Source organism: Achromobacter sp. D7-1, assembly GCF_059760445.1.
On sequence record NZ_JCBAMT010000030.1, the window covers coordinates 1 to 54,613 of the forward strand.

The 54,613-nt window shown below is 66.6% G+C and carries 55 protein-coding genes (1 of these 55 cut by a window edge); 20 read left to right on the forward strand and 35 right to left on the reverse strand.

The window, feature by feature from the left end:
- Positions 1–55: 55 nt before the first annotated feature.
- The 13 genes from AC6LKD_RS14880 to AC6LKD_RS14940 form a co-directional block, all read right to left on the reverse strand.
- Entirely contained in the window at positions 56–763 is a 708-nt protein-coding gene (locus AC6LKD_RS14880) for an ABC transporter ATP-binding protein (RefSeq protein ID WP_013394012.1), read from the reverse strand.
- A gap of 4 nt (positions 764–767) precedes the next feature.
- On the reverse strand, positions 768–1,490 hold the full coding sequence (locus tag AC6LKD_RS14885; RefSeq protein WP_498116644.1) for an ABC transporter ATP-binding protein: 723 nt from the start codon (positions 1,488–1,490) through the stop codon (positions 768–770).
- Positions 1,471–2,460: a branched-chain amino acid ABC transporter permease gene (locus AC6LKD_RS14890; protein WP_498116645.1), complete on the reverse strand. Its 990-nt coding sequence runs from the start codon at positions 2,458–2,460 to the stop codon at positions 1,471–1,473. Before AC6LKD_RS14890 ends, AC6LKD_RS14885 begins: the two co-directional genes overlap by 20 nt.
- Position 2,461: 1 nt before the next feature.
- Positions 2,462–3,313 (reverse strand): branched-chain amino acid ABC transporter permease, encoded by an 852-nt coding sequence (locus AC6LKD_RS14895; protein ID WP_013394015.1) that lies wholly within the window; start codon positions 3,311–3,313, stop codon positions 2,462–2,464.
- Between the two features lie 43 nt (positions 3,314–3,356).
- Entirely contained in the window at positions 3,357–4,604 is a 1,248-nt protein-coding gene (locus AC6LKD_RS14900) for an ABC transporter substrate-binding protein (protein WP_013394016.1), read from the reverse strand.
- 255 nt (positions 4,605–4,859) lie between these two features.
- The gene (locus AC6LKD_RS14905) at positions 4,860–5,666 is read right to left on the reverse strand and encodes a putative hydro-lyase (RefSeq protein ID WP_013394017.1); all 807 of its coding nucleotides are present in this window, start codon (positions 5,664–5,666) and stop codon (positions 4,860–4,862) included.
- A gap of 107 nt (positions 5,667–5,773) precedes the next feature.
- The gene (locus AC6LKD_RS14910) at positions 5,774–6,679 is read right to left on the reverse strand and encodes a LysR family transcriptional regulator (protein WP_498116646.1); all 906 of its coding nucleotides are present in this window, start codon (positions 6,677–6,679) and stop codon (positions 5,774–5,776) included.
- A 78-nt stretch (positions 6,680–6,757) separates the two neighbouring features.
- The gene (locus AC6LKD_RS14915) at positions 6,758–8,107 is read right to left on the reverse strand and encodes an amidase (protein WP_498116647.1); all 1,350 of its coding nucleotides are present in this window, start codon (positions 8,105–8,107) and stop codon (positions 6,758–6,760) included.
- 83 nt (positions 8,108–8,190) lie between these two features.
- Positions 8,191–8,874, reverse strand: coding sequence for a DUF2848 domain-containing protein (locus tag AC6LKD_RS14920; RefSeq protein WP_498116648.1), 684 nt, complete (start codon positions 8,872–8,874; stop codon positions 8,191–8,193).
- 72 nt (positions 8,875–8,946) lie between these two features.
- Positions 8,947–10,230 (reverse strand): TRAP transporter large permease, encoded by a 1,284-nt coding sequence (locus AC6LKD_RS14925; RefSeq protein WP_454694835.1) that lies wholly within the window; start codon positions 10,228–10,230, stop codon positions 8,947–8,949.
- The gene (locus AC6LKD_RS14930) at positions 10,227–10,847 is read right to left on the reverse strand and encodes a TRAP transporter small permease subunit (RefSeq protein WP_013394022.1); all 621 of its coding nucleotides are present in this window, start codon (positions 10,845–10,847) and stop codon (positions 10,227–10,229) included. Before AC6LKD_RS14930 ends, AC6LKD_RS14925 begins: the two co-directional genes overlap by 4 nt.
- A gap of 285 nt (positions 10,848–11,132) precedes the next feature.
- Complete coding sequence (locus AC6LKD_RS14935; RefSeq protein ID WP_498116649.1) at positions 11,133–12,179, reverse strand: TRAP transporter substrate-binding protein; 1,047 nt, start codon at positions 12,177–12,179, stop codon at positions 11,133–11,135.
- Positions 12,180–12,600: 421 nt separating this feature from the next.
- Positions 12,601–13,506, reverse strand: coding sequence for a LysR family transcriptional regulator (locus tag AC6LKD_RS14940; RefSeq protein WP_498116651.1), 906 nt, complete (start codon positions 13,504–13,506; stop codon positions 12,601–12,603).
- An 87-nt stretch (positions 13,507–13,593) separates the two neighbouring features.
- On the opposite strand from AC6LKD_RS14940, the gene AC6LKD_RS14945 reads away from it, so the two are divergent.
- Positions 13,594–14,553 carry a DMT family transporter gene (locus tag AC6LKD_RS14945; protein WP_492275249.1) on the forward strand — a complete coding sequence of 320 codons (960 nt, stop codon included), beginning with the start codon at positions 13,594–13,596 and terminating at the stop codon, positions 14,551–14,553.
- A 96-nt stretch (positions 14,554–14,649) separates the two neighbouring features.
- A complete protein-coding gene (fabV, locus tag AC6LKD_RS14950) occupies positions 14,650–15,840 on the forward strand; it encodes an enoyl-ACP reductase FabV (RefSeq protein ID WP_498116652.1) in 1,191 nt (396 codons plus the stop codon).
- Positions 15,841–15,849: 9 nt separating this feature from the next.
- Here fabV and serB read toward each other — a convergent pair whose 3' ends face one another.
- Positions 15,850–16,563 (reverse strand): phosphoserine phosphatase SerB, encoded by a 714-nt coding sequence (serB, locus tag AC6LKD_RS14955; protein ID WP_498116653.1) that lies wholly within the window; start codon positions 16,561–16,563, stop codon positions 15,850–15,852.
- 13 nt (positions 16,564–16,576) lie between these two features.
- On the reverse strand, positions 16,577–17,485 hold the full coding sequence (locus AC6LKD_RS14960; protein ID WP_013394028.1) for a LysR substrate-binding domain-containing protein: 909 nt from the start codon (positions 17,483–17,485) through the stop codon (positions 16,577–16,579).
- A 244-nt stretch (positions 17,486–17,729) separates the two neighbouring features.
- On the opposite strand from AC6LKD_RS14960, the gene AC6LKD_RS14965 reads away from it, so the two are divergent.
- Genes AC6LKD_RS14965 through AC6LKD_RS14975 form a run of 3 tightly spaced genes read left to right on the forward strand, consistent with a single transcriptional unit; the run spans position 17,730 to position 21,472 of the window.
- Positions 17,730–18,806 (forward strand): ABC transporter ATP-binding protein, encoded by a 1,077-nt coding sequence (locus AC6LKD_RS14965; protein WP_013394029.1) that lies wholly within the window; start codon positions 17,730–17,732, stop codon positions 18,804–18,806.
- 13 nt (positions 18,807–18,819) lie between these two features.
- Positions 18,820–20,466, forward strand: coding sequence for an ABC transporter permease (locus AC6LKD_RS14970; RefSeq protein WP_013394030.1), 1,647 nt, complete (start codon positions 18,820–18,822; stop codon positions 20,464–20,466).
- A gap of 22 nt (positions 20,467–20,488) precedes the next feature.
- Positions 20,489–21,472: an ABC transporter substrate-binding protein gene (locus tag AC6LKD_RS14975; RefSeq protein ID WP_013394031.1), complete on the forward strand. Its 984-nt coding sequence runs from the start codon at positions 20,489–20,491 to the stop codon at positions 21,470–21,472.
- A gap of 88 nt (positions 21,473–21,560) precedes the next feature.
- Here the strand turns inward: AC6LKD_RS14975 and AC6LKD_RS14980 are convergent, their stop codons facing one another.
- Positions 21,561–22,238, reverse strand: a complete 678-nt coding sequence (locus AC6LKD_RS14980; protein ID WP_013394032.1) for an ABC transporter ATP-binding protein — start codon at positions 22,236–22,238, stop codon at positions 21,561–21,563.
- Here AC6LKD_RS14980 and AC6LKD_RS14985 point away from each other — a divergent pair.
- The gene (locus AC6LKD_RS14985; RefSeq protein WP_207465161.1) at positions 22,237–22,884 is read left to right on the forward strand and encodes an arylesterase; all 648 of its coding nucleotides are present in this window, start codon (positions 22,237–22,239) and stop codon (positions 22,882–22,884) included. The genes AC6LKD_RS14980 and AC6LKD_RS14985 overlap by 2 nt on opposite strands.
- 11 nt (positions 22,885–22,895) lie before the next feature.
- On the opposite strand, the gene AC6LKD_RS14990 is transcribed toward AC6LKD_RS14985, so the two are convergent.
- Positions 22,896–24,857, reverse strand: coding sequence for a SurA N-terminal domain-containing protein (locus AC6LKD_RS14990; RefSeq protein ID WP_492275252.1), 1,962 nt, complete (start codon positions 24,855–24,857; stop codon positions 22,896–22,898).
- A 344-nt stretch (positions 24,858–25,201) separates the two neighbouring features.
- Here AC6LKD_RS14990 and AC6LKD_RS14995 point away from each other — a divergent pair, with 344 nt between their 5' ends.
- The 3 genes from AC6LKD_RS14995 (at position 25,202) to AC6LKD_RS15005 (ending at position 28,255) form a co-directional block, all read left to right on the forward strand.
- Positions 25,202–26,494: a M20/M25/M40 family metallo-hydrolase gene (locus tag AC6LKD_RS14995; RefSeq protein WP_498116654.1), complete on the forward strand. Its 1,293-nt coding sequence runs from the start codon at positions 25,202–25,204 to the stop codon at positions 26,492–26,494.
- Positions 26,495–26,602: 108 nt separating this feature from the next.
- Positions 26,603–27,352, forward strand: a complete 750-nt coding sequence (ugpQ, locus tag AC6LKD_RS15000; protein WP_492275254.1) for a glycerophosphodiester phosphodiesterase — start codon at positions 26,603–26,605, stop codon at positions 27,350–27,352.
- 12 nt (positions 27,353–27,364) lie between these two features.
- Positions 27,365–28,255, forward strand: a complete 891-nt coding sequence (locus AC6LKD_RS15005; protein ID WP_013394037.1) for a 23S rRNA (adenine(2030)-N(6))-methyltransferase RlmJ — start codon at positions 27,365–27,367, stop codon at positions 28,253–28,255.
- Between the two features lie 80 nt (positions 28,256–28,335).
- On the opposite strand, the gene AC6LKD_RS15010 is transcribed toward AC6LKD_RS15005, so the two are convergent.
- The 3 genes from AC6LKD_RS15010 to AC6LKD_RS15020 form a co-directional block, all read right to left on the reverse strand.
- On the reverse strand, positions 28,336–29,772 hold the full coding sequence (locus tag AC6LKD_RS15010; protein ID WP_498116655.1) for a dihydrolipoyl dehydrogenase: 1,437 nt from the start codon (positions 29,770–29,772) through the stop codon (positions 28,336–28,338).
- Between the two features lie 221 nt (positions 29,773–29,993).
- Positions 29,994–30,722, reverse strand: coding sequence for a glutathione peroxidase (locus tag AC6LKD_RS15015; protein WP_013394039.1), 729 nt, complete (start codon positions 30,720–30,722; stop codon positions 29,994–29,996).
- 176 nt (positions 30,723–30,898) lie between these two features.
- On the reverse strand, positions 30,899–31,099 hold the full coding sequence (locus tag AC6LKD_RS15020; RefSeq protein WP_013394040.1) for a heavy-metal-associated domain-containing protein: 201 nt from the start codon (positions 31,097–31,099) through the stop codon (positions 30,899–30,901).
- Positions 31,100–31,223: 124 nt separating this feature from the next.
- Here AC6LKD_RS15020 and cueR point away from each other — a divergent pair, with 124 nt between their 5' ends.
- A complete protein-coding gene (cueR, locus tag AC6LKD_RS15025; protein ID WP_498116656.1) occupies positions 31,224–31,616 on the forward strand; it encodes a Cu(I)-responsive transcriptional regulator in 393 nt (130 codons plus the stop codon).
- 21 nt (positions 31,617–31,637) lie between these two features.
- On the opposite strand, the gene rlmD is transcribed toward cueR, so the two are convergent.
- The 9 genes from rlmD to surE all read right to left on the reverse strand — a co-directional run bounded on the left by rlmD (position 31,638) and on the right by surE (position 40,713).
- Complete coding sequence (gene rlmD / locus AC6LKD_RS15030) at positions 31,638–33,131, reverse strand: 23S rRNA (uracil(1939)-C(5))-methyltransferase RlmD (protein ID WP_498116657.1); 1,494 nt, start codon at positions 33,129–33,131, stop codon at positions 31,638–31,640.
- 102 nt (positions 33,132–33,233) lie between these two features.
- Positions 33,234–34,418 carry an MFS transporter gene (locus tag AC6LKD_RS15035; RefSeq protein ID WP_498116658.1) on the reverse strand — a complete coding sequence of 395 codons (1,185 nt, stop codon included), beginning with the start codon at positions 34,416–34,418 and terminating at the stop codon, positions 33,234–33,236.
- A 119-nt stretch (positions 34,419–34,537) separates the two neighbouring features.
- A complete protein-coding gene (locus AC6LKD_RS15040) occupies positions 34,538–35,458 on the reverse strand; it encodes a LysR substrate-binding domain-containing protein (RefSeq protein WP_207465180.1) in 921 nt (306 codons plus the stop codon).
- 145 nt (positions 35,459–35,603) lie between these two features.
- A complete protein-coding gene (locus AC6LKD_RS15045; RefSeq protein ID WP_492275257.1) occupies positions 35,604–36,356 on the reverse strand; it encodes a TorF family putative porin in 753 nt (250 codons plus the stop codon).
- Between the two features lie 354 nt (positions 36,357–36,710).
- Positions 36,711–37,316 (reverse strand): hypothetical protein, encoded by a 606-nt coding sequence (locus AC6LKD_RS15050; protein WP_207465184.1) that lies wholly within the window; start codon positions 37,314–37,316, stop codon positions 36,711–36,713.
- Between the two features lie 181 nt (positions 37,317–37,497).
- A complete protein-coding gene (locus AC6LKD_RS15055) occupies positions 37,498–38,277 on the reverse strand; it encodes a 3'-5' exonuclease (RefSeq protein ID WP_013394047.1) in 780 nt (259 codons plus the stop codon).
- On the reverse strand, positions 38,274–39,128 hold the full coding sequence (locus tag AC6LKD_RS15060) for a peptidoglycan DD-metalloendopeptidase family protein (protein WP_013394048.1): 855 nt from the start codon (positions 39,126–39,128) through the stop codon (positions 38,274–38,276). The genes AC6LKD_RS15055 and AC6LKD_RS15060 overlap by 4 nt, the downstream gene beginning before the upstream one ends.
- A 17-nt stretch (positions 39,129–39,145) precedes the next feature.
- Positions 39,146–39,970, reverse strand: coding sequence for a protein-L-isoaspartate(D-aspartate) O-methyltransferase (locus AC6LKD_RS15065; RefSeq protein WP_013394049.1), 825 nt, complete (start codon positions 39,968–39,970; stop codon positions 39,146–39,148).
- Positions 39,955–40,713, reverse strand: a complete 759-nt coding sequence (surE, locus tag AC6LKD_RS15070) for a 5'/3'-nucleotidase SurE (protein ID WP_013394050.1) — start codon at positions 40,711–40,713, stop codon at positions 39,955–39,957. The genes AC6LKD_RS15065 and surE overlap by 16 nt, the downstream gene beginning before the upstream one ends.
- A 188-nt stretch (positions 40,714–40,901) precedes the next feature.
- Here surE and plsY point away from each other — a divergent pair, with 188 nt between their 5' ends.
- Positions 40,902–41,543, forward strand: a complete 642-nt coding sequence (gene plsY, locus AC6LKD_RS15075) for a glycerol-3-phosphate 1-O-acyltransferase PlsY (RefSeq protein WP_013394051.1) — start codon at positions 40,902–40,904, stop codon at positions 41,541–41,543.
- A 47-nt stretch (positions 41,544–41,590) separates the two neighbouring features.
- Here plsY and tsaD read toward each other — a convergent pair whose 3' ends face one another.
- Entirely contained in the window at positions 41,591–42,622 is a 1,032-nt protein-coding gene (gene tsaD / locus AC6LKD_RS15080) for a tRNA (adenosine(37)-N6)-threonylcarbamoyltransferase complex transferase subunit TsaD (RefSeq protein ID WP_498116659.1), read from the reverse strand.
- Between the two features lie 110 nt (positions 42,623–42,732).
- Between tsaD and AC6LKD_RS15085 the strand changes: the two genes are divergently transcribed.
- The 3 genes from AC6LKD_RS15085 to AC6LKD_RS15095 all read left to right on the forward strand — a co-directional run bounded on the left by AC6LKD_RS15085 (position 42,733) and on the right by AC6LKD_RS15095 (position 45,792).
- Complete coding sequence (locus AC6LKD_RS15085; protein WP_013394053.1) at positions 42,733–44,025, forward strand: NCS2 family permease; 1,293 nt, start codon at positions 42,733–42,735, stop codon at positions 44,023–44,025.
- 208 nt (positions 44,026–44,233) lie between these two features.
- Positions 44,234–45,250 (forward strand): LLM class flavin-dependent oxidoreductase, encoded by a 1,017-nt coding sequence (locus AC6LKD_RS15090; RefSeq protein ID WP_013394054.1) that lies wholly within the window; start codon positions 44,234–44,236, stop codon positions 45,248–45,250.
- Between the two features lie 167 nt (positions 45,251–45,417).
- Positions 45,418–45,792, forward strand: a complete 375-nt coding sequence (locus AC6LKD_RS15095) for a thioredoxin family protein (RefSeq protein ID WP_013394055.1) — start codon at positions 45,418–45,420, stop codon at positions 45,790–45,792.
- Positions 45,793–45,868: 76 nt separating this feature from the next.
- Here the strand turns inward: AC6LKD_RS15095 and AC6LKD_RS15100 are convergent, their stop codons facing one another.
- The 5 genes from AC6LKD_RS15100 to AC6LKD_RS15120 all read right to left on the reverse strand — a co-directional run bounded on the left by AC6LKD_RS15100 (position 45,869) and on the right by AC6LKD_RS15120 (position 49,991).
- On the reverse strand, positions 45,869–46,456 hold the full coding sequence (locus AC6LKD_RS15100; protein WP_492275261.1) for an IMPACT family protein: 588 nt from the start codon (positions 46,454–46,456) through the stop codon (positions 45,869–45,871).
- Between the two features lie 99 nt (positions 46,457–46,555).
- Positions 46,556–47,362: a transporter substrate-binding domain-containing protein gene (locus AC6LKD_RS15105; protein WP_013394057.1), complete on the reverse strand. Its 807-nt coding sequence runs from the start codon at positions 47,360–47,362 to the stop codon at positions 46,556–46,558.
- An 18-nt stretch (positions 47,363–47,380) separates the two neighbouring features.
- Entirely contained in the window at positions 47,381–48,154 is a 774-nt protein-coding gene (locus AC6LKD_RS15110) for an ABC transporter permease (RefSeq protein WP_013394058.1), read from the reverse strand.
- Complete coding sequence (locus tag AC6LKD_RS15115; RefSeq protein WP_013394059.1) at positions 48,151–49,149, reverse strand: ABC transporter substrate-binding protein; 999 nt, start codon at positions 49,147–49,149, stop codon at positions 48,151–48,153. The genes AC6LKD_RS15110 and AC6LKD_RS15115 overlap by 4 nt, the downstream gene beginning before the upstream one ends.
- 71 nt (positions 49,150–49,220) lie before the next feature.
- Entirely contained in the window at positions 49,221–49,991 is a 771-nt protein-coding gene (locus tag AC6LKD_RS15120) for an ABC transporter ATP-binding protein (protein WP_498116660.1), read from the reverse strand.
- 254 nt (positions 49,992–50,245) lie between these two features.
- On the opposite strand from AC6LKD_RS15120, the gene AC6LKD_RS15125 reads away from it, so the two are divergent.
- The 6 genes in view from AC6LKD_RS15125 to AC6LKD_RS15150 are tightly spaced (at most 49 nt apart) and all read left to right on the forward strand, a layout consistent with a single transcriptional unit that may run on beyond the window.
- A complete protein-coding gene (locus tag AC6LKD_RS15125; protein ID WP_498116661.1) occupies positions 50,246–51,487 on the forward strand; it encodes a CaiB/BaiF CoA transferase family protein in 1,242 nt (413 codons plus the stop codon).
- A 49-nt stretch (positions 51,488–51,536) separates the two neighbouring features.
- A complete protein-coding gene (locus tag AC6LKD_RS15130) occupies positions 51,537–52,502 on the forward strand; it encodes a Bug family tripartite tricarboxylate transporter substrate binding protein (RefSeq protein WP_013394062.1) in 966 nt (321 codons plus the stop codon).
- A gap of 12 nt (positions 52,503–52,514) precedes the next feature.
- Complete coding sequence (locus tag AC6LKD_RS15135; protein ID WP_498116662.1) at positions 52,515–52,997, forward strand: MaoC family dehydratase; 483 nt, start codon at positions 52,515–52,517, stop codon at positions 52,995–52,997.
- Positions 52,994–53,776 carry an enoyl-CoA hydratase/isomerase family protein gene (locus tag AC6LKD_RS15140; RefSeq protein WP_013394064.1) on the forward strand — a complete coding sequence of 261 codons (783 nt, stop codon included), beginning with the start codon at positions 52,994–52,996 and terminating at the stop codon, positions 53,774–53,776. Before AC6LKD_RS15135 ends, AC6LKD_RS15140 begins: the two co-directional genes overlap by 4 nt.
- Positions 53,777–53,796: 20 nt before the next feature.
- The gene (locus tag AC6LKD_RS15145) at positions 53,797–54,192 is read left to right on the forward strand and encodes a Zn-ribbon domain-containing OB-fold protein (protein ID WP_498116663.1); all 396 of its coding nucleotides are present in this window, start codon (positions 53,797–53,799) and stop codon (positions 54,190–54,192) included.
- On the forward strand, positions 54,189–54,613 hold the 5' portion of the coding sequence (locus AC6LKD_RS15150; protein ID WP_013394066.1) for a thiolase family protein. 733 nt of this gene lie beyond the right edge of the window; only the first 425 of its 1,158 coding nucleotides appear in the window; it begins with the start codon at positions 54,189–54,191; its stop codon lies off the right edge, out of view. The genes AC6LKD_RS15145 and AC6LKD_RS15150 overlap by 4 nt, the downstream gene beginning before the upstream one ends.

Consider the following 54,613-nt stretch of genomic DNA (forward strand, 5'->3'; position numbering starts at 1 on the left):
CGCCTTGCGCGTCCGGCGCGGCTTCGTCACATCCCCGGGTTTACATCGCCGGGGTCTACATCCCCAGATACGCCTTGCGCACCTCGTCCGAGGCCGCCAGTTCCGCCGCTTCGCCCGACAGCGCCACCCTCCCGCTCTGCATCACATAGGCGCGCGCCGCGACTTCCAGCGCCTGCGCCATGTTCTGCTCCACCAGCAAGACCGACAGGCCGTCGTCGCGGTTCAGGGCCGCCAGCGCATCGAATACCTGCTCCACCAACAACGGCGACAGACCCAGGCTGGGCTCGTCGATCAGGAGCAGGCGCGGGCCGCTCATCAGCGCCCGGCCGATGGCCAGCATCTGGCGCTCGCCGCCTGACATGGTGCCCGCCAACTGCGCGCGGCGCTCCTTCAGCCGCGGGAACAACGCGTATACCCGCTCCAGGCGTTCGCCGTAGACGCGCTCGTCCCGCACCGTATAAGCGCCCAGGCGCAGGTTCTGCTCCACCGGCTGGCGTGCGAATACGCGGGCGCCTTCGGGGATCATGGAGATCCCCTGGGTCACCAGCCTGTCCGGCGGCGTGCCGGTGATGTCCCGACCTTCGAACACCACCCGTCCGCCCTTGGGCTTGACCGCCCCGACAATGGCCAGCAAGGTGCTGGACTTGCCCGCGCCGTTGGCGCCCAGCAAGGCCGCAATCTCGCCCGGCCTGACTTCCAGCGACACGCCGCGCACCGCCTGCACGCCGCCATAGGCCACGCTCAGTTCTTCCACTTTCAGCATCGCATCAGGCACGGTGCTTTCTCCCCAGATAGGCTTCGATCACGGCCGGGTTGCGCACGATCTCCTGCGGCGCGCCCTCGGCGATCATCTGGCCGAAGTTCAGCACCAGCACCCGCTGGGCCAGCCGCATGACCACCTCCAGCACGTGTTCCACGATGATGAGCGTGACGCCCGACGCATGGATGCCGCGCAGGATCTCGGCCAGGGCGATGGCCTCGGCCGGGTTGAGACCGCCCGCCACTTCATCGAGCAGCAGCATGCGCGGCTCGGTCGCCAGCGCCCGCGCCAGCTCGACGCGCTTCTGGCCGGCCACGTTGAGCTCTGCCGCCCGCACGTCGGCGCGCTCGGCCAGCCCCACCAGTTCCAGCACGCGGGCGGATTCGCGGCGCGCGTCCTGCAGGCGCGGATGGCGCAGCAGCGCGCCGACCATGGCGTTCTCCAGCACCGTCATCTGGCCGAAGCTGCGCGGGATCTGATACGTGCGCACCAGGCCCATGGCGGCCACCTGTTCGGGATGGCGTCCTATCATGGACTGGCCATCGAAGGTCACCGAGCCGGAGGTGGGTTCGTGATGCCCCACCAGGCCATTGAACAGGGTGCTCTTGCCCGCGCCGTTGGGACCGATGATGGCGACGATTTCACCCGCTTCGACCGACAGCGAGATGTCCTTGTTCGCGACCAGGCCGCCGAATTGCTTGGTCAGGTTCTTAACGTCGAGCAGAGCCACGGCGCCTCCTCAATGTGACCAGCCCGCCCGGCAGGAACATGGTGACCAGCAAAATGGCCAGGCCGAAAACCAGCAGGTCCAGGCCCATGCCCGAACTGCCCCACAGCACGCGCGTGCCCTCGGACAGCGGCAGCAGCACCGCCGCGCCCAGCCACGGGCCGATCAGCGTGCCGACGCCACCCAAGATGGTCACCAGCACGACCTGCACCGACATCGTCAGGTTGAACATGGATTCGGGGTCGATGAAGCCCACGTACATGGCAAAGAAGCCGCCCCAGACGCCGGTCATGCCCGCCGACATCACGAAGGCCAGCATCTTGTAGCGGTCCGCGGGCACGCCCAGGCTGCGCGACGCGGCCTCGTCGCCATTGATGGCGCGCCAATAGAAGCCGGTCTTGGAATGCACCAGGAAGAAGGTGGCGCAGAAGGTCAGGAAGGCCAGGCCCACCGCGATCCAGTAGTACGGCACCTTGCTGCGGAACAGCAGCATCCAGGCGGCGTCGCCGATCGGCGCCTCCAGGCCGACCGCGCCGCCCGCCCATTCCCAGTTGATCATCAGCAGCAGCCCGATCTGCAGCAGCGCGATGGTGGCCATCGCGAAGTAGTGGCCAGACAGCCGCAGCGTGGGGCCGCCCACCAGCCACGCCAGCGCCGCGCTGATCACCCCGCCCAGCGGAATGCCCAACAGCGGCGTGAGCTTCAGATGGTGCAGCAGCAGCAAGGTGGTGTAGCCCCCCACCCCCACGAACACGCTGTGGCCGAAGGAGATCCGCCCCAGGAAGCCGCCGACGAGGTTCCAGCACGCGCCCAGCGCGCCGAACATGATGGCCAGCAGCAGCACCTGCAGGGTGAAGGCGTCCTTCACCACCAGCGGCACCAGAGCCATCAGGATGGCGGCCACGGCCGCCACCGCAATCGGCCATTTGGGCACGCCCGCGGACGCGGCGTCGAGTTTGTTTGTCTTGTTCATCTCACCACCGCCCGAACAGGCCGCGCGGCCGATACCAGAGAACCAGGATGAACAGGATGAACACGCTCACCGTCTTGAGCGCCGGCGCGACGAAGTAGCCCGTCATGGCCTCGATGATCCCGATCAGAATCCCCGCGATGAAGGCGCCGGGCAACGACCCGAAGCCGCCCATGCACACCGCCACGAAAGCCAGCAGGCCGAACACCGTGCCCACCGAGGGAAACACGTAGAAGAAGGTGGTGAGCAAGGCGCCGGCCAGGCCGACCGCCGCGCTGCCCAGCATCCAGACCTGGGCGTTGACCCGGTCCGGCGAAATGCCCACCAGGGCGGCGACCTGCCGGTCTTCCGCCACCGCCTGCAAGGCATGGCCCCAGCGCGTGCGGTACACCAGGATGAACAGCGCGACCACCACCACCAGCGCGATCAGCCCCGTCACCACCTGTGGCCTGCCCAGCGAAATGCCAGCCACCGTGACGCTGCCTGACACCAGGGTGTCGGGCAGGCTGCGGTAATCGGGACTGAAGGCGATGAAGGCGACCTGGCGCAGCACCAGGCCCAGGCCGAAGGTGGCCAGGATGACCGCCATCGCCGGCCCCTTCTGCAAGCGGCGGATGATGAGCGCGTAGGTCAAAAAGCCGACGAAGGCGAGCACGATGGCCACCAGCGGCGCCGATAGCGTGGGATCGATGTGGCCCAGCGTGTAGAGCCAATAGGCGGCATACATGCCCAGCATCAGGAACTCGCCGTGGGCGAAGTTGATGACGTCGGTGATGCCCCAGATCAGCGCCAGCCCCACCGCCACCGCGGCATAGATCAGGCCGTTGAACAAGCCTGCCGAGAGAGCTTCGAACATGGAGTGCTCCTGCGGCGGACCCCGCGGCCCGCCGCGTCTGTGGTTACTTCCAGGCGAACGGCAGCGTCGGCAGGCTCTTGTCCGTGCGGTATTTTTCCGGCCAGACCGTCTGGTAGGACGAACCCTTGAGCTCCAGAATCAGGCCCGAGCCCTTGGTGTTCTGGCCCTTGGCGTCGAATTGCACCCCGGCCCAGGGCATCGCGACCTGCGCCTCGCCCAGGTCGGTGGCGGCCAGCGCCTTGCGGATCGCCTCGGGATCGGTCGAGCCGGCCCGGTTGATCGCGTCGGCCAGCACCAGCACGCCCTGCATCGAACGGGCGTTGTTGCCGTTGAGATCCTTGCCGGTCTTGGCCTTGTACATGTCGTTGATCTTCTTCAGCCCGGCCTTGGACGCCGCGACGTCGTTGCCCCAGACGTCGCGCGTCAGCACGCCCTGGACCTGCGGCCCCACTTCCTGCACGAAGCGCGAATCGATGAAGCCCGCATCGTTTGCCAACAGCACAGGCGGCGCGTACTTGCTTTCCCGCATGGTACGCACGAACAGCATGGCGTCCGAGGTATAGCTGGCGAAGATCGCCACGTCGGCCTTGGCGGCGGCCAGCTTCTGCACTTCCGCCGTCACCGAGGCCGAGCCCGCGCTATAGGCAATGTTGGCGACCAGTTGGCGCTTGTATTGCTTGGCGAACTTTTCAACGGCCTTGTAGGTGTTCACGCCGAAGTCGGTGTTCTCGTACACCACGGCGATCTTGGCGGTCGGCACGGCCTTCACGCCGTCCAGGAACTGCATCATGTTCTCAACGAAGGTGTCGTCGTTGGGCGAGGTGCGGAAGAACCACTTGTAGCCGCGCTCGGTCAGGTCCGGGCTGCTGGATTCGCCATTCACATAGGGAATGCCGCGCTGCTCGGCGATGCGGCTGGCGGTCTTGGTCACGGCCGACTGGTAGGCGCCGGTCAGGGCCACCACCTTCTCCTGGTCGATCAGGCGCTGGGCGTCGGCCAGACCCACTTCGGGCTTGCCCTGCGAATCGCCGAACACCACTTCGATCTTGGCGCCGCCCAGCGCCGGCAGGCCGCTGCCCGCCGCCAGCGGTATGCCTTCCAGTTCGGGATGCGGATTGTTGATGATGTCGACCGCCAGTTCGACGGCCGCCTTGATTTCCGCCCCGGTGGAAGCCAGGGCGCCTGACAGGGGATAGATCGCGCCGATGCGCACGGCCTGCTGGGCCTGCGCGGGCACGGCGCACATCAGCGCCAGGCTCGCGGCGACACCCGCGATGAGCTTCATCTTCATAACTGGACTCCTGGATTGAACCGGCTAGGTGTGAAAGCAATTCATCTGCGCGGGCGGGTGCATCGCCTGGGCAATGGCCCCGTTCGCGGCGTCACGGGACCCTCCGGCCAGCCGGAAGGCCCCAGATTCAAAGCGTTGTCGCCATTTCCCCTTGTCCTATGATGGATCGTTCTGGTGGCACAACGGGTACTGCTGCACAAGTACGACTGCTGCCGCTTCCTGTTTACGCACTGCCTGGAAACGGCAGACGAGCGGTCAGAACACCGCCATCCTGCTGTTGATGAGGTCCGTGACCAGCATGTGGCCCGGCGCGTGGGTAATGCAGAACTCCGGCCGCACAGCCGCGACCACCGACTGCGGCGTCACGCCGCAAGCCCAGAACACGGGCATTTCGCCTTCGCGTATCTCCACCGGATCACCATAGTCCGGGCGGCTGATGTCGGCAATCCCGATCAACGCGGGGTCGCCGATGTGTACCGGCGCGCCGTGGACCGAGGGAAACCGCGAGGTCACCTGGATGGCGCGGATGGCGTCCGCAGCCTTCAGGGGACGCATGGACACGACCAGCGGGCCGCCGAACACGCCCGCGGCATGGGTTGGGACATTGGTGCGGTACATCGGCACGTTGCAGCCCTGCTCGATATGACGCACGGGCAGGCCGTTATCCAGCATCGCTTCCTCGAACGAGAACGAGCAGCCGATCAGGAACGACACCAGGTCGTCGCGCCAGAGATCCCGCACGTCGGTGGGCTCGGCCACCAGCTCGCCGTTCTGCCAGACGCGATAGCGCGGGATGTCGCTGCGGATATCGATGTCCTGCCCCAATTCCGGCAAGGCGGGATCGCCCGGTTCGGACATGGCCAGCAAGGGACAGGGTTTGGGATTGCGCTGGCAGAAGTGCAGAAAGTCCGCGGCCAGCGCGCGCGGCAGGATCGCGAGGTTGGCCTGCACGTGGCCCGGGGCGAGGTTCGCCGTGGGGCCGGTAAGCTTGCCGCTGCGCGCATCCAGGCGCGCCTGGCGGGCCAATTCCACGCTGGTGCGCACAGCAGGGTTCGTATGCATGTCCATCCCTTCAATGATGATTCCGGTAGGGGGACATTGCACAGGAACCGCGGACCAGCGTCCAATCACAAGTTGCGATAGACCCCGATCAATATTCCTTATCAGGGTTAAGCCGGATGCCGCAGCGCCTCTTCGCGCGCAATCTGCTGCGCCGCCTCGGCCACCGCGCGCGGGATCTGGCTGTCCGGCCCCTGCATCCAGCAAGCGGTGTAGTGCAGCGGCGGCAAGGCCGGCGCTCTCACCTCCAGGATGCGCAATTCGCCCTGCGCCAGCTCTTTGTGCAGGATGACGGGCGCGATGACGGCGGTGCCGATCGCGTCCTGCGCCATCCGCACGATGACGCTGAGCGCGGAACTGCCGTACATGCGCGGCGCCTCCACGCCGGCCTGCTGCAGCAGTTGGCGCACGGCGCGGTGCGGATCGGTGGTCGATGGATAGGTGATGACGGGCCATTCGGCCAGCCGCTTCAGGGAGATCGGCTGGCGTCCGACCTTGAGCTTGGGGCTCGCCACCCAGGACAGGGGGTAGTTGCAGAGATAGAGATTCTCGATGCGGGGCTCTTCCATCGGCCCCAGCAGGAATGCCAGGTCGATCTGGCGCGAGGCCAGCTGAGTCTTCAGCACCGTGGTCGTATCCACCTGGATCTCGACCATCAGCGCCGGATAGACATCGTGCAGATGCTCCATCAAGGTAGGCAGCCAGGTATGCACGATGGTTTCCGAGACGCCCAGCCTGAGCGTGCCGCTCATCACGCTCTTGGCGCGCGCGGCCTCCTGCATGTCGCGCCGCATCTGCAGCATGCGCTCCGCGTGCGACAGCAGCTCGCGGCCCTTGCCCGTCAGCTTGATGCCGCGGGTGTCGCGGTCGAACAGGCGCACGCCCAGATCGGATTCCAGCGACGCGATGCGCTGGGAAATGGCGGGCTGGGTGGCGTTGAGCTTCTCGGCCGCGGCCCGGAACCCGCCCAGGGTGGCGACCCAGAAGAAGGTCTCGATATTGCGCAGATCGATCATGGCGGCGGCGTCCGGCTAAGCAGCCGCCATCTTAGCGCCCGGGGCGGGCCGGCGGCCGCCGCCCGCCCCGGCCGTGCATCACTGGCTGGCGTACAGCGCTTCCACCGCCAGGCCGATGCTCAGGATGCGGCGGTCGGCGCCATTGCTGCCGGCGATCATCAGCCCCACCGGTGCCGTGCCGGACGCATGGCAAGGCAGCGACAGCGCGCAGCCATCCAGGAAATTGATCAGCGTCGGATTGCGCAGGATCAGGCCGTTGGCCGCGTAGTAGGCGTCGTCCGAAGCCTGCAGGTCGGCGACCGCCGGCGCCACGATGGGCGTGGTCGGCATGATCAGGGCGTCATAGCCCGCGATGCGGCGGTCCACCGCCGCCACCCAGGCTTCGCGCGCGTCCAGCAGATCCAGGTAGTCGGCCGCGCTCATGTCCTTGCCGCGCATGATGCGCGACACCACGCGCGGGTCATAGCGCTTGCCGGCGCGGGCGATCAAATCGCGGTGCCAGGCCCAGGCCTCGGCGGCGGTGAAGCCGCCCTTGGCGTTGATGGCGGCAAGTTCCGCGAATTCCGGAATCGCGATCTCTTCGACCAGCGCGCCCGCGTCCTTCAAGCGGCTGACCGCGGCCGCAAAGCTGTCGGCGACGTGCTTGTCCATGGCGTCCAGCGCCAAGGTGGTCGGGATGGCCAGGCGCAAACCGCGCAGCGCCGCCGCTTCCGGCACCGGGCCGCCGTCGCCGGACAGGATGGCATCCAGCTCGGCGCAGCAGCGCACGCTGGCGGCGATGGGACCAATGGAATCCAGGTTGGCCGACAGCGGCAGCACGCCTTCCATGGAGACGCGCCAGGCGCTGGGCTTGAAGCCCGTCAGGCCGCAAAGCGCGGCGGGGATGCGCACCGAGCCGCCGGTGTCCGAACCGATGGCGGCTGCCGCCATGCCGTCGGCGACCGAGACGGCGGCGCCCGAGGACGAGCCGCCGGGAATGCGGCCGGTGGCGCGGTCGTAGGGATTCAGCGGCGTGCCGTAGTGGGGGTTGATGCCCAGGCCCGAATAGGCGAATTCGGTCATGTTGGTGCGGCCGATGATGACCGCGCCCGCCGCCACCAGGCGGCGCACGACTTCAGCGTCGGCGTCGGCCGCCGGCTCGCCTTCGCGCGCCACCGAACCCGCCATCGTGGTCTCGCCCTCGATGTCGAACAGGTCCTTGATGCTGATGGGCAAGCCCTCGATCGCGGAGCGGACGATGCCGGCCGCGCGCAGCGTGTCGGACGCCTGCGCCTGGGCCAGCGCCGTATCGGCGTACAAGCGGGTGTAGGCGCGCGCGCCCTCGCCCGCTACGTCCTGGGCGCGGGCCAGCGCGGCCCGCGTCAGTTCCACGGAGCTGCTGCGGCCCTCTTGCAGGGCCAGGGTCAGATCATTCAGAGTCGAAACCATAGTCATCCTAGTGCCGCCTTGCGGCATGAGTGCAAACAGGCGCGCCCGCGGGCGCGCCTGGCGATAGGCGCCGGAGGCCGGAATCAGGCCACCACGGGCAGCGTCTCGACATGATAGCGGTGGCGCAGGCTGCGCTGGCGGCGCGGGTCGTGCAACTCCATCGTGAAGTCGACCGAGGGGCGGATGCCGCCGATCGCGCCCACGGTGCCGCAGGTCATGCCGGCGCCCGCCGGCAGCACGGCCGAGCCGCCGGTGTAGCCGGCGACCAGGTCCTGCGGCGTGCGCAGCGACGCCAGCGGACCCTCTTGGTACAGCACTTCCACGCCGTTCTCGACGATGTAGGAACGGATCACGAGTTCGTCCCAGTAGTCGGCCACATCGGCCAGGCGCCAGGCGCTATTGGCCAGCGGCTTGACGCAGACCTGCTTGGACATCGCCACGCTATAGGTCTCCAGCTTGCGGTCGGTGTGGTCCGAGGCGATGCTGACGTACATCTCGCCGTCCACCGCGAATACGAAGGTTTCCACTTCGCCCGAGGAGTCCTCGCCCAGGGCCTGCACAGTTTCCTTCTGGGTCAGCTGATTGTCGGCGATGCGGTAGTACAGCGGCACGCTGCTGGGACGCGGCACGCCGATGGCGGCCAGTTCTTCGATGTGGTGCTCGATCGCGGCGACGTCGCGTCCGGCCCAGCCGGCGACGATCAGGGTGTCGAACTCGACTTCGACCTGGCGGGGTTGCGAATCTTCGATCTGGAATACGGCTTTCATATCTGTCCTGCTGAAATAAGGGAGTGAAGGACGCGGCGGCCCGCCGCGCCCGGAATGTCTATGGAATGAAGGTCAGCCGAACACGCGCGGCAGCCACAGCGCCACGTCCGGCCAGAAAGCCAGCAGCGCCAGCATCACGAACATGGCCGCCACGAACGGCAGGCTGCCCATGATGACCGCGCTCATGGAGCCGCTCTTGCGCAGGCTTTGCACCACGAACAGGTTCAGGCCCACGGGCGGCGTGATCAGGGCGGCTTCGACCAGGATGATGATGACGATGCCCAGCCAGATGGGATCGAAACCCAGGCCGATCATGATGGGCGCGACGATGGGGATGGTCGTGATCATCATGGACAAGGTTTCCATGAAGCAGCCCAGCACCAGGTAGAAGACCACCACGATCAGCAGCATCCAGCCGGGCGACAGGCCCAGGCCCGTGATCGACTTGGTCAGTGCATCCGTCAGACCGGTAGCGGACATGACGAAGTTCAGGAAGCTGGCGGCCACCACGATCAGCATGATCATGGCCGTGGACCGCATGGTGCCTTCCATGACCTCGCGCAGCATCGACCACGACAGGCGGCGGAACCAGGCCGCCAGGATGAAGGCGCCCAGCACGCCCAGCGCGGCCGCTTCCGTCGGCGTGGCCAGGCCGGCGTAGATGGAGCCCACCACCAGGAAGAAAATCCCCATGGGCGGCGCCAGGTGCACCAGGCTGGCGATGCGCTGGCCCCAGGTCGCCTGGATCTTCTTGCCGCCCCAGGACGGCTTGGCGACGCAGGCGATGACCACCGTCAACATGAACAGCGCGGCCATCGCGAAGCCCGGGATAATGCCTGCCAGGTACAGCTTGGGCACCGACGAGTTCGTCAGCACGCCATAGATGACCAGATTGATCGATGGCGGGATCAGGATGCCCAGCGTGCCGCCGGCAGCCAGGCTGCCCAGGAACAGCGGCTCGTTGTAGCCGTACTTGCGGATCTGCGGGATGGCCACCGTACCCACGGTCGCGGCGGTCGCCACGCTGGAGCCGGAGGTGGCCGAGAACAGCGTCGAGGCGCCGATGTTGGCGTGCATCAGCCCGCCCGGCAGCCACGACAGCCACAGGCTCATCGCGCCATACATGCGTTCGGCGAAACCGGCGCGCAGCAGCACCTCGCCCAGCATGATGAACAACGGAATCGCCACCAGCAGGAACTCGTTATTGGTGCTCCAGGACACTTCGCCGATCGCGCGCGTCAGCGGCAGCATCGAGAACAGCGGGTCCAGGATCAGGCCCAGCACGCCCAGCGCCGCGCCCACCGGAATGGACAGGCCGATCAGCACCAGGAGCAGTATCAATGCGGTGGAAATCATGCGGCTTCTCCCTTCACCATGCGCTCGCCGGCGGCGGCTTCCTCGTCGGCCTCTTCCTGCGCCGAACGCACGCCGCAAATGTTCTTGACCAGCTCGATATCGCCCGTGACCAGCGCGGCGGAGGCGCGCGCCAACATCAGCGCGACCGTGATGCACATCCAGCCCAGGCCCAGCAGCCACAGGCCCTGCGGAATCCACAAGGGCGTGGCCAGCGGCGTGTTGGCGGCGGATTTCTGCGCCCAGGAGGTCTGCACGACCTCGGAGGCGTAATAAGTCAGGTAGACCATGAAGACCGCCAGGGCCACCATGGAGATCCAGTCCAGCACGGCCGCGATGCGCACCGGCATGTACTGGTAGACCACGTCCACGCGCACGTTGGCGCGTTGCAGCGTGGCGAACGCCAGCGCCCACGAGGTGCTGATGGCGAAAGCGTAGCTGGACAGCTCATCCGCGCCGCCCGTCGTGAAGCCCAGGAATTTGCGGGCCAGCACGTCAAACGAGATCAGCAGCACGCTGGCCACCGTCAGTGCGCCGCCGGCCCACACGGCCACGCGGGAGAAGCTCTCAGCGCGCCGCAATAGCCCGCCCAGCAGGCGAAAGTGTTCAGTTTGAGTCATGAGTAAAACCTTTGCAGGGTCGGGCGCGCAGCGCCCTCCCAGCTATGTAACGAACGATCCCATAGGGACGCCACGGAACCGCAGTGCCGATCCTTAGCGACTCTCCCAAATCGGGATGCCACGGAATCAGCTCTGCCGACCTGTAGCAACTCCGATTGAGTTGCCACGGAGCCAGCTCTCCCAATCTATAGCGACTCCCCCCGATCCGGATGCCGCGGATCCGGCTGTGCCGGTCCGCAGGCATGCCCCCCTGGGGGGGAAGCGCGCAGCGCTTCGGGGGGGGTCTTACTTCATTGCAGTCACGCCCAGCGTCTTGCCGATCGTGGCGTTGAAGTCCTTCACGCACTGGGCCGAGCAGCGCGCGGCCCACTTGGGCAGCACGGCTTCCTCGGTGACCTTCTTCAGCAGCGCGCGGTCCGCGTCCGAGGGCTGGACCAGGACCATCTTGCCCTTGACCGGGAACGGGCAAGCGGCAGCGCCCGTATTGCAGTCATAGCCTTCCTGCGTCTGGCGCGCGGCGGCGTCCCAGATGTTGTCGACCAGGGTCTTCACATTGGTCTGCAGGAACGTGCGCACCTTGGGATCCAGCTTGTCCCAGGCCTTCTGGTTCACGGCGTGGATCTGCTGGTTCCAGTTGATCGGCAGCGCGACCAGGTGCGTCGATACTTCGTACCACTTGGCCGAGTAACCCGACAGCGAACCCGTGATGGCGCAATCCACCACCTTGTTCTGCAGCGCGGGCACCACTTCACCGAAGGCCATGGTCACGCTGGAACCGCCCAGCGCCTCGACGAACTCGGCGGTGGTGCGGCTGCTGGTGCGGACCTTCTTGCCCTTGATGTCGGCCAGGCCCTTGATTTCGGCGTTGCAGAACAGCACTTGCGCGGGGTAGGTGGAAATGCCCAGCAGCTTGACGTTGTTGCCTTCGCCATACAGCTTGGCATAGACCGGCTCGAACGCGTCGGTAACGGCGCGCGCGGTCTTGACGTCAGGCGCCAGGCCGGCCAGGTCGATCGCTTCGTTGATGGGGTTGTCGCTGGCGAAGTACGCCAGGGTGGCGGTGCCGAACTCGACCACGCCCTGCGACATCAGGCGCAGCAGTTCGGGACCCTTAAGGCCCATTTCGTTGAAGCCCTTGATATCTGCCGTGACCTGGCCCTTGGACAGCTCGGGAATGGTCTTGGTCCAGAACGGCTTTTCGTAATCGTTGTAGGCGGTCAGGTTGCTCAGGCCGCCCACGACCTTCAACTGCGTCTTGGGCAGGTCCTGCGCCTGGACGGCGCCGGCCAGCAAGCCGGCGGCAACAGCGGCGAAAACTAGCGACTTCTTCATGGACAAAACTCCTAGCTGGCGGGATGGTATGCCGCGCGCCGGATCCCGTTATCCTGGCGGCGCGCGGTGGCAATCGGAGAGTCTGGAGATCAGCCGCGCGACGACGGGCGTCGCACTTGCGCGGCATGGCTTGCCGCCCGGGTCTGGGAATGGGACATACGCTGGTTCATGCTTTCCCCCGCTCTATGCATCCAGGCGATCGTTATTGGTGTGTCGCCATTGCAGCGTCAGGGGCGCGGAGCGTCCAATCGTATGTTGCGATACGGGGGTATAAATTTTTCTTTGGTCTCGCCCGACGCGTTTGCGGCATTTCGCGCAAACGACGTGGCGGCGCGGCCTTGCGGGCAGCCGGGCGCCCCGCGCGGGGGCCATTCCGGACCGTTCTGCAGCCCCTGCGCGCGCCCTCTGCTGGGGTAAACACCTAGAGCGGAATGCCGTCCGCGGCCTGTTCGGCGACCTTCTGCGCCATCTGCGCGATGACTCGCACCGCATGGCTGTCCGGCCCCTGCACCCAGGTGGCGGTGAAGCTCAGCTCCGGCAAGGGATCGGCCTCCACGCGCAGGATGCGCAACTCGCCGCGCGCCAGTTCCTTGCCCAGGAACACGGGCGCGATGACGCTGGTGCCGATGGCGTCCTGGGTCATGCGCACCACCATCGACATCGAAGCGCTGCCATACATGCGCGGCGAGGTCACGCCCGCGCGCGTCAGCATGTCGCGCACCACGCGGTAAGGCGCGCTGTTGGACGGATAGGTAATGATGGGCAGCTTGCCGATGCGCTCCAGCGTCAAAGGCTCGGGCCCCAGGTCCAGCAGCGGGCTCGCGACCCAGGCCAGCGGATAGGTGCAGAGCGGCAGATTTTCGACCCGCGCCTCGAGCACCGGCCCCATCAGGAAGGCCAGATCGATCTGGCGCGACATCAGGTGCGAACGCAACACATGGGTCGTGTCGACCTCGATCTCCAGCACCAGCGCCGGATAATTCGAATGGATCAGTTCGATCAGCGTGGGCAGCCAGGTCTGCACGATGGTCTCGGCCACGCCGATGCGCACCGTGCCGCTCATGACGTTCTGCTCGCGCGCGGCCTCGAACATGTCGCGCCGCACCTGCAGCATGCGTTCGGCGTGCGACAGCAGCTCGTGCCCCTTGGCGGTCAGCTTCACGCCGCGCGCCTCGCGCTCGAACAGGCGCACGCCCAGGTCGGCCTCGAGCGAGGCAATGCGCTGCGATACCGCAGGCTGCGTGGTGTTGAGCTTGTCCGACGCGGCGCGAAAGCTGCCCAGCGTGGCTACCCAGAAAAAAGTTTCGATATTGCGTAGTTCGATCATCAGCCTGTTCCCCCGGCGCGATGAGCGTATCATGTCAGCCGCCCGGTACCCGCAAGCCGGCGTTCCAGCCAGATAAGGAGTTTGTCGATGACCCCGGCCGATAACGGTCGCACGCGCTCAGCCGCGCCCGCCTCCGGCGGCCCGATGATGGGGGTGCTGTTGCTGGTGCTGTCGATGTGGACGTTGTCGTGCCTGGACGCCAGCGGCAAGTGGGTGATGAACGCGGGCGTACCGTTGCTGGTGCTGTCGTGGTTCCGCTACGCCGTGCACTTGGCGCTGGTGCTGGCCCTGGTGCTGCCTGCGCGCGGCCTGGGCGTTTTTCGCAGCAAGAAGCCGCGCGAACAGATCCTGCGGGGTGGCTCGATGTTCCTGGCCACGCTGATGTTCTTCACCACCCTGAGTTACATCCCCCAGGCCGAGGCCACCGCCATCAATTTCCTGGCGCCGCTGCTGGTGCTGTCGGCCGCGCCCTGGGTGCTCAAGGAACCTGCCCGCCTGTCGCGTTTCGTCGCCGCGGGCATTGCTTTCATCGGCGTGATCATCGTGATCCGTCCCGGCGGCGGCCTGGATCCCGTCGGCACGGTGTTCGGCCTGCTCACGGCCTGTTGTTTCGCGGTGCAGTTCATTGCGACGCGCCGCGTCGCAGGCGACGACCCGTTCACCTCGCTGATCTGGAGCGGCGCCGTCGGCACCATCTGCCTGACTCTGGCCCTGCCCTTCATCCTGCCGCCCGCCCTGCCCATCCTCAAGGCGCTGGCGCCGTTGGACTGGGTCGTGCTGATCTCCACCGGCATCACCGGCGGCCTGGGGCATCTGTTCCAGATCGCCGCCTACCGCCGCGCGCCCGCTTCTACCCTGGCGCCCTTTGTCTACCTGCAGATCATCAGCGCCACCTCGGTCGGCTGGCTGGTCTGGGGCCATTTCCCGGATCCGCTGACCTGGCTGGGCATCGCCATCATCTGCGCCAGCGGTATCGGCATCGGCCTGATCGAATGGCGCCGCAGCCGCGCTCAGGCCGCGCCGCTGGCCCGGGCCGGCGTGCGCTGAGCCAGCAGCGCGCAGGCGCCTCCTCCCGTACAATGCGGGTCGCTTTTTGCGCTTTCGCGCATGGGCGATCCAGGCAATCCCCGAATCGAGGCTCCCATGATCATCAAGCCCCGTGTGCGCGGCTTCATCTGCGTCACCACCCATCCGGCCGGCTGCGCCGCCAACGTCCGCAATCAGATCGACTACGTCCAGGCCCAGGGGCCGATAGCTGGCGGGCCGAAACGCGTGCTGGTGCTGGGCGCATCCACCGGCTATGGCCTGGCGGCGCGGATCAGCGCGGCCTTCGGCTGCGGCGCGCAGACGCTGGGCGTGTTCTTCGAACGGCCCGGCGACGCCGCCAAGGCCGGCACGCCGGGCTGGTACAACACGGCGGAGTTCCACGAGCAGGCCCACGCCGCCGGGCTCTACGCCAAGAGCGTCAATGGCGACGCCTTCTCCGACGAGATCAAGCGCAAGACCATAGACCTCATCAAGCAGGACCTCGGCCAGGTCGACCAGGTGATCTACAGCCTGGCCGCGCCGCGTCGCACGCACCCGAAAACCGGGGAAGTCTTCAATTCCACGCTCAAGCCCATCGGCCAGGCGGTCAACCTGCGCGGCCTGGACACCGACCGCGAAGTGGTCAAGGAATCCGTGCTGGAACCGGCCACCCAGGCCGAGATCGACGCCACCGTGGCCGTCATGGGCGGCGAAGACTGGCAGATGTGGATCGATGCCCTGCTAGAAGCGGGCGTGCTGGCCGAAGGCGCCACCACCACGGCCTTCACCTACCTGGGCGAGAAGATCACCCACGACATCTACTGGAACGGCTCCATCGGCGCCGCCAAGAAGGACCTGGACCAGAAGGTGCTGGAAATCCGCGCCAAGCTGGCCGCGCGCGGCGGCGACGCCCGCGTGTCGGTGCTCAAGGCGGTGGTGACGCAGGCCAGCTCGGCGATCCCCATGATGCCGCTGTACCTGTCGCTGCTGTTCAAGACCATGAAGGAAGCCGGCACGCATGAAGGCTGCATCGAACAGGTCTATGGCCTGTACCGCGACAGCCTCTGCGGCCAGGCGCCCATCCTGGACCAGGACGGCCGCCTGCGCGCCGACTACAAGGAACTGGATCCCGAAATACAAGCCCGCGTGCAGGCACTGTGGAGCCAGGTCACCAACGACAACATCTACCAGCTGACGGATTTCGCGGGCTACAAGCAGGACTTCCTGCGCCTGTTCGGCTTCGAGATCGACGGCGTCGACTATGCAGCCGACACCGATCCGGCCGTGGAAATCCGCGGCCTGGCGTAAGCCTCGCCGCTAACGCGCCATCAGCTCCAGCAGGCGGTCCAGGCCGCCTTCGTCGATCGCCACCTTGACCTCCTCGCGCACGGCCGGCTTGGCGCGGTAGCCCACCGACAAACCGGCGGCGCGCATCATCGGCAGATCGTTGGCGCCGTCGCCCACCGCGATGGCGCGCTCCGGCCCCACGCCCAGGGACGCGCACACCTCGAGCAGCTTGCGGCGCTTTTCCTCGCCGTCGCAGATATCTCCCCAAACTTGCGGCAGCAGCCGGCCCGTCAAGCGGCCGTCTACGATTTCCAGCACATTGGCGCGCACGTCATCCAGGCCCAGGCGCACCCGCAGGCGGTCGGTGAAGCAGGTAAAGCCGCCGGTCACCAGCAGGCAGGTCAGGCCCGCGGCCTTGCAGGCCGCGATCAGCGTCTCGGCACCAGGATTGATGCGCACGCGCTGCTCGTAGACCTCGTCCAGCGTCGCTTCCGGCATACCCGCCAGCAGCGCCACGCGCTCGCGCAGGCTCTGCTTGTAGTCCTTGATCTCGCCGCGCATCGCGGCTTCGGTCAGCGCCGCCACCTCGGCCTTCTTGCCCATCAGGTCCGCCATCTCGTCCAGCGTCTCGATCGAGATCAGCGTGGAGTCCATGTCGAAGGCGATGAGCTTGTAGTCTGTCAGCGCAAGCGGAGGCGCAATGCCGCGCCAGTGCAGGCCGGGTATCGTCGAGGCGGAATGCATGAGTCGTCCTTGTCTATGCGGAATGGGAGGGGTCGCGGCCTTGCTCGCGCAGCCACTCGATGAACAATTGCGCGGATGCAGCGGCGGGACCGTCCTGCCGGTACAGGGCGTGGATGCCGGCGTTGGGCAGTTGCGGGCCGTCGAACAGCGGGCGCAGCCGGTCAGCGCGGATATCGTCTTCCAGCAGGCACCAGGGCGCCAGCGCGATGCCGAGGTCGTTCATGGCAGCCTGCATGCACAGAAACTGGTGGTCGAACACCGGCCCGGGCAACTGCGCGGGCACGTCCACCTTGGCCAGCGCGAACCAGCGCGGCCAGTGGTCCATGCCGCCCGCGATCTTCAGCAGCGGATGCCCCAGGCAATCCGCAGGCGCGGCCAGGCGGTTGCGCTCGATGAAGCGCGGCGACGCCACTGGCACGTGAAAGTCGTCCAGGCAGTGCACACAGGCCAGGTCCGAGTGCGCCATGTAGCCATGGCGGATCAGCACGTCGCTGCCTGTATCGCCGCCACGGTCCAGGAAGGAGCGCCCCTGCGTGGTGAGCTGCACGTCCACCCCCGGATGCCGCGCCTGGAACGCCGAGAGGCGCGGGATCAGCCATTTCATGGTCAGGGACGGCGTGGCGCAGACGCGCAACACGCCGCCATAGGCGGGCGATTTCAGCTTGGCGGTCGCGGCCGCGATGCGTTCCAGGCTGGCCTGGATCTCGGGAAAATAGGCCTGGGCGCAAGGCAGCAGCGCCACGCCGCGCGCCTCGCGCGCGAACAGGGGTTGCCCCACGTACTCTTCGAGTATGCGGATCTGCTGGCTGACCGCGCTGTGCGTGATGCTCAGTTCGTCCGCGGCCGCGGTGAAGCTGCGCAGACGCGCCGCGGCTTCGAACACGCGCAAGGCCTTGAGCGGCGGCAGGCTCTGCCCCGCCATCTCAGTTGCGGCCCGCCCGCGCGCCGGCCCGGCGCCGCGCTGTGCTGCTCTTTCCCACGTTTTCCCTTGTCGTCTATTTTTCTATGGGCGCGGCTTGCGCGCGCCTCTGCCATCCAGCCGCATTCTAGGTGATAGCCCGCGCGCCGACCTCTTAGAAAAACTAACGACTACCCTTAAAAAACACCGCTGGTCGGGCGCACAGCGCGTTCCTATGATGCCGACAACCTCAAGCAGGAAGCGAAACATGGCATCAATCACCGTAGACGGCATCGTCAAGACTTTCGGCGGGCAGCAAGTGCTGCGCAATCTGTCGCTGCACATCCCCGACGGCGCGTTCTACACGCTGCTGGGACCCAGCGGCTGCGGCAAGACCACGCTGCTGCGCTGCATTGCCGGCTTCTATGCGCCCGACGGCGGACGCCTGCTGTTCGACCAGGACGACGTGACCCATGTATCCGCGCACCGCCGCGACATCGGCATGGTGTTCCAGGACTATGCGCTGTTCCCCGACAAGACCGCCTTCGACAACGTCGCCTACGGCCTGCGCGCCCGCGGCGTGGCGCGCGCCGAAATCACGCGGCGCGTCAACGAGGCGCTGGACAAAGTCGGGCTGCTGGCCCTGGCGGAACGCTATCCCGCGCAGATGAGCGGCGGGCAGCGCCAACGCGTGGCCCTGGCGCGCGCGCTGGTGATCCGCCCGCGCGTGCTGCTGATGGACGAGCCCCTTTCCAACCTGGACGCCAAGATGCGTCTGCAGATGCGCGACGTGATCCTGGACCTGGTGCGCGAGGCCGGCATTACCACGGTGTTCGTGACGCATGACCAGGAAGAAGCCCTGGCGATGTCCGACCGCATCGCCATCATGGATCGCGGCGACATCGCCCAGCTGGGCACGCCGGAAGAACTCTACGGCACGCCCGTCAACGCCTATGTGGCGGACTTCATCGGCTCGGCCAACGTGATCCCGGTGCCGGCCCGCAACGGCCAGGCAGGCGCTCCCGCCGGCCATGTGCGCTACGAGATCTGCGGCCTGGGCTTTGACGGCGTGCAAGGCAGCGACCAGCTGGACGGCAAGGGCGTGCTGATCGCCCGCCCGGAGGAACTGGCCCTGATGGCGCCCGCCCCTTACGTGCCCAATACCTTGCCCGGCAAGGTGTTGCGGCGCCAGTACCTGGGTTTCAAGACGGCCTATCGCATCGCGCTGGACAATGGCTCCGAGATCCGCGTCGAACTGCATGCCGGCAACATGGTGGCGCAGTTCCAGCCCGGCGAAGCCGTGCAGGTGCTGATCCCCGCCGACAGCCGCGTCGTCAACGCCTGAGGACGCGCCGACCATGAAAATCAAATGGTGGCCCTGGGGTATCCTGACCGCGATCAGCCTGGCCTTGCTGCTGTTCTTCGTGCTCTATCCGCTGGGCGTGCTGTTCAGCAACAGCGTCACCGGGCAGGACGGCGGCTTCACGCTGGAGGGCTTCAAGGCCCTGCTGGCCGATTCGCAGTATGTGGAGGCCTTCGGCAATACGCTGATCCTGGGCCTGGCGGTCACGACCTGCACGGTGCTGGTGGGCGTGCCTTTCGCCTACATGGTGGCGCGCTTCGACTTTCCGCTGAAGAATCTGGTGGCGATCCTGCCGGTGCTGACAATCGTGATCCCTGAGATCATCGTCGGCCAGTCCTGGCTGCTGATCCTGGGCAACAACGGCATCCTGACCAATCTGTTGGGCGACGCCGGCATCTCGCTGCCTTCGTTCTACGGCTGGACCGGCATGGTGTTCTCCATGACGCTGGTCTACTACACCTACATCTACCTGGGCGTGCTGGCCGCGTTGCGCGGCTTCGACGGCCAGTTGGAGGAAGCCGGCCTGAGCCTGGGCACGCCGCCGCTGCTGACCAAGCTGCGCGTGCTGGTGCCGGTACTGCTGCCGGCGGTGCTGGTCAACGCGCTGGTGGTGTTCACGCTGGTGGTGGGCAATTTCGCCCTGGCCATGCTGCTGGGCAGCCGCGTGCCGCTGCTCTCGGTCATGACGTACAACACCTTCGTCAGCGAAATGGGCGGCAGCCCGACACTGCAGAGCGCCATGTCGGTGGTGTCCATCGCCATCGTCGCCATCGTGCTGTTCTTCCAGAAACGCGTGGTCGAACGCAAGGTCTACACCATGACGCAGGGGCGCGCGCCGGCCGCCACCCGCGTGCGGTCGTGGACCGCCCTGCTCTACACCAGCGGCGTCGGGCTGATCATCTTCATTTCGCTGCTGCCGCTCATCGTGGTGTTCATAGCCGCCTTCACCAAGACCAGCGGGCCGGTGATGCAATGGGGCCAGTGGTCCTTGGCCAGCATGCAGCGCGCGCTGCATGGCGCGCCGGAGCCCATCCTGAACTCGCTCAAGTTCGCGTCCCTGGCCACGGTGTTGGGCGTGGCCTTCGCGGTGCTGGTGAGCTACCTGACGATCAAGAAACGCAGCGCATCCACCCAGGTGCTGGACTACATCGTGGTGCTGCCGCTGACCATTTCCGGCACGGTGCTGGGCATCGCGCTGGTGCAGACCTTCAACACCGGCTGGCTGGTGTTGGCGGGCACTTCGGGAATCATGGTGCTGTGCTACACGGTGCGGCGCCTGCCCTTCGCGGTGCGCAACGCTTCGTCGGTGCTGTTCAACATTCCCGAATCGATCGAGGAGGCCTCGATCAGCCTGGGCGTGTCTCCGCTCATGACGTTTTTCAAGGTAGTCCTGCCCGCGATGAAAGCATCCATCATCTCGGCAGCCATCCTGATGTGGCTCACCACCATCTCCGAGCTGTCGGCCTCCATCGTCGCCTACAGCGGCGGCCTGGAGACCATGCCCATCGCCATCTTCCGCCAGGTCGACGGCGGCAGGCTGGGCATGGCGTCGGCCTACGGCGCGGCGCTGGTCACGGTCATCGTGCTGCCCATCATCGTGTCGGTCAAGGCGTTCCGCATCAAGCTGTTCTCCGGTAAATAACCCACTCGCACAGAGGCTAACCATGCAACTCAAGCACCTACTTCAGTACAGCGTCCTCGCCGCCGCCCTGGCCACCGGCGCCGCGCAGGCCCAGAACGTCGTGCTCTATTCGTCCAACAACACGGAGACGATCGAAACCGCCCTGGACGCGGTGAAGCAGAAGTCGCCGAAATTGAACGTGCAGCCCGTCACCGGCGGCACCGGCACGATGATGAAACGCATCGAGGCGGAAGCGCAGAACCCGCGTGGCGACCTGTTCTGGAGCGGCGGCTTCGGCACGCTGGGCGCCTACCGCCAGCACCTGCAGCCCTACCGCCCGGCCGACCTGGACAAGATCCCCACCGAGTTCCGCGGTCCGGACGACCTGTGGGTCGGCACCAACGTGCACGTCATGGTGATGATGGTCAACGAACGCCAGCTCAAGGGCCTGCCGGCCCCGGCCACCTGGTCCGACCTGATGCAGCCGCAGTGGAAGAACAAGTTCGCCATCACCGATCCGTCCAAGAGCGGCACGGCCTACATGCTGGTGTACGGCCTCTTCAAGCAGTTCGGCCAGGAAGGCCTGGACAAGATCGCCGCCAACGCGGTGGTCACGGCGTCGTCGGGCACCACCTACAAGGGCGTGGCCGCGGGCGAGTACGCCGTCGGCATGACGCTGGAATACGCCGCGCAGGAATACGTGGCCGGCGGCCAGAAGGAGATCAAGCTGGTCTACCCGACCGAGGGCAGCTACCTGGCGCCTGAAGGCATGTTCATCATCAAGGGCGCGAAGAACATGGACGCCGCGAAGGCGCTGTACGACGGCCTCTTGAGCAAGGAATCGCAGGAAGCCCAGCTGGTGAAGAACTTCCGCCGCCCGACCCGTACGGACGTGGCCGTGGCCAGCCTGACCACCTTGCCTGAACTGAAGACCATCAAGATCTTCCCGGTCAGCCAGGATGCGGCGGCAAAGGAGTATGAGGCTGTAGTGTCGGCCTGGAATCAGGCCGTGGCCAAGGCGAAATAAGAAGCCCCCCCACGCCGCGCCCCTCCGGGACTAACTGTCCCCAAGGGCGCTGGCCCACCTAGGGGCGACCCGGCGGTGGGCGGCGGCGTCAGTCGCCGTTGACCATGCGCCCCGCAGCCAGCACCAACTGGCGCCCGCAACGGGCCGCCAGCTGCGGATCATGGGTCACCAGCACCAGCGTGGTGCCGTGCTCCCGGTGCAGATCGAACATCAGGTCGATGACCGTCACGCCCGTGGCGGCGTCCAGGCTGCCAGTGGGTTCATCGGCGAACAGCAAATCCGGCTGCACCACGAAGGCGCGCGCCAGCGAAACGCGCTGCTGTTCGCCGCCCGACAGCGTACGCGGATAATGATGCAGGCGCTTGCCCAGCCCCACCCGTTCCAGCATGGCTTGCGCCGCGTCACGCGCCGGCTGCCCCGCCAGCTCCAGCGGCAGCATCACGTTTTCCAGCGCCGTCAGGTTGGGCAGCAGTTGGAACGACTGGAACACGAATCCCACATGATTGGCGCGCAAGCGCGCGCGGCCGTCCTCGTCCAGCGAGAACAAATCCTGTCCCGCCAGGCGCACGCTGCCCACGCTGGGAACATCCAGGCCCGCCAGCAGTCCCAGTAGAGTCGACTTGCCCGAACCCGAACTGCCGGTGATGGCCACGGCGCTACCCGCCTCGACCGTAAAATCAATACTTTCCAGGATGGAGAGCGTGCCGCCGGCATCGGCCACCTGCTTGCCCAGCCCTTTCACCTCGATCGAATTCTTGTTATCCATGCGCCTATTTTCCCGTCTGCTACTCATGACCGCCGTGGCGACCGCCATCATGGCGCCCGCCCACGCTCAGACCGCCTCGGCCGCCCAGGGTTCCGCGCCACGAACCGTATTGGTCCTGGGCGACAGCCTGTCCGCCGAATACGGCATCAAGCGCGGCACCGGCTGGGTGCCGCTGCTCTCCGCCCGCGTAGCGGAACAATACCCCAAGTACCAGGTCGTCAACGCCAGCATCAGCGGCGATACGACCAGCGGCGGCGTGGCCCGCCTGCCGGCCCTGCTGCGCCAGCATGCGCCGGCCGTGGTGGTGCTGGAGCTAGGCTCGAACGACGCCTTGCGCGGCCTGCCGCTGAACATGACCGAGCAGAACCTGCGCACCATGGCCCAGACCGCCCGCAAGGCCGACGCCGAAGTCCTGATCGTCGGCATGCAGATCCCGCCTAATTACGGCCGGGACTACACCCAGCGATTCGCCCAGGTGTTCCCCACGGTCGCCAAAGACGAAAACGCCCGGCTCGTGCCCTTCCTGATGGAAGGTATCGCAACGAACCGGGCGATGTTCCAGGCCGACGGCATCCATCCGAACGAGGATGCCCAGCCTCTTTTGCTGGACAACGTGTGGCCGACGCTGCGGCCACTGTTGAACTGATTCCGCGCTGATCAGCCGGCTGCCGGCTGCTCGCCGCGGATGACCGCGGCGGCGGCGGGCAGCACCTGCACCTTGTACTCTTCGCGCAGCATGCGCACCAAGGCTTCGTTTTCGGCCTGGCCCCAGGCGCCCGACAACTGCTGCGCCAGGCGCTCCTTGTCGGCCGGATCGACCGTGCCGGCCTCGACCTTCTCCAGGCGCGCCAGCGTGTAGTCCGCACCCGATTGCACGCCGGCGTAGGCCGGCAGCGTGGTGGCGGGCAGACGCATGACGGCGTCCAGCACCGGGCGCGGCAGATCCTTGGGATCCTGGCGCGACACGATTACCGGGGCGCCAAAGCCTTCCGGCACGGCGGCGGGGTTGGCCTGGTCGGCGGCCAGCGCGGCCTCGCCGGCCTTCTTGGCGGCTTCGGCCGAACGCTCGTCGAGCAGCTTGGCGCGGATGATCTCCGACACCTTGTCCAGCGGCGGCACGTGGGCCGGCTCGACCGCGGCAACGCGCAGGGCCAGCATGGTATCGGGCGACAGCTCGATCACGCCGGAGTTCTGCTTTTCACGCAGCACGTCGGGCGAGAACAGCACCTGGCGCACGCGCGGGTTGTCCAGCAGCGCGGCGTCGGGGCTGGCAGCAGCCGAACCCGGACCGGCCTTGTCGGCAGGCAGCAGGCCTTCGCGGGTCACGCCGGACGCGGTGCGCAGCTTCAGGCCGACGGTGTCGGCGGCGGGCTGCAGGCTGTCGCGCTGGTCGTAGACCTGCTTGTTCAGCTGGCTGGCCATTTCCGAGAAGCGCACGGCGGCGAGCTGCTTGCGGACTTCAGCGGTGATCTGGTCCTTGACCTCGGCCAGCGGCTTGATGGCGGCGGGCTGGATCTCGGTGACCTTGACGACGTGCAGGCCGGACGGGGTTTCGATCACGCCGGACACCTGGTCCTTGGCCTGGCCGAAAATGGCCTTTTCCAGCGGGCCGGTCAGCATGCCCGGAGCCAGCCAGCCCAGATCGCCGCCATTGGCTGCCGAACCCGCGTCCTGCGAGTTCTTGCGCGCCAGTTCGGCGAACTGCGCCGGATCGGCGGCGGCCTGCTTGGCCAGATCCTCGGCCTTGGCGCGGGCGGCCTTGCGGGCGTCTTCCGAGGCGCCAGGGGCCAGGTTGATCATGATGTGGCTGGCGCGGCGGCGTTCGGGCTGGCCGAAGCGGTTCTTGTTCTGCTCGTAGTAGGAGGCCAGGTCCTCGTCCTTGACCTGCACGCCTTGCGTGGCGGCAGCCTCGTCCAGCACCAAGTACTGGACCTGGACCTGTTCGGGAATCTGCAGCTGCTGCTTGTTGGCGTCGTACCAGGCCTGGATGTCGGCCGGGGTGGCGCTGACCTGCGAGCGGAAATCGGCGGCGGCGAAGCGGCGCAACTGCACCGTGCGCTGCTGCGTCAATGCCGTTTCCAGCGCAGCCACGACCTCGCCAGGCGCGCGGGCCGACTGGCCGACGGGCTCCAGCACGCGCGCGACCGCCAGGTCGCGGCGCAGGCCGGCTTCGAACGAGGTCGGCGACATGCCTTGCGCGGCCAGCACCTGGCGGTAGCGCTCGGGCGAGAAACGGCCATTGTCCTGGACTTCCGGAATCGCGGCGATGGTGTTGCGCAGCGTTTCGTCGGACACCGAGAAACGGTTGTCGACGGCGACGTTGGCCAGCAGGCGCTGATTGATCAGCTGGTTGAGCAGGCCTTCGCGCAACGCCGGCGTGTCGATCACGGCCGGGTCGAACTGGGCGCCGAGGCGCTGGCGGAACTGCTCCAGCTGGTTGCGGTGCGCCTGGTCGAATTCGGCCCGCGTAACGGGCTGACCATTGACCGTGGCCAGTTCAGGCTCGGCGCGCATGAAGCTGTCATAGCCTTGAATACCGACCAGGAAGAAGGACGGCACAATCAGAAGCAGCAGGATGAACTGCATCCAGCGCCGATGGCTGCGAATAAATTCGAACATGGAATCCCTGTTGCCGCACTCCAGGCAGGTGCCCGAAGCCGCAAGAAAACGCATAAAAAAAGGCGAAGTCGATTCGCCCTATTCCCATACCGGTCAATACCGGATCAGCGGGCGGATTTTAGCATTTCTCATTCGCCGCGCAGGCCTGGATTCTTCCGAATGGCGTCCGGGGCTGCGCCCTGGCTCCGGCTGCACAGAACCGGGGACCGAGTCAACCCGGGGAACCACCATTTCCAGGCCCTTGCGGCCCCCGTATCGTGGCCTGTCAGGGTAAGTCCCCATTACCCCGACGCCGCGCCTCCGAGGACGCGGCCCCCTCCACGCACGCTCAGAGGTACACACTGATGCCGTTCCCATCTCCCCGCCTGCCACTCCTGCGCACCTGCATCGCCCTGGCCTTCGTAAGCGGCGCCCCCGCCGCGCTGGCCGCGCCCGTCGCCGCCGTCCACCAGGCCGCGCAAGCCCAGCAGCAAGCCATGCTGGACACCATGCGCGACCTGGTCGGGATAGAGTCGGGCAGCAAGGACGTCGAAGGCGTGGAACGCATTGCCATACTGGTCCGGGACCGCCTCAAGGCGCTGGGCGGCACGGTGGAGATCATCCAGCCCACCGACGTCTTCCGCCTGGACGACACGCCGGAGAAGGTCGGCCCCATGGTCCATGCCGAGTTCAAGGGCAAAGGCCAGAAGAAAATCATGCTGATCGCCCACATGGACACCGTCTACCGCAACGGCATGCTCAAGGACCAGCCCTTCCGCGTCGACGGCGACAAGGCCTACGGCCTGGGCATTGCCGACGACAAACATGGTGTCGCCGCCATCATCCATACCCTGACCCTGCTGCAGAAGCTGGGTTTCGATGACTACGGCACCATTACCGTGCTGATCAACGGCGACGAGGAAATCAGCTCGCCCGGCGCGCGCAGCACCATCACCCGCCTGGGCGCCGACCAGGACGCCGTGTTCTCATTTGAGGGCGGCGGCGCCGAGGCGCGCCTGACGCTAGCCACCAGCGGCATCGGCGCGGCCTACCTGACCGTGCAGGGCAAGACCTCGCATGCCGGCGCGCGCCCGGAAGGCGGCGTCAATGCGCTCTATGAACTGGCGCACCAGCTGCTGCAACTGGACAAGCTGTCCAAGCCCGAGGAAGGACTGAAGCTGAACTGGACCGTGGCCCAGGCGGGCACCAACCGCAACGTCATCCCGGGCCAGGCCACCGCCCAGGCCGACGCCCGCGCATTGCGCGTCTCTGACTTCGACGCGCTGTCGCGCACGCTGGAAGAGCGCGTACAGAAGAAACTGCTGCCCGAATCCAAGGTCAGCGTGAAATTCGAGGTGCGCCGCCCACCGCTGGAAGCCACCCCAGCCTCGCGCGCCCTGGCCCAGCACGGCGTGCAAATCTACAAGGAACTGGACCTGCCGATGAAAGTCGTGGATCGCGCCAGCGGCGGTGGCACCGATGCGGCCTTCGCCGCCCTGAAGGCGCGCGGCCCGGTGATCGAAGGCATGGGCCTGAGCGGTTTCGGCGCGCACTCCAATGACGCCGAGTACATCCAGATCAACAGCATCGTGCCGCGCCTGTACCTGGCGGCGCGGATGATCATGGACGTGTCGCAGGACAAGGCGCCCATGAAGTAGGCCCATGGGCAGGCCGCGGCGTCCGCGCGCGCCGCGGCAGGCCGGGATCCGGCGTGCAGAAGGAGTATCCTTGCAACCCTGTACAAAAGAACCCGAAGCAACACCTAAATGAGCGCAAAACTCCCCTCCTGGCCCTACTCCCGTTACATCGCGCACCGCGGCGGCGGCCGTCTGGCCCCGGAGAACACCCTGGCCGCCATGCGCGTGGGCGCCGAGCACGGCTTCAAGATGTTCGAATACGACGTCAAGCTGAGCAGCGACAACGTGCTGGTGCTGATGCACGACGACAACGTGGACCGGACCTCCAACGGCCAGGGTCCGGCCGCCGCCAAGACCTATGCGGAGTTGGCCCAGCTGGACTTCGGCAGCTGGCATTCGGCCGCCTACGCCGGCGAGCCGCTGCCGACCTTCGCCGCCGTCGCCCGCTATACGGTGGCCAACGGCATCGCCAGCAACGTCGAGATCAAGCCCTGCCCGGGCCGCGAAGCCGAAACCGGCCGCGCCGTGGCGCTGGCCGCACGCCAGCTGTGGCAAGGCGCTGCTGAACCGCCGCTGTTGTCCTCGTTCGCCGAAGAAGCGCTGCAGGCCGCAAGGGAAGCCGCCCCCGAACTGCCGCGCGCCTTGCTGGTGGAAAAGGTCCCCGCCGACTGGCGCGAGCGCCTGGTCAAGTACGACTGCGTGGCCCTGAACATCAACCAGAAAGACGCTACCCGCGAGCTGATCGACGCCGTGCACGCTGCCGGCTACCGCATCGCGGCCTGGACCGTCAACGACCCCGAGCGCGCGCGCCTGCTGCTCGACTGGGGCATAGACGGCATTTTCACCGACGAGCTGGCCGCGATCCGGCCCGCCGCCTGAGGCAGAACGCCCGTGTTCAGTTACCGCCACGCCTTCCACGCCGGCAACCACGCCGACGTGCTCAAGCACGCCATCCTGATCCACACGCTGGATTACTTCAATAAAAAGGACGCGCCCTACTGGGTCGTGGACACCCACGCCGGCGCCGGGCTGTACAGCCTGGACAGCGACTGGGCGGCCAAGACTTCGGAGTTCGCCGACGGCATCGGCCGCCTGTGGGAAGCCGAAGACCTGCCACCTATTCTGGCCGACTATGTCGCCCGGATCCGCGCCTACAACACCAACGGCCGCCTGCGGCGCTATCCTGGCTCGCCGTGGCTGGCGCTGGACGCGCTGCGCCCGTCGGACCGGCTGCGCCTCTTCGAGATGCACCCGACCGAAATCGACACGCTGGTCGCCAACCTGGAGCACCAGGGCCGCGCCGCGCAGCGCCAGACCACCATCTACGGCGACGACGGGTTCGAAGGCGTCAAGGCCCTGCTGCCGCCGCCCACGCGCCGCGGCATGGTGCTGATCGACCCGTCGTACGAAGACAAGAACGACTACCGCCGCACGTTCGTCACCATCAAGGAATGCATCAAGCGCTTCGCCACCGGCACCTATGCCGTTTGGTACCCGCTGGTGCAGCGCCGCGAGGCCAGCGAAATGGCGCGCCACCTGGAAAACCTGAAGGTCAAGAGCTGGCTGCACGCCACCCTGACCGTCAAGAAGGCCACCATCGATGGCTACGGCCTGCACGGCAGCGGCATGTTCCTGATCAACCCGCCCTGGACCCTGCATGACGCCCTGAAGCAGGCCATGCCTTATCTGGCGCGCACGCTGGGCCAGGATGAGCGGGCCGGCTTCACGCTGCAATTCCGCGAGAATCCGTTCCCGGTGCCGAAGAAGCAGTCGGACGACTGATTCCGCGCAGAACGCAAGAAAAGGCCACGATCACTCGTGGCCTTTTTTCTTGCCAGGTCGTGCAATCGCTATTGCGGCACTCAGGCTGTTTCGCTTTCGGGCTCTTCACGACGCAGCGCCTCTTGCGCCTGGGCCAGCTTGGCCGCCGCGTCGCGCAGCGCGGTGCGCAAACCTTCCTCGATCACGGGGTGATAGAAAGGCATCTCCAGCATGCGCGCCACGGTCAGTTCCTGCTGCACGGCCCAGGCCAGCAGATGGCCGATGTGTTCGGCGCTGGGGCCGACCATTTCGGCGCCCAGGAAACGGCCCGTCTCGATGTCCGCGTAGACGTGCAACATGCCGCGGTTCTTCAGCATGACGCGCGAGCGGCCCTGATCGCTGAAGTCCACCTCGCCCGTCACAAAGGTACCCGGCACCAGCCGCGCATGCCCCTGGCCCGCCATGGCGATCTGCGGGTCCGAGAACACGACGGCCAGCGGCGCGCGGCGCAAGCCTTTGCGCACTTCCGGATAGCGGGCGGCGTTTTCGCCGGCGATGCGGCCTTCGTCGGCCGCTTCGTGCAGCAACGGCGCGTCGGCATTGGCGTCGCCGGCAATGAAGATGGGCGCGTCGCCCGCCTGCATGGTTGCGCGGTCGAACAGCGGCACGCCATGCTTGTCCAGTTGCAGCGAGGTGTTTTCCAGCCCCAGCCCGTCCACGTTAGCGCGGCGGCCAGTGGCGACCAGCGCGTAGTCGAAGCGTTCGGTGCGTTCGGTATTGTCCAGCGCCACATAGCGGACTTCCACTTCGTCGCCGACCCGGGTCGTCTCGAGCACGCGGGCGTCCGGATCCAGATAGAACTCGCGCTGGAAGATCTTGCGGGCGGTGTTGCGCACTTGCGGATCGCTGATGCCGGCCAGGCTGCCGCTGACGCCGAACACGCGCACCTCCACGCCCAGACGCGCCAGCGCCTGGCCCAGTTCCAGCCCGATCACGCCCGGACCGAACACGGCCACGCGTCCCGGCAGATCGTCCCAGGCGAACACGTCGTCGTTCAGCACCAGCCGGTCGCCCAACGCGCGGAACGGCGGCGGCACCGCGGGGCGCGAGCCGGTCGCGATAATCACGCGGGAGGCGCGCACTTCCGTGTGCTCGTCCACTTGCAGCACCGTGTCCGACACGAAGCGCGCATAGCCGCGCAGCTTGTCCTCGGCGGGTATGCTTTCCACGCCTTCCAGCACAAAGCCCACGAAACGGTCGCGCTCGCGCTTGACGCGGTCCATCACCTCGACCCCGTCCACCGTGATCTCGCCCCCCACGTGCACGCCGAAGGGCTCGGTGTGCGCGGCGCTGTGAGCCGCTTCGGCAGCGGCGATCAGCAGCTTGGACGGCATGCAGCCGACGCGGGCGCAGGTGGTGCCGTAGGGACCGCCTTCAATCAGCAGCGCGCGCTGGCCCGCGGCGCGGGCAGCGCGATAGGCGGCCAGGCCGGCCGTGCCGGCGCCGATGACGGCGATATCGGTATGCAGAGTTTTCATGACTGGGTGTCCCCCGATGTGGCGTGGAGCAGGAATTCAGGAAGGCGGGTTCCGCCTTGTTGCGCACCCTCAGGACGTAGGCCGTCCCACAGCGCCCGCGAGGGGCCGTGCGCAAAGGTGCGTAAAAAGGGAAACTCGTGAAGGTGGCGGCGGGCGGCGAACCGCCCTTCCGCCCTGCGCGGCCCCAGGACGAACCCAGGAGCCGGCAGGTTTGCAGACGCTTAGGCGAAGTGCGCCTTGAGCTCTTCCAGGCCGCCGATCAGCGAACCGTTGATGAACACCTGCGGGGCGGTGCCCTTGCCGGACACGGCGCCGATCACACGGCCGCGGACCTTGTTTTCCAGCGGGATCTCGATCGGAGCGTAGCCCTTGGCATCGAGCAGCGCCTTGGCTTCCACGCAGAACGGGCAGCCCGGCTTGGAGAACACGACCACCTGGTCGGGCTTCTTGGCCGACGGGGCGAAGTGAGCCAGCATGGTGTCGGCGTCCGACACTTCAAAAGGGTCGCCTTCCTTTTCCGGCTCGATGAACATCTTCTGGACCACGCCGTCCTTGACCAGCATGGAATAGCGCCAGCTGCGCTTGCCGAAGCCCAGGTCGCTCTTGTCGACCAGCATGCCCATGCCTTCGGTGAAGGCGCCGTTGCCGTCGGGCAGCAGCGTGATGTTGGCCGATTCCTGGTCCTTGGCCCATTCGTTCATGACGAAGGTGTCATTGACCGACACGCAGACGATGCTGTCCACGCCGGCGGCGAAAAACGCGGGGGCCAGTTCGTTGTAGCGCGGCAGGTGGGTCGACGAGCAGGTCGGCGTGAAAGCGCCGGGCAGCGAAAAGACCACGACGGTCTTGTTCTTGAACAGGTCGTCGGACGTGACCTTCTTCCAGGTGTTGTCCTCACGGACCGGGAACGTTACGTTCGGAACACGTTGGCCTTCGCGGTTTTGCAGCATTCAAATCTCTCCTTGGGGTAGCGGGGTTGTTTGATTAACCACCATGGAAAGAATGATAAATCCTTACTATCAATTATTCAAATTTAATAAATTCAATAGATCGATAGGTTTTAGCAATGAAGAAATAATTGATGCGAGGCCAGATCTATCATAGCCCGGCCTCGCACCTGGGGAGATTACACCGCCACGGGCGCGTAGCCGGCGTCACGGATCGCGTCTTCGATCTTGTCGGCGTCATCGGCTCCGGTCACGGTCACGCGGTGCGTGGGCAGGTCGATCGCGACAGTCGCGCCCGGCGCCGCCTGGGCCACTGCGGCCGTGATGGTCTTGGCGCAATGGCCGCAGGTCATGTCAGCCACTTGGAACTCGATGCTCATAGTTATCTCCATAGGATTCAAGGGTGATGGACATCATTTCGTCCACCATGGAAAGCAGCTTAAACCTTCCTATGATAGCAAGGTCAAGCGTAGAATCGGAGTCAGGCTACACAGGAGCACAGCAATGAATATCGGCGAAGCATCCAAGAGTTCCGGCATTTCCGCCAAGATGATCCGCTACTACGAAAGCATCGGCCTCATCAGCCCGGCCGGACGCACGGATTCCGGCTACCGCGTGTATAGCGACCACGATCTGCATACGCTGCACTTCGTGCGCCGCGCGCGCGACCTGGGCTTCTCGGTGGAACAGATGAATGAGCTGCTGGCCCTGTGGAAGGACCGCAGCCGCGCCAGCGCCGACGTGAAACGTATCGCGCTGGAGCACGTGCAGGAACTCGAGCGCAAGGCCGAGGCGCTGCGCGACATGGCGGCCACCTTGAAGCATCTGGCCGAGCACTGCCAGGGCAACGACAGGCCGGACTGCCCCATCCTCGAAGGCCTGAGCTGCAAGCACTGAAGCGGCCCAGGCCCCGCGCGATCAGTCCTGGGCCTGCGCCTCGGCCGCTACCTTGGCGTGGTACGCCTCGGTCGCGGCTTGCTTGGCGGCCGCCTTCTCGGCGGCGGCCGCGGCCTTCGCCTCTTCCGCGGCAGCCGCTTCCGCCGCGGCCTGGATGGCGCGCTGGCGCGCCCGTTCCCGCACTATCGCGATGCCTTCGGCGTCCAAAGACTCGAACACCGCGATGGACTCCACGTGGCCCGTGTGCGGGAACATGTTGATCACGCCCGCGCTCTTCAGTACATAACCGCCTTCATGCACCATGATGGCCGCATCTCGCGCCAGCGTGGCCGGGTTACAGGACACGTAGACGATGCGCACGGGACGCTCGTGCGCCTCCAGCAGCGACAATGCCTGCGCCACCGCGTGCGCGCCTTCGCGCGGCGGATCGATCAGCATGCGGTCGAAGTAGCCCAGCCCGCGCAGCCAGTCCACGTCCACCTCGAACAGATTCAGGGTGGCGAAGCTGGTGCGATCGCCCAGGCCGTGGCGCGATGCCGCATCGAACGCGCGGTCGGTCAGCGCCTTGCTGCCTTCCACGCCGACCGCTTCCTTGCCCTGCGTCGCCAGCGGCAGCGTGAAGTTGCCCAGGCCGCAGAACAGATCGGCCACGCGGTCGGTAGTCTGCACTTCCAGCAGCTTCAGGGCGCGCGACACCATGGCGCGGTTGATGGCGTGGTTGACCTGCGTGAAATCGGTGGGCCGGTACGGCATGCGCAGGCCGAATTCCGGCATGGTGTAGGCCAGGGTTTCGCCATGCTCGCGCTCCAGCGGATGCACGGTTTCCGGACCCTTGGACTGCAGCCACCACTGCACGTTGTGCTTGGCGGCAAAGGCGCGCAGGATGGCGATGTCGCCGTCGGTCAGCGGCAACAGATGGCGCAGGACCAGGGCGGTCACGCCCTCGCCCAGCGACACTTCGATCTGCGGCATGCGGTCCGGCGCCGACATGGAGCCGATCATTTCGCGCAAGGGGATCAGCAAGTCGCTGACGTGGCGCGGCAGCACATGGCATTCACGCATGTCAGCCACGTAGCTGCTCTTGCGTTCGTGGAAGCCGACCAGCACTCCGCCCTTCTTCGGCACCACGCGCACCGACAGGCGGGCGCGGTAGCGGTAGCCCCAGGTCGGGCCTTGCAGCGGCGCCAGGATGCGCGCCGGGCGCAGCTTGCCGACGTGCCAGAAGGTGTCTTCCAGCGAACGCTGCTTGATGGCCACCTGCGTGCTGGGCTCCAGGTGCTGCATGGCACAGCCGCCACAGACGCCGAAATGCGGGCAGCGCGGCGCCACCCGCTGCGACGAAGGCCGCAGCACCTCGTCCACGCGCGCAATCTCGTAGGACGGCTTGCGGCGCAACGTGACCGTAGTAACCCGTTCGCCCGGCAAGGCGCCTTCCACGAAGACCACCTTCCCGTCGCGGCGGGCGATACCCCTGGCTTCCAGGTCCAGGGATTCAATACTCAAAACGTCAGACATCTCACGCAGTCCAGAAGAATTACACGCAACCCGCTATTGTAGAAGGACTGCGGCCAATCCTGGAAATGGAAGTAGCGGGGCCGGAACGCACCGCTGTCGGCCCTAGCCCCTTGACTGTCGGGCGATGCCCCGGGCCTGCGTGCGCGCCCGCTGCAAGCGCAGCGCGGCCATGGCCGCCACGGCGGCAACGGCTCCCACAAGCGGCAGCCACGCCAGGCCGGCATGGACGATGGTCAGGCTGCCTAGCCCGCCGCCCGCCGCGGTTCCAAGATTGAAGGAAGCGATGTTCAGGCCGGCCGCTACCGCCGTGGACTCGGGCACATGGCGCTGCGCCAGCTTCAGCAGCCGGAGCGTCAGCAAGGTGACGATGCAGAAGAACACCATGCCCAGCGCGCCGGCCAGCACCACCACCGCCAGCCCGGAACCCCGCAACAGATATAGTCCCAGCAGGTTGACGGTCAACCCCGCGAGCGCATACAGCGCGGCGCGATCCCCGTCCATCGCGTCAGCCAGATAGCCGCCCAACAGATTGCCAGCAATCGAGCACAGGCCGAACAGCAGCATAGCCGCGCTGAGCCACCGCACATCCGCCCGCGTGACCTGTAGCAGATAGGGAGAGATGAAGGTGAAGAAACTGAACGTCGCCACACTGACCAAGGCGCCCACTCCGGCCGTCGCCAGCATGCGCGGATGCGCCAGCGCCTTCAAGCCAGCCCGCACGCCCGCCTGCGGCTTGCCCGGCCCGCGCACCGGCATGAAGCGCAGCAGGCCGATGACGCCGGCCAGCGCCAACGCGCCCACACCAGCGAAAATGGCACGCCACGACCAGATGCTGCCCAGGAATGTGCCTAACGGCACCCCCAGCGCCAAAGCCAACGTCAGGCCGATCCACACCACCGACAGCGCCCGCCCGGCCCGCGGGGCCGGCACCAGCCTTGCGGCCGCATCCGACGCCACCGCCATGAACACCCCGTGCGCCAGTCCCACCAGAAAACGCACGCCCAGCAAGACCGGCAAAGTGGGCGACAGGCTCATCAGCACGCTGCCCGCGGCCAGCACGGCCATGGCTAGCGCCAGGATGCGGCGGTCCGTCCAGGGCGCGAGCAGCGCGGTCACCAGCGGTGCGCCTATGGCTGCCCCCAAGGCGTAGACCGCGATTGAGGCGCCCGCCGCCTCGATGCTGGCACCAAGGCTTGCGGCCATGGCCGATATCAGGCCGGCCGCGACAAATTCGGAAAGGCCGAATGCAAAAGTGCATACGGAAAAGACGTAGACGGCGACAGGCATGACGATCCCGGACTCAAATGGAAAGGTCCGGCGCAAACCGCGAGGCGCTGTGAGGCGCTCGGCCGGATCCTGGGACTGAGCTTAGGGATCTGTCGCGGGTTCGTAAAATATCTTATTTATTAAAAAATAAGACTTTCAACGTCTGAAAAGGCCTGCTGCATGGTGCAGACCAGACGGTCGCGGGCGGGCGACGCCCGCTCCGGATTCCAGGCCATCAACAGGTCCAGATGCGTCAGCGCCATGGGCGCGTCGCTCTCGATGGCGCGAAAGACGACGTCGTCGCGCCGTTGCGCGGCCAGCGATCCTGGCAGCAGAGCGATACCGAAACCCGCGGCCACCAGTGCAATCAGTGTCTGCAGTTGACGCGCCTCCTGCGCCACCATGGGCCGGAAGCCCGCGGTCTGGCATAGCTGGATCAGCTGGTCGTGCAGGCCCTGCCCCAAGCTTCTGGGTGACGCGACAAACGCTTCATCCTTGAGTTTGGCGAGTTCGATCGAAGGCTGGTAGGCCAGGGGATGACCTGCCGGGAGGGCCACGCAGAGGGGTTCGCGCAGCAGGGCTTGAAAGCGCAGATCCGGCGTGCTGCCGCCCGGCGTGCGCAGGAATCCGATATCCGCAGTCCCGTTCTCCAGGGCCTCGACCTGCTCTCGCGTCGTGCCTTCGCGCAGGGTGAACGCCACTGCGGGGCACGTCAGCCGGAAATCGCGCAAGGCCCGCAGCAACGAGGCATAGGGCGCGATGTTGATGAAGGTCATCGTCAAATGCCCGTCCATGCCCTGCGCCACCCGCCGGGTACGCGCCACGCCTTCATCCAGCCCGTCCAGGATGCGCCGGGCCGTCTCGAGGAACGCCGCGCCTGCGGGCGTCAGCGCGACGCTGCGGTTGGTGCGCTCGAACAGCGTTGCGCCTATCTCGGCCTCCAGCCGCCGGATGGCCTGGCTCAGCGGCGGCTGCGCCATGTGCAGTCGCTGTGCGGCGCGGTTGAAGTGCAGGGTTTCGGCCACCGCGATGAATTGCCGCAATAGGCGTGTTTCTATCATTGGAACGCCTGAGGTTCTGATTCGATTCCCACAGTGTATTTTTTATCTTGTCCGGCAAAAAAAAGGCTTGCCGTAGACAGCGCGCCAACAGCTGTCCCACGGCAAGCCCAACGCCGGCGCTGTCAGGCGCCGCCACGGATAAAGGTCAGAAGGAACGCGCCACCGAGAACACCGCGCCCAGGCGGCCCGAAGGATGGCCGTATTTCGTGGGCAGCCAGTTGTCCTTGGTCGCACCCACGGCGGCCAGGCCCAGGATCCAGCCCTTCAGGTCCTTGGTCACGCCGACCTTGTAGTCGACGTAATGGCCGATGGAGTCGCCGTCCATATTGGTCTGGTTCTTGAGCTTCTGGTAGCCCAGGTGGCCGACCAGGCCCCAGCCGTCGCCCAGGTCGAAATTGGCCGTGCCGTCCAGGTACCAGGTGCCCTTGCTGTCGGGCGTGCTGAAGAAGTCGCTGGGCGTGTAGGAGTACTTGAGGCTGTAGTTGCCGTAGGACGCGCCCAGGTAGAGGTCGGTGTTGTTGTAGTTGCCGCCCTTCGGCGAACTGGAGCCCGGGTAGTAGTAGTGCAGCACGCCCGCGTCCAGCGTGAAGCCGCCACCTACGTCGCCCTTCCAGCCGCCATAGAAATCCATCTCCAGGTTGCCGTCGGTGAAGACGAAGTCGGAGACGTTGGAGTTCCAGTTGCCTAGATAGAAACCGGAACTGTGCGTCAGGTCGAAGCCCAGTTGCACGGCGGGCCGAAAGTCGGTCTGCGAGTAGCCGCGGAAACGGTAGTCGCTGACGATGGCGGCGTTGCCGCTGAGCGAGAATCCGCCGCCCAGATCGGTGGGTTCGGCCTGCGCCGTCGCGGCGAAACAAGCGGCGAGCGCCAAGGGCGCGGCTAGCAACGTCTTCTTCATGATGCGGAGTCCTGGTCGGTTTTATCGAGTGGGAGATGGCTGTCGCGCATCCACAGGGCCGGCTGTGCAACATTTCGTACCGGTTCCCACTACACCAAGCAATGTCCGTGCCAGGTCCGGCGCAAGCTGATTGCGACGCGCATGCGCCGCGGCGCCGCCTGCCGCGCACCAGGACAGTGCAGACGCAGGTCTGTGCGCAGGCATTCATGCGTCAAAACGGGGAGTCCTCGCCCGCATGGTCCGGCGCCGCTGGCGGGCATGCCACCGGCAGTGTCCGCAAATGAAAAACCCCGGCACGCGACTGCGTGTCCGGGGTAGTACGACCGGGCCGGCCAGGAAGGCCGGCTGCGACGTTTAGTTGGCGGCGGGCTTGGCCGGCGCGGCGGCCGCGGGCGCTTCAGCCCTGCCCTTGCCATGGCGCCCTTCCATGCGGGCGTGGCGCTCCTGCATGCGATCCTGGCGCTCCTTGACGAACTTGGTCACCTGACCGCGTTGTGTGTCGTTCAGGCTGTCCCAGACGGCCAGCCACTGGTCGCGCACCTGCTTGGCCTGGGGACCGAAGGCTTCACGCGATTTTTCGGACTGTTCGACCAGTGCGCGGGGATCCAGCTTGCCGCTGTCCAGTTGCGCCTTCAACAGGTCGTGGCGCTTGCCGCCGGAGGCGCGCATGGCTTCGTGCAGGCTGCGTTGGCCGTCCTGGGCGGTCTTGAACAAGGCCTGCTGCTTGTCGTCCAGCTTCAGCTCGGCGACCTGCGCCTTGGTCACGGGACCCAGGCCGGGAACGAAGAGGCCGTCGCGCATGCCTTTGTGGAAGCCGCCGCGCTGGCCATCGTGCATGGCGGCGGGACCGCCGTCAGCGGGAGGAGGAGGCGCAGCCATGGCGGAGCCGGCCACCATGCCGCCCGTCGCGGCGACAAATGCAAGAGCGGCCAAATTGGAGCGGATAGCGAATCGGGACATGTAGGTCTCCTGAAAGTGAAGAAAGCGAGGCCATTGTGCGGTTGCCCCGGTTTCATCCAGGTTTCGTCCAAGCAAGCAATGTTTCAGTCGATTGCGCCGGCGCCAGGCGCAAGAACGGGGCCGCGCGGGCCCCGTTTCTTCCTTGCTTCCCGACAGACGGATCTTGAGGCCGCCCAGGCGTTCAGTTGGCGTCCCAGGCCGCCATGTATTCCTTCCAGTGCGGCGCGTCGCTGGCGCTAAGGGTGTCGCGCACCAGCGCGATTTCCGCTTCGTAGGAAGTGCGGTCGAGTTCGCCGCGCAGGAAACGGAATCGGCAATACACCAGCCAGGTGTTGACCACGTCCGTTTCGCAATAGGCCCGTACCTCGTCGGCGCGGCCTTGGCTCCAGGCCTCCCACACCTTGCTGCCATCCATGCCGAGCTTGCCGGGAAAGCCGCAAAGCTTGGCCAGCTCGTCCAGCGGCGCATTGGCGCGGCCGTTGTACTTGGCCAGCAGGTCCATCAGGTCCAGATGGCGGGAGTGGTAGCGCGAGATGTAGTTGTTGAACTTGAAATCGCGGTCTTCCTCGCCCATGTCCCAGTAGCGCGGCGCGGGCACACCCTGGATCAGGCTGCGGTAATGCAGCACCGGCAGGTCGAAGCCGGAACCGTTCCAGCTCACCAGCTTGGGCGTGTAGCGTTCGATGGTCTTGAAGAAGCCCGCCAGCAAGGCGGCTTCGGGATCGTCGGGCTGGCCCAGCGTCTTGACGCGAAAGCCCTGGTCGTCGCGGAACACGCAGCCCACCACCGCCACCTTGTGCAGATGCAACGGCAGGAAATCATGGCCCACGGCCTCGCGCCGCGCAGTCAGCGCGCGCTCGACCACTTCCTGGTCAGGAACCTCGGGTCCCCAGCCATTGAGCTTGCGCAGCCCATCGGCATCGGGGATGGTTTCCAGGTCGAATACCAGGGTGGGCGTCATTTGGCAGGCAGGTACTGCATGGGGTCCACCGGCTGGCCTTGGCGGCGGATCTCGAAATGCAGGCGCGGCGAGGTGGTGTCGCTCTGGCCGAGTTCGGCGATCTTGGCGCCGCGCTTGACCGTCTGGCCTGTCTTCACCAGCACCGCGCGGTTATGCGCGTAAGCGGTGATGAAGCCGTTCTGGTGTTCGACGATGATCAGGTTGCCCAGGCCGCGCACGCCGTTGCCGCTGTACTTGACCAGGCCGTCCGCCGCGGCGGTGATGGGATCGCCCAAGGCGCCGGCGATGTCGATGCCCTTGCTGCTGTTGTTGAAGCCCTGCACGATCTGACCGCTGGCGGGCCAGGCCCAATTGATGACGGCCGCATCGGCCGCGCGCGTGGCGGGCTTGGTTTCGACCGGCGCCGTGGGCGGCGGGGTGGTGGTCTCGGTAGTGGGCGGCGGCAGGGTTTCCGGCTGGTCCAGCGGACGCGGCTGCGGCTTGGTGCCTGCGACCGGCGCGGTCTGCGCCCCGCCGCTGGCGCCGCCGGACATCTTCAGGACCTGGCCGACCGAGATCTGGTTGGGGTCGCTGAGGTTATTCCAGCGCTTGACGTTCTCGATGTCCACATTGTTGGCGCGGGCGATCTTGTACAGCGTGTCGCCCGGCTTCACTACATAGCTGCCGCCGGGTTGGGTCGCCGGCGCGGGTTGCCCGCCGGTCATGTCGACCACCGGGGCGCGAGTACCTTTCGAAGCGCAGCCCGCCAGAATGGACAGGCTGAGAGCCCCCGCGATGAAGAGCGGGCGGCGCAGGCGCGTCATGGACGCGCCCAGGGTGATATCGGTCAGTTGCAACTGCCCGTTGAGCATACGTTTCTCCTGTTTGCTCAAGATTGTATTCCGGCCCGTAGCGGCACAAAGCGCACGGCCTCTAATTCGGTGCGTTTCCAGCTGGCCGCGCCTGTGCGTTCGATGAGAACCAGGCGCTGGTTGGCGCCCCCTTCAGGAGCGATCAGGCGGCCACCCGGCGCGAGCTGAGACAGCAGCGCCTGCGGGATGGCAAGGCCAGCGGCAGCCACAACGATAGCATCGAACGGCGCCACGCCGGGCAGGCCCAGCATGCCGTCGCCGTAGATCAAACGGATCCTCGTGGTGAGCCGCAAGGCGCGCAGATGCTCGCGCGCCAACTCATACAGTCCGCGGATGCGTTCGATGGTGTGGACCTCGCGCACGAACTGCGCGAGCACCGCTGCCTGGTAGCCGCAACCCGCGCCGACTTCCAGCACACGGGTGGGCGTGCGGTCGTCGCAGGCAGCGGCGATCATGCGCGCCACCACCCAGGGTTGCGAAATGGTTTGCGAATGGCCGATGGGCAGCGCCGCGTCTTCGTAGGCGCGGCTGGCCAGCGCCTCGTCGACGAACAGATGGCGCGGCACGGCGCCCATGGCGTTGAGCACGCGTTCGTCGGTAATGCCCTGCGCCCGCAGGCGTTCCACCATGGCCTGGCGCAGGCGGTCGGAGTTCAGGCCCAGGTTGCTGCCGGACGCCGGCGTCGGCGCCTGCGTCTGGCGTTGCAGCGTGGCCGCGGAAATGCGCGTATTGCTGTTGGCGGGCGTGACGCCAGGACTGAGCCGGCCCGAGTCGTAGCGCACCGGGCCGGTGCGCCCGGACACGGGCTGGCTCACATCCGGTTGGCTTACGCGTTTGCGCATAGCGGCTCCGCCCAGGTCCGGATCTCGTCGAGCTGGCTGTGCTGGGTCAGGTCCAGGCGCAGCGGCGTGACTGACACGGTGCCCTGCTCGACGGCATGGAAGTCCGTGCCCGGCGTGGCGTCGGCCGCCATGCCCACGGGCCCGATCCAGTAGACGGTATCGCCATACGGCGTGGTCGTGCGCACCACCGGCTGCGAGGGATGGCGCTTGCCCAGGCGCGTGACCGCGAAGCCGTGCATGTCTTCGAAGCGGCGGCTGGGAATGTTGACGTTCAGCAGCACCGGCGCGGCCAGCGGTTGGGCAAGGTGGCGCTCGACCACCAGGCGCGCGGCGCGCGCGGCGGAATCGATGTGCGCCCAGCCCTTCTCGGCCAGCGAGAACGCGATGGCGGGAATGCCGAACAGATAGCCTTCGCTGGCGGCGGCCACGGTGCCCGAATAGAGGGTGTCGTCGCCCATGTTGGCGCCGTTGTTGATGCCGGACACGACCAGGTCGGGCCGGGTATCCATAAGACCGGTGAGGGCCACGTGCACGCAGTCTGACGGGGTGCCGTTGACGGCGATGTAGCCGTTGGAGGCGGTGCGCACCGACAGCGGCCGGTTCAGCGTCAGCGAATTGGACGCGCCGCTATGGTTGGTCTCGGGCGCGACGACGGTGAGATCGCCCAGGCCCTGCAGCGCGTCAACCAGCGCCTCGAGCCCGGGGGCGGAGTAACCATCATCGTTCGAAACCAGAATTCGCATTGTGCATCCGAAAGAAAATAAAACGCGGGTGAACGCGTCGGATTGTACCGTCCGCGGCCGCCATCCGTGCGATCTGCTGGCAGACGGGCGCCAGCATCCCGCTCGATAACCCGTAGCCGGGCCCGGCCCCGGGCGCGGTAGAATCCGCAGCCATTACGGTAACAACACAACAACAACGGACCCCTTTCATGGCGATAAACGACCCCTCTCTGGTCTTCAGCGCTGCGCTCATTCTGCTGGCCTACTTGATCGGCTCCGTGCCGTTCGCCGTGGTCGTCAGCAAGCTCATGGGCCTGCAGGACCCCCGCAGCTACGGCTCCAAGAACCCGGGCGCCACCAACGTGCTGCGCACCGGGAACAAGACCGCCGCCGCGCTGACGCTGCTGGGCGACGCCGCCAAGGGATGGTTCGCGATCTGGCTGGCCGAAAAACTGGCGCCCGGGATCTCCCCGATCGCGCTGGCGCTGGTGGCGCTGGCCGCCTTCCTGGGGCATCTGTACCCGATATTCCTGCGCTTCAAGGGTGGCAAGGGCGTGGCCACCGCCCTGGGCGTGCTGGTGGCGATCCAGCCCTGGCTGGCGGTCGCCACCGCCGCCACCTGGCTCATCGTCGCGGTGTTCTTCCGCTATTCGTCGCTGGCATCCCTGGTGGCGGCCTTTTTCGCCCCCGTGTACTACGTGTTCGGCTCGGGCCTGGCCTGGTATGCGCAGCCGCCCATGGGCGTCGCGCTGGCGATCATCGGCGTGCTGTTGTTCTACCGCCACCGCGCCAACATCACGCGCCTGGTGCAAGGCACGGAAAGCCGCATTGGCGGCGGCAAGAAGAAATAAGCAAGACGCGCATGTGACAGGGCGGCCCCAGGGCCGCCCTTTTCATTTCAGGCGATGTCGGCGAGGTCCCAGCGCGGCTTGACGGTGAAGCTGTGCGCATCCGGGTCCAGGGTCGCCAGGCCCGCCTTGACCCGCTCGGCGGCCGCAAAGGCGATCATGGCGCCGTTGTCGGTGCACAGTTCCAGCGGCGGGAAATAGGCGCGCGCCTTGAGCGGCTTGAGCGCGGCGTCCAGCTTGGCGCGCAGCAATTGATTGGCGCCCACGCCGCCGGCCACCACCAGACGCTTCAGGCCGGTCTGTTTCAGGGCTTTGATGGCCTTGGCCGCCAGCACTTCCACGATGGCGGCCTGCGTGGCCGCGGCCAGGTCGGCGCGCGCCTGTTCGTCCAGCCCGCCGGCCGCCTCGGCAGCCTTGACCCGGGTCAGCACGGCCGTTTTCAGGCCACTGAAGCTGAAGTCCAGGTCGCCGCTGTGCAGCATGGGCCGCGGCAGGTCGAAACGCGCGGTGTCCCCGCTGGCGGCCAGCCTGGACAGCGCCGGCCCGCCCGGATAGCCCAGCCCCATCAGCTTGGCCGACTTGTCGAAAGCCTCGCCCGCCGCATCGTCCAGCGTTTCGCCCAGCAATTCGTAGCGGCCCACGCCGTCCACCCGCATCAGCTGCGTATGTCCGCCGGAAACCAGCAGCGCCACGAAGGAAAATTCCGGCCGCGGGTCCGCCAGCATCGGCGACAGCAGGTGGCCTTCGAGGTGATGGATGCCAATGGCGGGCAGATGGCGCGACCAGGCGAATGACTGCGCAACGCTGGCGCCCACCAGCAAGGCGCCCGCCAGGCCCGGCCCTGCCGTATAGGCGACCGCGCCGATATCGGACATCTGCAGGCCGGCTTCTTCCAGGACCTGCCGCGTCAGCGGCACGACCCGGCGGATATGGTCGCGCGAGGCGAGTTCCGGCACCACGCCCCCGTATTCCTGGTGCATGGCGATCTGGGTATGCAGCGCGTGCGCCAGCAGACCGCGTTCGGTACAGACGGCTGCGACACCGGTTTCGTCGCAGGAGCTTTCAAAGCCGAGAATAATCATGGCGGCAGAGTTTACAACTGATGCGAAAATACGCCCGTTTATGAAAAACCGGCGGGCAACCCGGCCCGCCTACAACAACCCGCAATCCTGCAAATACATTGGGGACTCGAATGCTCGAGAAGCTATTCAAGCTGCGTGAACACGGCACGACAGCGCGCACGGAACTGGTCGCCGGCCTGACGACTTTCCTGACGATGTCGTACATCATCTTCGTCAATCCGGACATCCTGTCGTCAACGGGCATGGACCGCGATGCCGTGTTCGTCGCCACCTGCCTGGCCGCCGCGCTGGGCTCGCTGGTGATGGCGCTGATCGCCAACTGGCCGATCGGCATGGCGCCGGGCATGGGCCTGAACGCCTTCTTCGCATTCACCGTGGTCAAGACCATGGGCTATACCTGGGAGCAGGCGCTGGGCGCCGTGTTCATCTCGGGCGTGATCTTCCTGTTCCTGACGTTCTCGGGCATCCGGGTCTGGCTGGTCAAGGGCATACCGCATTCGCTGCGCAGCGCCATCGCCGCGGGCATCGGGCTGTTCCTTGCCATTATCGCGCTATCCAGCGCCAACATCGTGGTCGCGCACCCGGCCACCAAGGTCACGCTGGGCGACCTGACCCAGCCCGGACCGCTGTTCGCCATCCTGGGCTTTTTCATCATCGCCGCGCTGGACGCCCTGCGCGTGCGCGGCGCCATCCTGATCGGCATCATCGTGGTCACGCTGCTGTCGATGCTGCTGGGCTACAACGAGTTCAAGGGCATCTTCGCCGCACCACCCAGCCTGGCGCCCACGCTCATGAAGCTGGACATCCTGGGCGCGCTGCACAGCGGCTTCGTGCATGTGATCCTGGTGTTCGTGCTGGTTGAAGTGTTCGATGCCACCGGCACGCTGGTGGGCGTGGCCAAGCGCGCCGGCCTGGTGCCCGAGAACCGCCCCAACCGCCTGGGCCGCGCCTTGTTTGCCGACAGCACTGCCATTGTCGCAGGCTCGATGCTGGGCACCAGCAGCACCACTGCCTACGTGGAAAGCGCCTCCGGCGTGCAGGCCGGCGGCCGTACCGGCCTGACCGCGCTGGTCGTGGCGCTGCTGTTCCTGGCTGCCTTGTTCATTTCGCCCTTGGCCGGCGCCGTGCCTGCCTACGCCACCGCGCCCGCCCTGCTCTACGTGGCCGGCCTGATGATGCGCGAGCTGATCGACATCGACTGGAACGACGTCTGCGAAGCCACGCCGGCCGCGCTGACCGCGCTGGTCATGCCGTTCACGTACTCGATCGCCAACGGCATCGCGTTCGGCTTCATCAGCTACGTGGTGCTGAAGACCGCCACCGGCAAGATCCGCGACGTGCATCCCGCCACCTGGTTGGTCGCGGCGCTGTTCGTGATCCGCTACGCCTTCTTCCCAGGCTAGGCGCGGACGTAAGACCATCGGACAGAGCGGCTCAATCGCAGGGATAGCGCAATTCAATCAACCCGCCGCACCATAAGGTTGCTGGCGGGTCCGCTTGATTTCACCGATACACTCCCCATGTATAACGGCATATGGAGTCCGCCTTGCGCCTTACCCGCTTTGTTCCCGCCCTGTTGTCCTGTTCCGCCTCGAGCACGGAGGTGTCCGCATGAGCAGCCTGGCCCGCATCCCTTTTTCCGTACTGGACCTGGCCCCGATTGTGCAGGGCCGCGACGCGGCTGACGCTTTCCGCAACACCGTCGCGGTCGCGCAGCACGTGGAACGCCTGGGCTACAAACGTTTCTGGCTGGCTGAACACCACAACATCAACGGCGTGGCCAGCAGCGCCACGGCCGTGCTGATCGGCCACGTGGCTTCGCACACCAATACGCTGCGCGTGGGTTCGGGCGGCGTCATGCTGCCCAACCACGCGCCGCTGATCATCGCCGAGCAGTTCGGCACCCTGGAAACGCTCTACCCCGGCCGCATCGATCTGGGCCTGGGCCGCGCGCCCGGCAGCGACGGCGCCACGCAGCACGCGCTGCGCCGCGGCCCGCGCAGCGGACTGGAGTTTCCGGCGCTGGTGGAAGAATTGCGCGGCTTCCTGGCGCCCTCGCGCCCCGGGCAACCGGTGCGCGCGATTCCCGGCGAAGGCCTGGACATTCCGATCTGGCTGCTGGGTTCCAGCGACTTCAGCGCGCGGCTTGCCGCGGAGCTGGGCCTGCCCTTCTCCTTTGCGGGACATTTCTCGCCCGAAGGCATGGCGGCCATGCGCCTCTACCGCCACCTGTTCAAGCCATCGGCAACGCTGGCCCGCCCCTACGCCATGATAGGCGTGCCCGTCGTGGCCGCCGAAACCGATGAGGCCGCCAGGCGCCAGGCCACCACCCAGCAGCTGAAGTTCCTGTCGCTGGTACGCGGCAACCGGCTGCAACTGCAGCCGCCCGTGGACAGCATGGACGGCCTGTGGAACGAATGGGAGCGCGAGGCTGTCCAACAAAGACTGGGCGCCGCCATCGTGGGCGGCCCGGATACCGTCCGGCGCGAACTGGAAGCCCTGGTCGCCGAGACCGAGGCCGACGAAGTCATGATCGTCTCGGATTTCTACGACATCGCAGACCGCCTGCGCTCGTTCGAGATTGTCGCTTCATTGAAAAACGGCGCCGCGGCAAGCACCGCGGCCTGAACGCGGCAGATTGCGCCCCCCGGGCGCCAACCATTGCGATGCGGCAGCCACACGCTCTACTATGACTCAAAGAGCACGGAAAACGCATCGCCTTATCGGGTCCGGGACCGGCACACCCCAGGCCTCCGACACCGCCTTTTGCGCCGCTCACGCGGCAAGGATTCAAAATGAGTATTGTTGAACTCACCAAAGACAGCTTCCAGGAAGCCATCACCCCCGACGGCACCCTGATCGTCGATTTCTGGGCGCCTTGGTGCGGCCCGTGCCGCGGTTTCGCGCCGGTTTTCGAGCAGGCCGCCACCGAGCACCCCGACGTCACGTTTGCCAAGGTCAACACGGACGTGGAGCAGGAACTGGCCGGCGCGCTGGGCATCCGCTCGATCCCGACCCTGATGGTTTTCCGCGAAAAGGTTCTGCTGTTCTCGCAACCGGGCGCCCTATCCGGCGGCCAGCTCAACGAGCTGCTGGCCAAGATCAAGGAAGTGGACATGGAAAAGGTCCACCAGGAAATCGCCGCGGCCCAGAATGGGCAGGACGCTTGAGCGGGCACGGATGATGACGGGTCATGCGCGCTGAATGCCTGGCTTCTTGCCTGGGCTTTCACGCGCGGCATCCGTACTACGATTCCACTTCCCAGGCGGCGCGGCCGCGGGTGATGTTGGCGACCGTCACCTCCAGATCCGCCACCGCCGCGCGCGGCAGCGTGAACCGCAGCGCAACGCCTTCCTCATTGAAATCTTCTTGCAGGATCGTCGCGCCCGCCTGAGCCAGGCGCGACTTCAGCAGCGCCAGTTCGCCGAAGCCACAAGCGCAGGCGACAGTCGCCAGATCCACGATCTCCGTGCGCGCTCCCAACCGCAAACAATTGGCGGCACAGCCGCCGTAGGCGCGCACTAGTCCGCCTGCGCCCAGCTTGATGCCCCCGTACCAGCGCACCACCAGCACCGCCACGCGATCCATGTCCTGGCCTTCGATCGCTTGCAGGATGGGACGTCCTGCCGTGCCGCCGGGCTCGCCGTCGTCATTGAAGCGATATTCCTGGCCGATGCGGTAGGCCCAGCAGTTATGGGTCGCTTCCGGATCGCTGTGCTGGGCAAAGAAGCGCATGGCTTCGTCCACCCCGGACACGGGCGCCGCATACGCGACGAAGCGGCTTTTCTTGATGTCTTCCTGGTAAGTGCAAGGAGCGGTCAGCGTGTGCGTCATGACCGGCATTGTATGTGCTGGCACTGCCGCCCCGCGCCATGCCGAAGGTTCGCAGCGAACGTCTTGCAGCGCCAGGACGCAGCCAATCAGGAGGCCGGCTTAGCCGTGGCAGTCTGGCACTTCCTGGTCCAGGTACACGTCGAAGGCCACGTCGCGCGCCCATTTCGCCGTCATTGCCTTCCAGGCGCCGGCACGGTCCCAGGCACGCATTTCCTGACTCAGCCAGTTGCGGCTGGCGGAGTCGGACGCCGGCAGCAGCCACACGCGTTCGCGCCTGGCGCCATCGGCCGCCAGCGTCGAGGAGAATTTCTTCCATTCCGGGAAGCGCACCAGCGGTTCCCAGACCGCATCGTCCACCAGCCCGATGTCGCAGCTGCCTTCGCGCACGGCGACCAGCGCATCGGACGGCACGCGGTAGGTGCGCACCACGGCGCCCCAGCTCTCGGCCAGGGCGCGGGAAGCGGTTGCGGCCTCGGCCATGCAGACGCTACGGCCGCGCACGTCGGCGGGCCGGCGCAGGCTGGTATCGCTGCGGATCACGGCCTTGGGACGAGCGGCATAGCCCGTGGCTTGCGTCGCGACGGCGTCGGGCTGGGCCGACGCGCCGTCGGTCAGGACTAGATCAACCTGCCCTGCCGCCAGCGCAGCAGCGGCCTGCTCCTGCGGCAATTGCACCAGGCGCACCGGCAGTCCCAAGCTTTGCCCCACTCTGTCGGTCATTGCGGCGTCCAGGCCGTCCGGCGTGCGGATCTTGGCGCCGGCCGCGGGCGGCGGCGCCAGGAAAGGCACTCCCACCACCAGTTCGCCGCGCGCCCGCGCCGCCGCGAAGGCTTCCGGCTGCGCCTGCGCGAGGCCGGACGCAGCCAGGCAGGCGCCAAGGACGAAGAGACGGATGCGGCCGATCATGCGGGACTCCTGTCGCCCTCAGACGTACTGATAGCGCAGCAAGCGATGCTTGAGGTTTTCAAGCACGAACTGGTCGATCAGCGCGGCCAACACGGCGATGACCAGGATGTTGGTCATGACGCCGGTCATGTCGGCGATCTCGCCCGAATAGGCCAGCGAACGGCCCAGGCCCTTGCCGAAGCCGATCAGCATTTCCGCCGAGATCAGCGCGCGCCAGGCATTGCCGAACGCCAGTTGGGCGCCGGTGATCAGTTCCGGCATGACGGCCGGCAGGTAGACCCGCTTGACCAGGCCCCAGCGCGTGGCGCCCATGACGCGCGCCGCCGACACGTGCACGCGCTGCACGGATTCGGTGGCGTTCATCACGCTGAGCGCGGCCGGGAAGAACGCCGACAGCGCCACCACCACGATGATGGGCGTATTGCCAAAGCCCATCACGATCAGGAACAGCGGCACCCAGGCGATCGACGGAATCGACTGCAGGATGACGATGGCGCTGCGCAAGACTTCGCGGAAGAAGAACAGCACCGCCGCCACCAGCCCGAAGCCGATGCCGGCGGCCAGCGCCAGGCCGTAGCCCGCGCCCAGCCTGCCCAGCGTACCCAGCAAGCTCTGGTGGAAGGATTGCTTGCCCAGGTCTTCGAACAGGCGCTCGACGACCGCAGGCACGCCCGGCATCAGGAAGTCCGGCAGCGCAAACGCCGCCAGTTGCCACAGGGCCAGGATGAACAACACGCCCAGAACGCCCGCGAAATGCTTGCGGGCACCGGTGACTCGGGTAGATGCGCTCAAAGCTTGCGAGCCTCTTGCCAGGACAGGTCGACGATGCTGGAGACGTCATACGGCTTGCCGTCGCGCGTCTTCAGCGAACCCTGGGCTTGCAGGATATCGGCGATTTCCTGCATGCGGCGGGTGTCCTTGTCGGTCAGCTTGGGCGTGAAGACCTGCGTGCCGATGGCTTCGGCGATGACGGTCTCGCGCGGCAGTTCGCCACGGGTCAGGGTCTTGAGCGTGGGCTCGGCGATGAAATACGAGGCGATCAGCTTGGAGGCCTGCGCGGGTTCCTTCTGCAGCAGCTGGATGGCCTGGTTCTGCGCGTCCAGCGCCTTCCAGACGTCGTCCTTGCGCTTGGCCAGCGTTTCGCCAGAGGTGATCACCACCATGCAAGGGAACGGCCAGGCCTGGCCCACTTCATAGATCTGCTTGACCGGCGCGATCAGCTGCGCGATGCGGTCGTAGGGTTCGAACAGGAAAGCCGCGTCCACGCGCTTGCCCACCAGCGACTGGACCGCCACCGCCGGGCTCACGCCCATGACGTTGACGTCATCGGCGGACAGGTTGCCCTGCTTGAGCACCACGCCCTTGAGGACCACGTCCGCGGTGCTGCCTTCGGCTTGGGACGCCAGGGTCTTGCCCTTCAACCCCGCGATGTCCTTGATGCCGGAGTCGTCGCGCACGATCAGCGAGTGATAGCCCTGCTGCGCGCCGCCCACGACCTTCAGGTCCGCGCCCTTGGAAGCCCAGGCCACGGCGTTGGTGAAGCCCAGCACGCCGATGTCCAGTTGGCCGCCGACGATGGCCTTGATCAGGTCGGTACCCGACTTGAACTCGATCAGCTCGGAATCCAGCCCGGCCTTCTTGTAGTAGCCGCCCTCTTGCGCGACGATGGCTTGCGCATCGTCCATCACGCGCAGATAGCCCACGCGGAATTTCTCGGCGGCCATGGCGGGGGCCGCCGCCAGCAGCGCCGCGGCCAGCGGCAGGGACAGCCATTGCTTCAATTTCATGGGAAGTGCTCCAGGGTATGCAGGGCTGGCCGGCGCGCGGGCGCCGGCAGCAAGGATTCAGGTCAGGCGTGTCAGGCGGCCAAGGCCAGGTCGGCGTGCTCGCTGGAGCCGTCCACCGCAATGCCGAGCAGGCGCAGGATCTCGCGCTTCTCGGCAGCCAGACCGGACAGGTCATGGGTCTTTTCGCGGTGCGCCAGGTTGAATTCGCGCAGCACGCGAGCCGGGCGCGGGCTGAAGACGATGATGCGGTCGGCCAGGAACAGGGCCTCGTCCACGTCGTGGGTGACGAGCAGCACGGTGGGCTTTTCCTGGGCGATCAGCTGGCGCAGCACGTCTTGCAGGCTGAGCCGGGTCAGCGCGTCCAGCGCGCCGAAAGGCTCGTCCATCAGCATGGTCTGGGGCTGGGCGATGAAGGCCCGCGCCAGCGCTGCGCGCTGGCGCATGCCGCCGGAAACCTGATGCGGGTAATAGTGTTCGAAGCCGGCCAGGCTGACGCGCGCCAACCATTGGCGGGCGGCTTCGCGGGCGCGGGCCTTGGGCGTGTTCTGGAATTCCAGCGCCAGCGCCACGTTGTCTTCCAGCGTCAGCCAGGGGTACAGCGCATGTTCCTGGAACACCAGGGTACGGCTGGGATGGGGGCCTGCGACCGCCTTGCCGTCGGCCAGCACGCTGCCTTCGGTGGGCTTTTCCAGACCGGCCGCCAGATGCAGCAAGGTGGACTTGCCGCAACCCGACGGGCCTACCAGGGCGACCAGTTCGCCGGCCTTGATTTCACTGGTAAAGCCGTCCACCACGGGCAGTTCGCCGAAGTGCTTGTGGACATGGTCGAAGGTCAGGTTCATGGAACGTATCGTCGCGGGCCAAAAAATGAGCCTCCAATCTAACAATTCGTTATATGAATCCAAACTATCAATATTGAATGTCTTAACTTCTTTTCGTAATAAGGATCGAGTCCAACCCCGTCGGGAGCGCTGAGTGTAGAGGGACCCGCAATAGCCAAATCGAATCGATAACGCGCAAAACGATATTGGACCCCTGCCCCCTCCGTCATTAAGGTGAACCCAGACATAACGGGGTCCACCCCGATCGGAGCAACATGGAGCGAGACAACACCGCCGCCGCGCAACCGCGCGGCGCGCTATCCCATTTGAAGATCCTGGACCTGACCCGCGTGCTGGCCGGCCCATGGGCGACGCAGACGCTGGCCGACATGGGCGCGGACGTGATCAAGGTCGAGCGGCCCGAACACGGTGACGACACGCGCGGCTGGGGGCCTCCCTTCCTGACCGGCGCCGACGGCGCCGAAACCCGGGATTCGTCCTACTTCCTCAGCGCCAACCGCGGCAAGCGGTCGATTACCGTGGACCTCGCCACGGCCGAGGGCCAGGCGCTCATTGCGGAACTGGCCAAAGATTCCGACGTGCTGGTCGAGAACTACAAGGTCGGCACGCTGGCGCGCTTCGGGCTGGACTATGAAAGCCTGCGCGCCATCAATCCGCGCCTGATCTATTGCTCGATCACCGGCTTCGGCCAGGACGGCCCCTACGCGCCGCTGCCGGGCTACGACTTCGTGTTCCAGGGCATGGGCGGACTGATGAGCATCACCGGCGATACGGCCGGCGAGCCGATGAAGTCCGGCATTGCGATCACCGACCTGCTGACGGGCGTCTATGCCAGCACAGCCATACTGGCCGCGGTCGAGCACCGCCGCGTCAGCGGCGTGGGGCAATACATCGACATGTCGTTGCTGGACTGCGTGATCACGATCTCGTCTTACCAGGCCATCAATTACTTCCTGTCCGGACGGGTGCCGCAGCGCATGGGCAATGCCCATTCCAACATGGTTCCCTACCAGGTGTTCGCCTGCAAGGAAGGCTCGGTCATCGTCGCTGTCGGCAATGACGGCCAGTACCGCGCATTCTGCGGCGCCATCGGCCGCGCCGACCTGGCCGCCGATGAACGCTACGCCACGGCCGGGCAGCGCAACCGCAACCGCGACACGCTGATCCCGCCGATCGCCGAGGCCATGCGCGCGCGCACCATGCTGGAATGGGTGGAAATACTGCAGGCGGTGAACGTGCCCTGCGGCCCCATCTACAACATCGAGCAAGTCTTCCAGGACCCACACGTGCGCCATCGCGGCATGCAGCTATCGCTGCCCCACGCCGCGGGCGTGGACACGCCGGCCGTGGCCAATCCCATCCGCATGCGCGACACCCCCATGCGCTACGACCGGGCCGCGCCCACCCTGGGCCAGCACACCGACAGTGTGCTGCGCGAACGGCTGGGCCTGGACGACAGCCGCATCGCCGAGCTTAAAACCCGCGGAATCATCTGACCCCAGCCGCCGGACAGGCGGCCATGACAACAACCCAGGAGACACCACCATGCGCATCATTACCGCCGCGGTCTGCGGCGCCCTGACACTGGCGGCCGTCGCGGCCGCGCCCGCGTTGGCCCAGGATGGGCCGGTCCGCTTCATCGTGCCCTATCCGCCTGGCGGCGCCGCCGACCAGATCACGCGCCTGGTGGCGCAGGAAATGAGCAAGGGCGGCGGCGAAACCATCATCGTCGAGAACAAGCCGGGCGCTGCCGGCATGATCGCCGCGGACTACGTCGCCCGCGCCAAGCCTGACGGCAAGACCTTCTTCGTCGGCTCCAACGCGCCGCTGGTCATAAACCAGGCGCTATACGCGAAGATGACCTACAACCCGGCCAAGGACTTCGTGCCGGTCTCGGGGCTGGCCAAGTCGCCGCTCCTGCTGGTGGTGCGGCACGACCTGCCGGCGCGCGACGTGAAGGCGCTGATCGCCCTGGGCAAGCAGTCCCCCGGCAAGCTGACGATGGGTTCGGCCGGCACCGGCAACATCACCTATCTTGCCGGCGAGTACGCCGTCAGCAAGCTGGGCTTCCAGGTCACGCATGTGCCCTACCAGGGCAGCGCGCCCGCCATCGTTGGCCTGATGGGCAGCAGCACCGACATGATGTTCGACGCGCTGCCCTCCAGCATGGCGCAGGCGCAGGCCGGCAAGATCCGCCCCTTCGCCGTGCTCGACGACAAGCGCTTCGCCGGCCTGCCCGACGTGCCCACCGCCGCCGAGCTGGGCTATGCCGGCATGGACGCCAGCGCCTGGTTCGGATTGGTGGCGCCCGCCGACACGCAGCCCGCCGTCGTCCAGAGCATGAACCGCGGCGTGAACCAGGCGCTGCAGCAGCCGGAATTGCAACGCAAGCTCACGCAGATCGGCGCGGTGTCCATGCCGGGCGACGCCCAGGTGTTCGCCGCCTTCGTGCAGGCGGAGCGCGACCGCTGGCTGCCGGTCGCCCGCGACCTGGGCCTGAAGGCCCAGTAAAGAGAGTCCGCCATGATCACCTTGGACTCCATCGCGGCGTTGCACGCCTTTTCCGGGCAGCCTGCCGCCCTCACGCCCTGGCAGGCGGTAGACCAGGACACCATCAACCGCTTCGGCCTGGCCACCGGCGATACGCAGTGGATCCACATGGATCCGCAGCGCGCGCAGGCCGAATCCCCCTACGGCGCGGCCATTGCGCACGGCCTGTTGACGCTCTCCCTGCTGCCCAGCTTGTACGCATCCGCCATACGCTTTCCCAACCGCAGGCTCGCGGTGAATTACGGCTTTGACCGCGTGCGCTTCACGCAGGCGGTCAAGGCCGGCGCACGCATCCGGGGTGCATTTGCGCTGGCTGGCGTGGACGAGCTGCCCGACGGCCAGGCGCGTCTGGCCTGGGATGTGCGCATCGACATCGATGGCGAGGAACGGCCGGCGCTGGTCGCGCGCTGGCTCACGCAGATCGCGTATCACCCAGCCCAAAAGGAGCAGGCATGACACTTAAGATCACCCGCCACGGCGCCACCGCCGTGCTGGCCATGGACCGGCCCGATCAGCGCAACGCGCTCAGCCTTGAGATGCGCGATGCATTCGCGCATGCCCTGCCGGAACTGCGCGAGGACGACGGCATCAAGGCCGTCGTGCTGACGGGTTCCGGCGGGCATTTCTGCGCCGGCGGCGACATCAAGTCCATCGCCCAGGCGCATGCGGCGGGCCTGGACGCCTTCGAAGGACGGGAACGCATCCGCAAGATCCACCGCTGGTACGACGCGCTGGTGGATCTGGAAAAACCGGTCATCAGCGCGGTCGAAGGCGTTGCCTTCGGCGCCGGCCTGTCGCTGGCGCTTTGCGCGGACTACGCCATCGCGCGGCGCGGCGCCACCTTCTGCGCCGTGTTCGCCCGCATCGGCTATGTGCCCGACATGCTGGGCATGTATCTGCTGCCGCGCGCGGTCGGCCTGGCGCGCGCCAAGGAACTGGTGTTCACCGCCCGGGTCTGCGAGGCCGAGGAGGCGCTGGAACTGGGCCTGGTGCAGGCCTTGTGCGACGGCGACCCGCTGGAACAGGCGCTGGCCATGGCCGAACGCTTCCATGCGGCGCCGACGCAGGCGCTGGGCCTGGCCAAGACGATCATGAACCGGACTTTCGAGTCCAGCCGCGAGGACATCTACGCGCAAGAGGCCATGGCCCAGGCCATCTGCCGCGACAGCGCATTCCATCGCGACGCCGCTCGGCGTTTCGTGGAAAAACTGCCTCCTGCCTACAAATGGGATTGAACGACAAGGGATTGAACGACATGCCGACAGAAACCCAAGCTGCCGAACCCGGACCCCAGGCCCGCTACGAGGCCTATCTGGACGAAGGCCGTTTCATGCTGCAGCGCGACCGCGCCAGCGGCGAGTTTTTCTTCTATCCGCGCGTGGCCGCGCCGCGCAGCGGCTCACGCGACCTGGAATGGGCCGCCCCCAGCGGGCTCGGCCGGGTCCATGCCGCCACCGTGATCCATCCGCGCCCGCCCGAAACGCCCTACAGCGTCGTGCTGATCGACCTGGACGAAGGGCCACGGCTGATGTCGCGGGTGGACGGCATTCCCGCGCAGGAGGTGCGTATCGGCGCCCGGGTGCGCGCCCGCGTCATCCAGGAGGCCGGACGCGGCCTGCTGGTATTCGAACCCACGGCGGAGCAGGCATGACCCAAGACCGTTTCCCGCGCGGCAAGGCCGCCATCGTGGCCGGCGCCACCTACGGCATAGGCCAGATGCCCGGCATGAGCTCCATGGACCTCGCGGTCGGGGCCAGCCTGGCGGCCCTGGACCAGGCGGGACTGCGCCCCGACCAGGTCGACGGCCTGTTCATCGGCCTGCCCGACGACTTCATGTCCGGCCTGGGCTTTGCCGAATACCTGGGCATCTCGCCGCGCCTGACCGACAACAACCGCACCGGTGGGTCCTCCTTCCTGACCCACGCCATGTGGGCCGCGCTGGCACTGGAGGCGGGCCAATGCGACGTGGCGCTGATCGCCTACGGCAGCAACCAGCGCAGCGGCGCGGGCAAGCTGGTCAGTTCCATGCGTCCGTCTCCCAACGAGGCGCCCTACCGGCTGGCGCGCCCCGT

What these genes read in the sequence shown, in the direction of transcription:
- AC6LKD_RS14880 (WP_013394012.1), bottom strand. Translation starts at nt 763, where the DNA reads ATGCTGAAAGTGGAAGAACTGAGCGTGGCCTATGGCGGCGTGCAGGCG.
- AC6LKD_RS14890 (WP_498116645.1), bottom strand. Translation starts at nt 2,460, where the DNA reads ATGAACAAGACAAACAAACTCGACGCCGCGTCCGCGGGCGTGCCCAAA.
- AC6LKD_RS14895 (WP_013394015.1), bottom strand. Translation starts at nt 3,313, where the DNA reads ATGTTCGAAGCTCTCTCGGCAGGCTTGTTCAACGGCCTGATCTATGCC.
- AC6LKD_RS14900 (WP_013394016.1), bottom strand. Translation starts at nt 4,604, where the DNA reads ATGAAGATGAAGCTCATCGCGGGTGTCGCCGCGAGCCTGGCGCTGATG.
- AC6LKD_RS14905 (WP_013394017.1), bottom strand. Translation starts at nt 5,666, where the DNA reads ATGCATACGAACCCTGCTGTGCGCACCAGCGTGGAATTGGCCCGCCAG.
- AC6LKD_RS14910 (WP_498116646.1), bottom strand. Translation starts at nt 6,679, where the DNA reads ATGATCGATCTGCGCAATATCGAGACCTTCTTCTGGGTCGCCACCCTG.
- AC6LKD_RS14915 (WP_498116647.1), bottom strand. Translation starts at nt 8,107, where the DNA reads ATGGTTTCGACTCTGAATGATCTGACCCTGGCCCTGCAAGAGGGCCGC.
- AC6LKD_RS14920 (WP_498116648.1), bottom strand. Translation starts at nt 8,874, where the DNA reads ATGAAAGCCGTATTCCAGATCGAAGATTCGCAACCCCGCCAGGTCGAA.
- AC6LKD_RS14925 (WP_454694835.1), bottom strand. Translation starts at nt 10,230, where the DNA reads ATGATTTCCACCGCATTGATACTGCTCCTGGTGCTGATCGGCCTGTCC.
- AC6LKD_RS14930 (WP_013394022.1), bottom strand. Translation starts at nt 10,847, where the DNA reads ATGACTCAAACTGAACACTTTCGCCTGCTGGGCGGGCTATTGCGGCGC.
- AC6LKD_RS14935 (WP_498116649.1), bottom strand. Translation starts at nt 12,179, where the DNA reads ATGAAGAAGTCGCTAGTTTTCGCCGCTGTTGCCGCCGGCTTGCTGGCC.
- AC6LKD_RS14940 (WP_498116651.1), bottom strand. Translation starts at nt 13,506, where the DNA reads ATGATCGAACTACGCAATATCGAAACTTTTTTCTGGGTAGCCACGCTG.
- AC6LKD_RS14945 (WP_492275249.1), top strand. Translation starts at nt 13,594, where the DNA reads ATGACCCCGGCCGATAACGGTCGCACGCGCTCAGCCGCGCCCGCCTCC.
- fabV (WP_498116652.1), top strand. Translation starts at nt 14,650, where the DNA reads ATGATCATCAAGCCCCGTGTGCGCGGCTTCATCTGCGTCACCACCCAT.
- serB (WP_498116653.1), bottom strand. Translation starts at nt 16,563, where the DNA reads ATGCATTCCGCCTCGACGATACCCGGCCTGCACTGGCGCGGCATTGCG.
- AC6LKD_RS14960 (WP_013394028.1), bottom strand. Translation starts at nt 17,485, where the DNA reads ATGGCGGGGCAGAGCCTGCCGCCGCTCAAGGCCTTGCGCGTGTTCGAA.
- AC6LKD_RS14965 (WP_013394029.1), top strand. Translation starts at nt 17,730, where the DNA reads ATGGCATCAATCACCGTAGACGGCATCGTCAAGACTTTCGGCGGGCAG.
- AC6LKD_RS14970 (WP_013394030.1), top strand. Translation starts at nt 18,820, where the DNA reads ATGAAAATCAAATGGTGGCCCTGGGGTATCCTGACCGCGATCAGCCTG.
- AC6LKD_RS14975 (WP_013394031.1), top strand. Translation starts at nt 20,489, where the DNA reads ATGCAACTCAAGCACCTACTTCAGTACAGCGTCCTCGCCGCCGCCCTG.
- AC6LKD_RS14985 (WP_207465161.1), top strand. Translation starts at nt 22,237, where the DNA reads ATGCGCCTATTTTCCCGTCTGCTACTCATGACCGCCGTGGCGACCGCC.
- AC6LKD_RS14980 (WP_013394032.1), bottom strand. Translation starts at nt 22,238, where the DNA reads ATGGATAACAAGAATTCGATCGAGGTGAAAGGGCTGGGCAAGCAGGTG.
- AC6LKD_RS14990 (WP_492275252.1), bottom strand. Translation starts at nt 24,857, where the DNA reads ATGTTCGAATTTATTCGCAGCCATCGGCGCTGGATGCAGTTCATCCTG.
- AC6LKD_RS14995 (WP_498116654.1), top strand. Translation starts at nt 25,202, where the DNA reads ATGCCGTTCCCATCTCCCCGCCTGCCACTCCTGCGCACCTGCATCGCC.
- ugpQ (WP_492275254.1), top strand. Translation starts at nt 26,603, where the DNA reads ATGAGCGCAAAACTCCCCTCCTGGCCCTACTCCCGTTACATCGCGCAC.
- AC6LKD_RS15010 (WP_498116655.1), bottom strand. Translation starts at nt 29,772, where the DNA reads ATGAAAACTCTGCATACCGATATCGCCGTCATCGGCGCCGGCACGGCC.
- AC6LKD_RS15015 (WP_013394039.1), bottom strand. Translation starts at nt 30,722, where the DNA reads ATGCTGCAAAACCGCGAAGGCCAACGTGTTCCGAACGTAACGTTCCCG.
- AC6LKD_RS15020 (WP_013394040.1), bottom strand. Translation starts at nt 31,099, where the DNA reads ATGAGCATCGAGTTCCAAGTGGCTGACATGACCTGCGGCCATTGCGCC.
- cueR (WP_498116656.1), top strand. Translation starts at nt 31,224, where the DNA reads ATGAATATCGGCGAAGCATCCAAGAGTTCCGGCATTTCCGCCAAGATG.
- rlmD (WP_498116657.1), bottom strand. Translation starts at nt 33,131, where the DNA reads ATGTCTGACGTTTTGAGTATTGAATCCCTGGACCTGGAAGCCAGGGGT.
- AC6LKD_RS15035 (WP_498116658.1), bottom strand. Translation starts at nt 34,418, where the DNA reads ATGCCTGTCGCCGTCTACGTCTTTTCCGTATGCACTTTTGCATTCGGC.
- AC6LKD_RS15040 (WP_207465180.1), bottom strand. Translation starts at nt 35,458, where the DNA reads ATGATAGAAACACGCCTATTGCGGCAATTCATCGCGGTGGCCGAAACC.
- AC6LKD_RS15045 (WP_492275257.1), bottom strand. Translation starts at nt 36,356, where the DNA reads ATGAAGAAGACGTTGCTAGCCGCGCCCTTGGCGCTCGCCGCTTGTTTC.
- AC6LKD_RS15050 (WP_207465184.1), bottom strand. Translation starts at nt 37,316, where the DNA reads ATGTCCCGATTCGCTATCCGCTCCAATTTGGCCGCTCTTGCATTTGTC.
- AC6LKD_RS15055 (WP_013394047.1), bottom strand. Translation starts at nt 38,277, where the DNA reads ATGACGCCCACCCTGGTATTCGACCTGGAAACCATCCCCGATGCCGAT.
- AC6LKD_RS15060 (WP_013394048.1), bottom strand. Translation starts at nt 39,128, where the DNA reads ATGCTCAACGGGCAGTTGCAACTGACCGATATCACCCTGGGCGCGTCC.
- AC6LKD_RS15065 (WP_013394049.1), bottom strand. Translation starts at nt 39,970, where the DNA reads ATGCGCAAACGCGTAAGCCAACCGGATGTGAGCCAGCCCGTGTCCGGG.
- surE (WP_013394050.1), bottom strand. Translation starts at nt 40,713, where the DNA reads ATGCGAATTCTGGTTTCGAACGATGATGGTTACTCCGCCCCCGGGCTC.
- plsY (WP_013394051.1), top strand. Translation starts at nt 40,902, where the DNA reads ATGGCGATAAACGACCCCTCTCTGGTCTTCAGCGCTGCGCTCATTCTG.
- tsaD (WP_498116659.1), bottom strand. Translation starts at nt 42,622, where the DNA reads ATGATTATTCTCGGCTTTGAAAGCTCCTGCGACGAAACCGGTGTCGCA.
- AC6LKD_RS15085 (WP_013394053.1), top strand. Translation starts at nt 42,733, where the DNA reads ATGCTCGAGAAGCTATTCAAGCTGCGTGAACACGGCACGACAGCGCGC.
- AC6LKD_RS15090 (WP_013394054.1), top strand. Translation starts at nt 44,234, where the DNA reads ATGAGCAGCCTGGCCCGCATCCCTTTTTCCGTACTGGACCTGGCCCCG.
- AC6LKD_RS15095 (WP_013394055.1), top strand. Translation starts at nt 45,418, where the DNA reads ATGAGTATTGTTGAACTCACCAAAGACAGCTTCCAGGAAGCCATCACC.
- AC6LKD_RS15100 (WP_492275261.1), bottom strand. Translation starts at nt 46,456, where the DNA reads ATGACGCACACGCTGACCGCTCCTTGCACTTACCAGGAAGACATCAAG.
- AC6LKD_RS15105 (WP_013394057.1), bottom strand. Translation starts at nt 47,362, where the DNA reads ATGATCGGCCGCATCCGTCTCTTCGTCCTTGGCGCCTGCCTGGCTGCG.
- AC6LKD_RS15115 (WP_013394059.1), bottom strand. Translation starts at nt 49,149, where the DNA reads ATGAAATTGAAGCAATGGCTGTCCCTGCCGCTGGCCGCGGCGCTGCTG.
- AC6LKD_RS15120 (WP_498116660.1), bottom strand. Translation starts at nt 49,991, where the DNA reads ATGAACCTGACCTTCGACCATGTCCACAAGCACTTCGGCGAACTGCCC.
- AC6LKD_RS15125 (WP_498116661.1), top strand. Translation starts at nt 50,246, where the DNA reads ATGGAGCGAGACAACACCGCCGCCGCGCAACCGCGCGGCGCGCTATCC.
- AC6LKD_RS15130 (WP_013394062.1), top strand. Translation starts at nt 51,537, where the DNA reads ATGCGCATCATTACCGCCGCGGTCTGCGGCGCCCTGACACTGGCGGCC.
- AC6LKD_RS15135 (WP_498116662.1), top strand. Translation starts at nt 52,515, where the DNA reads ATGATCACCTTGGACTCCATCGCGGCGTTGCACGCCTTTTCCGGGCAG.
- AC6LKD_RS15140 (WP_013394064.1), top strand. Translation starts at nt 52,994, where the DNA reads ATGACACTTAAGATCACCCGCCACGGCGCCACCGCCGTGCTGGCCATG.
- AC6LKD_RS15145 (WP_498116663.1), top strand. Translation starts at nt 53,797, where the DNA reads ATGCCGACAGAAACCCAAGCTGCCGAACCCGGACCCCAGGCCCGCTAC.